The sequence below is a fragment of the Micromonospora sp. NPDC000089 genome, from assembly GCF_042899365.1.
Lineage (GTDB): Bacteria > Actinomycetota > Actinomycetes > Mycobacteriales > Micromonosporaceae > Micromonospora.
Map to the genome: position 1 here is coordinate 1 of NZ_JBIAZT010000009.1, position 54809 is coordinate 54809.

At 75.0% G+C, this 54809-nt stretch carries 52 protein-coding genes, 6 tRNA genes, 2 pseudogenes and 1 riboswitch (1 of these 61 running past the window's edge); of the genes and pseudogenes, 30 read left to right on the forward strand and 30 right to left on the reverse strand.

What is annotated here, in order from left to right; translation table 11 throughout:
• Positions 1-869 precede the first annotated feature (869 nt).
• Positions 870-2426 carry a DivIVA domain-containing protein gene (locus ACFY3U_RS17650; RefSeq protein WP_387202302.1) on the forward strand — a complete coding sequence of 519 codons (1557 nt, stop codon included), beginning with the start codon at positions 870-872 and terminating at the stop codon, positions 2424-2426.
• A 415-nt stretch (positions 2427-2841) separates the two neighbouring features.
• Here the strand turns inward: ACFY3U_RS17650 and ACFY3U_RS17655 are convergent, their stop codons facing one another.
• The 3 genes and pseudogenes from ACFY3U_RS17655 to ACFY3U_RS17665 all read right to left on the reverse strand — a co-directional run.
• A complete protein-coding gene (locus ACFY3U_RS17655; RefSeq protein ID WP_387202305.1) occupies positions 2842-3543 on the reverse strand; it encodes a DUF998 domain-containing protein in 702 nt (233 codons plus the stop codon).
• A gap of 32 nt (positions 3544-3575) precedes the next feature.
• A complete protein-coding gene (locus ACFY3U_RS17660) occupies positions 3576-4520 on the reverse strand; it encodes a diacylglycerol/lipid kinase family protein (RefSeq protein ID WP_387202307.1) in 945 nt (314 codons plus the stop codon).
• Positions 4521-4631: 111 nt separating this feature from the next.
• A pseudogene (locus tag ACFY3U_RS17665) lies at positions 4632-4895 on the reverse strand (HAD family hydrolase); the annotation flags it as partial.
• A 12-nt stretch (positions 4896-4907) separates the two neighbouring features.
• Between ACFY3U_RS17665 and ACFY3U_RS17670 the strand changes: the two are divergent.
• On the forward strand, positions 4908-5279 hold the full coding sequence (locus ACFY3U_RS17670; RefSeq protein ID WP_387202310.1) for a peptide deformylase: 372 nt from the start codon (positions 4908-4910) through the stop codon (positions 5277-5279).
• Here the strand turns inward: ACFY3U_RS17670 and ACFY3U_RS17675 are convergent.
• Entirely contained in the window at positions 5239-5589 is a 351-nt protein-coding gene (locus ACFY3U_RS17675) for a CU044_2847 family protein (RefSeq protein ID WP_387202313.1), read from the reverse strand. The genes ACFY3U_RS17670 and ACFY3U_RS17675 overlap by 41 nt on opposite strands.
• A gap of 210 nt (positions 5590-5799) precedes the next feature.
• Between ACFY3U_RS17675 and ACFY3U_RS17680 the strand changes: the two genes are divergently transcribed.
• The 7 genes from ACFY3U_RS17680 (at position 5800) to ACFY3U_RS17710 (ending at position 13673) form a co-directional block, all read left to right on the forward strand.
• On the forward strand, positions 5800-6780 hold the full coding sequence (locus ACFY3U_RS17680; protein WP_387202316.1) for a multiprotein-bridging factor 1 family protein: 981 nt from the start codon (positions 5800-5802) through the stop codon (positions 6778-6780).
• A gap of 183 nt (positions 6781-6963) precedes the next feature.
• Entirely contained in the window at positions 6964-7893 is a 930-nt protein-coding gene (locus ACFY3U_RS17685) for a diacylglycerol/lipid kinase family protein (protein ID WP_387202319.1), read from the forward strand.
• Positions 7894-8322: 429 nt separating this feature from the next.
• Positions 8323-10374, forward strand: a complete 2052-nt coding sequence (locus tag ACFY3U_RS17690; protein WP_387202322.1) for a M4 family metallopeptidase — start codon at positions 8323-8325, stop codon at positions 10372-10374.
• Between the two features lie 185 nt (positions 10375-10559).
• Positions 10560-10985, forward strand: coding sequence for a molybdopterin-binding protein (locus tag ACFY3U_RS17695; RefSeq protein WP_387202325.1), 426 nt, complete (start codon positions 10560-10562; stop codon positions 10983-10985).
• A complete protein-coding gene (gene modA / locus ACFY3U_RS17700; RefSeq protein ID WP_387202328.1) occupies positions 10982-11776 on the forward strand; it encodes a molybdate ABC transporter substrate-binding protein in 795 nt (264 codons plus the stop codon). The genes ACFY3U_RS17695 and modA overlap by 4 nt, the downstream gene beginning before the upstream one ends.
• Positions 11773-12600 (forward strand): ABC transporter permease, encoded by an 828-nt coding sequence (locus tag ACFY3U_RS17705; protein WP_387202331.1) that lies wholly within the window; start codon positions 11773-11775, stop codon positions 12598-12600. The genes modA and ACFY3U_RS17705 overlap by 4 nt, the downstream gene beginning before the upstream one ends.
• Positions 12597-13673: an ABC transporter ATP-binding protein gene (locus ACFY3U_RS17710; protein WP_387202334.1), complete on the forward strand. Its 1077-nt coding sequence runs from the start codon at positions 12597-12599 to the stop codon at positions 13671-13673. The genes ACFY3U_RS17705 and ACFY3U_RS17710 overlap by 4 nt, the downstream gene beginning before the upstream one ends.
• Before the next feature lie 64 nt (positions 13674-13737).
• On the opposite strand, the gene nhaA is transcribed toward ACFY3U_RS17710, so the two are convergent.
• The 6 genes from nhaA to ACFY3U_RS17740 form a co-directional block, all read right to left on the reverse strand.
• Positions 13738-15066, reverse strand: a complete 1329-nt coding sequence (nhaA, locus tag ACFY3U_RS17715; protein WP_387202337.1) for a Na+/H+ antiporter NhaA — start codon at positions 15064-15066, stop codon at positions 13738-13740.
• A gap of 309 nt (positions 15067-15375) precedes the next feature.
• Complete coding sequence (locus ACFY3U_RS17720) at positions 15376-16098, reverse strand: transglycosylase family protein (RefSeq protein WP_387202340.1); 723 nt, start codon at positions 16096-16098, stop codon at positions 15376-15378.
• A riboswitch (cyclic di-AMP (ydaO/yuaA leader) is annotated at positions 16098-16270 on the reverse strand. (Overlaps the previous gene by 1 nt.)
• A gap of 141 nt (positions 16271-16411) precedes the next feature.
• Positions 16412-17167: a hypothetical protein gene (locus ACFY3U_RS17725; protein ID WP_387202343.1), complete on the reverse strand. Its 756-nt coding sequence runs from the start codon at positions 17165-17167 to the stop codon at positions 16412-16414.
• An 87-nt stretch (positions 17168-17254) separates the two neighbouring features.
• Positions 17255-19156, reverse strand: a complete 1902-nt coding sequence (gene htpG / locus ACFY3U_RS17730) for a molecular chaperone HtpG (protein WP_387202346.1) — start codon at positions 19154-19156, stop codon at positions 17255-17257.
• Positions 19157-19221: 65 nt separating this feature from the next.
• Positions 19222-19887 carry a class I SAM-dependent DNA methyltransferase gene (locus tag ACFY3U_RS17735; RefSeq protein WP_387202349.1) on the reverse strand — a complete coding sequence of 222 codons (666 nt, stop codon included), beginning with the start codon at positions 19885-19887 and terminating at the stop codon, positions 19222-19224.
• Positions 19888-19898: 11 nt separating this feature from the next.
• Positions 19899-20792, reverse strand: coding sequence for a dihydrodipicolinate synthase family protein (locus tag ACFY3U_RS17740; RefSeq protein WP_387202352.1), 894 nt, complete (start codon positions 20790-20792; stop codon positions 19899-19901).
• Positions 20793-20863: 71 nt separating this feature from the next.
• Here ACFY3U_RS17740 and ACFY3U_RS17745 point away from each other — a divergent pair, with 71 nt between their 5' ends.
• A complete protein-coding gene (locus ACFY3U_RS17745) occupies positions 20864-21772 on the forward strand; it encodes a LysR family transcriptional regulator (RefSeq protein WP_387202355.1) in 909 nt (302 codons plus the stop codon).
• 4 nt (positions 21773-21776) lie between these two features.
• Here ACFY3U_RS17745 and ACFY3U_RS17750 read toward each other — a convergent pair whose 3' ends face one another.
• Positions 21777-22301 (reverse strand): DinB family protein, encoded by a 525-nt coding sequence (locus ACFY3U_RS17750; protein ID WP_387202358.1) that lies wholly within the window; start codon positions 22299-22301, stop codon positions 21777-21779.
• Positions 22302-22415: 114 nt separating this feature from the next.
• On the opposite strand from ACFY3U_RS17750, the gene smpB reads away from it, so the two are divergent.
• The 3 genes from smpB to ACFY3U_RS17765 all read left to right on the forward strand — a co-directional run bounded on the left by smpB (position 22416) and on the right by ACFY3U_RS17765 (position 24982).
• Positions 22416-22898: an SsrA-binding protein SmpB gene (smpB, locus tag ACFY3U_RS17755; RefSeq protein ID WP_387202361.1), complete on the forward strand. Its 483-nt coding sequence runs from the start codon at positions 22416-22418 to the stop codon at positions 22896-22898.
• 87 nt (positions 22899-22985) lie between these two features.
• The gene (locus ACFY3U_RS17760; RefSeq protein ID WP_387202364.1) at positions 22986-23564 is read left to right on the forward strand and encodes a helix-turn-helix domain-containing protein; all 579 of its coding nucleotides are present in this window, start codon (positions 22986-22988) and stop codon (positions 23562-23564) included.
• A complete protein-coding gene (locus tag ACFY3U_RS17765; RefSeq protein WP_387202368.1) occupies positions 23561-24982 on the forward strand; it encodes an MFS transporter in 1422 nt (473 codons plus the stop codon). Before ACFY3U_RS17760 ends, ACFY3U_RS17765 begins: the two co-directional genes overlap by 4 nt.
• On the opposite strand, the gene ACFY3U_RS17770 is transcribed toward ACFY3U_RS17765, so the two are convergent.
• Positions 24960-25862: an alpha/beta hydrolase gene (locus tag ACFY3U_RS17770; protein WP_387202371.1), complete on the reverse strand. Its 903-nt coding sequence runs from the start codon at positions 25860-25862 to the stop codon at positions 24960-24962. The two genes, ACFY3U_RS17765 and ACFY3U_RS17770, sit on opposite strands and share 23 nt — an antisense overlap.
• A gap of 108 nt (positions 25863-25970) precedes the next feature.
• Here ACFY3U_RS17770 and ACFY3U_RS17775 point away from each other — a divergent pair, with 108 nt between their 5' ends.
• Entirely contained in the window at positions 25971-26831 is an 861-nt protein-coding gene (locus ACFY3U_RS17775; protein WP_387202374.1) for an MEDS domain-containing protein, read from the forward strand.
• Entirely contained in the window at positions 26828-27790 is a 963-nt protein-coding gene (locus ACFY3U_RS17780) for an anti-sigma factor RsbA family regulatory protein (protein ID WP_387202377.1), read from the forward strand. The genes ACFY3U_RS17775 and ACFY3U_RS17780 overlap by 4 nt, the downstream gene beginning before the upstream one ends.
• 24 nt (positions 27791-27814) lie before the next feature.
• Here the strand turns inward: ACFY3U_RS17780 and ACFY3U_RS17785 are convergent, their stop codons facing one another.
• Positions 27815-28237 carry a type II toxin-antitoxin system Phd/YefM family antitoxin gene (locus ACFY3U_RS17785; protein ID WP_387202380.1) on the reverse strand — a complete coding sequence of 141 codons (423 nt, stop codon included), beginning with the start codon at positions 28235-28237 and terminating at the stop codon, positions 27815-27817.
• A gap of 108 nt (positions 28238-28345) precedes the next feature.
• On the opposite strand from ACFY3U_RS17785, the gene ACFY3U_RS17790 reads away from it, so the two are divergent.
• Positions 28346-29077: a DUF4232 domain-containing protein gene (locus ACFY3U_RS17790; RefSeq protein ID WP_387202383.1), complete on the forward strand. Its 732-nt coding sequence runs from the start codon at positions 28346-28348 to the stop codon at positions 29075-29077.
• A gap of 39 nt (positions 29078-29116) precedes the next feature.
• On the opposite strand, the gene ACFY3U_RS17795 is transcribed toward ACFY3U_RS17790, so the two are convergent.
• A complete protein-coding gene (locus ACFY3U_RS17795) occupies positions 29117-30565 on the reverse strand; it encodes a M28 family peptidase (protein WP_387202386.1) in 1449 nt (482 codons plus the stop codon).
• Positions 30566-30774: 209 nt separating this feature from the next.
• Here ACFY3U_RS17795 and ACFY3U_RS17800 point away from each other — a divergent pair, with 209 nt between their 5' ends.
• The 4 genes from ACFY3U_RS17800 to ACFY3U_RS17815 are packed head-to-tail and all read left to right on the forward strand — an operon-like array spanning position 30775 to position 35181.
• Entirely contained in the window at positions 30775-31299 is a 525-nt protein-coding gene (locus ACFY3U_RS17800) for a PadR family transcriptional regulator (protein WP_387202389.1), read from the forward strand.
• Complete coding sequence (locus ACFY3U_RS17805; RefSeq protein WP_387202392.1) at positions 31296-31973, forward strand: ABC transporter ATP-binding protein; 678 nt, start codon at positions 31296-31298, stop codon at positions 31971-31973. The genes ACFY3U_RS17800 and ACFY3U_RS17805 overlap by 4 nt, the downstream gene beginning before the upstream one ends.
• Positions 31970-34243: an FtsX-like permease family protein gene (locus ACFY3U_RS17810; RefSeq protein ID WP_387202395.1), complete on the forward strand. Its 2274-nt coding sequence runs from the start codon at positions 31970-31972 to the stop codon at positions 34241-34243. Before ACFY3U_RS17805 ends, ACFY3U_RS17810 begins: the two co-directional genes overlap by 4 nt.
• Before the next feature lie 53 nt (positions 34244-34296).
• A complete protein-coding gene (locus ACFY3U_RS17815) occupies positions 34297-35181 on the forward strand; it encodes an ABC transporter substrate-binding protein (RefSeq protein ID WP_387202398.1) in 885 nt (294 codons plus the stop codon).
• Positions 35182-35184: 3 nt separating this feature from the next.
• On the opposite strand, the gene ACFY3U_RS17820 is transcribed toward ACFY3U_RS17815, so the two are convergent.
• Positions 35185-36186, reverse strand: a complete 1002-nt coding sequence (locus ACFY3U_RS17820; protein ID WP_387202401.1) for an ArsR/SmtB family transcription factor — start codon at positions 36184-36186, stop codon at positions 35185-35187.
• 59 nt (positions 36187-36245) lie between these two features.
• Between ACFY3U_RS17820 and ACFY3U_RS17825 the strand changes: the two genes are divergently transcribed.
• The 3 genes and pseudogenes from ACFY3U_RS17825 to ACFY3U_RS17835 form a co-directional block, all read left to right on the forward strand.
• Positions 36246-37514, forward strand: a complete 1269-nt coding sequence (locus ACFY3U_RS17825; RefSeq protein ID WP_387202404.1) for an MFS transporter — start codon at positions 36246-36248, stop codon at positions 37512-37514.
• A 108-nt stretch (positions 37515-37622) separates the two neighbouring features.
• Complete coding sequence (locus ACFY3U_RS17830) at positions 37623-38102, forward strand: nitroreductase family deazaflavin-dependent oxidoreductase (RefSeq protein ID WP_387202408.1); 480 nt, start codon at positions 37623-37625, stop codon at positions 38100-38102.
• A gap of 19 nt (positions 38103-38121) precedes the next feature.
• A pseudogene (locus ACFY3U_RS17835) lies at positions 38122-38262 on the forward strand (Gmad2 immunoglobulin-like domain-containing protein); the annotation flags it as partial.
• Positions 38263-38401: 139 nt separating this feature from the next.
• On the opposite strand, the gene ACFY3U_RS17840 reads toward ACFY3U_RS17835, so the two are convergent.
• The 7 genes from ACFY3U_RS17840 to ACFY3U_RS17870 all read right to left on the reverse strand — a co-directional run bounded on the left by ACFY3U_RS17840 (position 38402) and on the right by ACFY3U_RS17870 (position 40165).
• Positions 38402-38475: transfer RNA gene (locus tag ACFY3U_RS17840), tRNA-Cys, on the reverse strand.
• 12 nt (positions 38476-38487) lie between these two features.
• Positions 38488-38560 (reverse strand) — tRNA-Arg (locus tag ACFY3U_RS17845).
• A gap of 14 nt (positions 38561-38574) precedes the next feature.
• Positions 38575-38646, reverse strand: a tRNA-Gln gene (locus ACFY3U_RS17850).
• A gap of 22 nt (positions 38647-38668) precedes the next feature.
• Positions 38669-38741: transfer RNA gene (locus tag ACFY3U_RS17855), tRNA-Arg, on the reverse strand.
• 38 nt (positions 38742-38779) lie between these two features.
• Positions 38780-39979 carry an RtcB family protein gene (locus ACFY3U_RS17860; RefSeq protein ID WP_387202411.1) on the reverse strand — a complete coding sequence of 400 codons (1200 nt, stop codon included), beginning with the start codon at positions 39977-39979 and terminating at the stop codon, positions 38780-38782.
• Between the two features lie 33 nt (positions 39980-40012).
• Positions 40013-40084: transfer RNA gene (locus ACFY3U_RS17865), tRNA-Gly, on the reverse strand.
• A gap of 8 nt (positions 40085-40092) precedes the next feature.
• Positions 40093-40165, reverse strand: a tRNA-Trp gene (locus ACFY3U_RS17870).
• A gap of 451 nt (positions 40166-40616) precedes the next feature.
• Here ACFY3U_RS17870 and ACFY3U_RS17875 point away from each other — a divergent pair.
• Positions 40617-41810: a spore photoproduct lyase family protein gene (locus ACFY3U_RS17875; protein WP_387202414.1), complete on the forward strand. Its 1194-nt coding sequence runs from the start codon at positions 40617-40619 to the stop codon at positions 41808-41810.
• Positions 41811-41855: 45 nt separating this feature from the next.
• Here the strand turns inward: ACFY3U_RS17875 and ACFY3U_RS17880 are convergent, their stop codons facing one another.
• On the reverse strand, positions 41856-42536 hold the full coding sequence (locus ACFY3U_RS17880; protein WP_387202417.1) for an NADPH-dependent F420 reductase: 681 nt from the start codon (positions 42534-42536) through the stop codon (positions 41856-41858).
• A gap of 179 nt (positions 42537-42715) precedes the next feature.
• Between ACFY3U_RS17880 and ACFY3U_RS17885 the strand changes: the two genes are divergently transcribed.
• The 4 genes from ACFY3U_RS17885 (at position 42716) to ACFY3U_RS17900 (ending at position 45883) form a co-directional block, all read left to right on the forward strand.
• Positions 42716-43318, forward strand: a complete 603-nt coding sequence (locus tag ACFY3U_RS17885; RefSeq protein WP_387202420.1) for a TetR/AcrR family transcriptional regulator — start codon at positions 42716-42718, stop codon at positions 43316-43318.
• 18 nt (positions 43319-43336) lie between these two features.
• Entirely contained in the window at positions 43337-44116 is a 780-nt protein-coding gene (locus ACFY3U_RS17890) for an alpha/beta hydrolase (RefSeq protein ID WP_387202423.1), read from the forward strand.
• Between the two features lie 245 nt (positions 44117-44361).
• Positions 44362-45132, forward strand: coding sequence for an ABC transporter permease (locus tag ACFY3U_RS17895; protein WP_387202426.1), 771 nt, complete (start codon positions 44362-44364; stop codon positions 45130-45132).
• Between the two features lie 43 nt (positions 45133-45175).
• Positions 45176-45883: a DedA family protein gene (locus ACFY3U_RS17900; protein WP_387202429.1), complete on the forward strand. Its 708-nt coding sequence runs from the start codon at positions 45176-45178 to the stop codon at positions 45881-45883.
• Here ACFY3U_RS17900 and ACFY3U_RS17905 read toward each other — a convergent pair.
• Together ACFY3U_RS17905 and ACFY3U_RS17910 are read right to left on the reverse strand one after the other, a co-directional pair.
• Positions 45844-46668: a M15 family metallopeptidase gene (locus ACFY3U_RS17905; RefSeq protein WP_387202432.1), complete on the reverse strand. Its 825-nt coding sequence runs from the start codon at positions 46666-46668 to the stop codon at positions 45844-45846. The two genes, ACFY3U_RS17900 and ACFY3U_RS17905, sit on opposite strands and share 40 nt — an antisense overlap.
• The gene (locus tag ACFY3U_RS17910; protein WP_387202435.1) at positions 46665-47921 is read right to left on the reverse strand and encodes a D-alanyl-D-alanine carboxypeptidase family protein; all 1257 of its coding nucleotides are present in this window, start codon (positions 47919-47921) and stop codon (positions 46665-46667) included. The genes ACFY3U_RS17905 and ACFY3U_RS17910 overlap by 4 nt, the downstream gene beginning before the upstream one ends.
• A 203-nt stretch (positions 47922-48124) precedes the next feature.
• Here ACFY3U_RS17910 and ACFY3U_RS17915 point away from each other — a divergent pair, with 203 nt between their 5' ends.
• Entirely contained in the window at positions 48125-49123 is a 999-nt protein-coding gene (locus ACFY3U_RS17915; RefSeq protein ID WP_387202438.1) for a fatty acid desaturase, read from the forward strand.
• Positions 49124-49164: 41 nt separating this feature from the next.
• Here the strand turns inward: ACFY3U_RS17915 and ACFY3U_RS17920 are convergent, their stop codons facing one another.
• The 3 genes from ACFY3U_RS17920 to ACFY3U_RS17930 form a co-directional block, all read right to left on the reverse strand.
• Positions 49165-49944 carry a peptidylprolyl isomerase gene (locus ACFY3U_RS17920; protein WP_387202441.1) on the reverse strand — a complete coding sequence of 260 codons (780 nt, stop codon included), beginning with the start codon at positions 49942-49944 and terminating at the stop codon, positions 49165-49167.
• A 74-nt stretch (positions 49945-50018) separates the two neighbouring features.
• Entirely contained in the window at positions 50019-51269 is a 1251-nt protein-coding gene (locus ACFY3U_RS17925) for a D-alanyl-D-alanine carboxypeptidase family protein (RefSeq protein WP_387202444.1), read from the reverse strand.
• Between the two features lie 179 nt (positions 51270-51448).
• Positions 51449-51766: a MazG-like family protein gene (locus tag ACFY3U_RS17930; protein ID WP_387202446.1), complete on the reverse strand. Its 318-nt coding sequence runs from the start codon at positions 51764-51766 to the stop codon at positions 51449-51451.
• Between the two features lie 263 nt (positions 51767-52029).
• Here ACFY3U_RS17930 and ACFY3U_RS17935 point away from each other — a divergent pair, with 263 nt between their 5' ends.
• Entirely contained in the window at positions 52030-53454 is a 1425-nt protein-coding gene (locus ACFY3U_RS17935) for a hypothetical protein (RefSeq protein WP_387202449.1), read from the forward strand.
• Positions 53455-53568: 114 nt separating this feature from the next.
• Here ACFY3U_RS17935 and ACFY3U_RS17940 read toward each other — a convergent pair whose 3' ends face one another.
• Together ACFY3U_RS17940 and ACFY3U_RS17945 are read right to left on the reverse strand one after the other, a co-directional pair.
• Positions 53569-54249: a hypothetical protein gene (locus tag ACFY3U_RS17940; protein WP_387202452.1), complete on the reverse strand. Its 681-nt coding sequence runs from the start codon at positions 54247-54249 to the stop codon at positions 53569-53571.
• Between the two features lie 12 nt (positions 54250-54261).
• A protein-coding gene (locus tag ACFY3U_RS17945; RefSeq protein ID WP_387202455.1) for a DUF4012 domain-containing protein crosses the window boundary here: on the reverse strand, positions 54262-54809 show its final stretch. It continues 1237 nt past the right edge of the window; the window shows 548 of its 1785 coding nt (coding positions 1238-1785); its start codon lies beyond the right edge, outside the window; the stop codon is at positions 54262-54264.

The window sequence follows — 54809 nt, forward strand, 5'->3', positions numbered from 1 at the left end:
GCGCCGAGCACTTTTACTACGTTACCCGGCCGTTTTCCGAGTGTCAAACCGGCGTATCCCGATCCGTCACCCGTCAAACCAATTCCGGGCACCACGAAACAACCGGCTCGCGCCGAATGCTCGTGGAGGTTTTCGTCCGCAGGACGTCCGCTCGTCGCGCCCGTTTCCCTGCCGGTCGAACAGCTTACCCGGTCGGTTCCGCCCCGCCAAATCGGCCCGAGAGCCGCTCCGGAGGCACCGCCCGGTCCCGCGTCCGAGGAGCGGGAGCCGTCGCCCCGCTCGGCCTTGCGGGCTTCAGCCCGTTTCGTCCGTTCCGCGGTGGCAGAGAGAAAGTTACGCCCCCGCCGAATCCATCGTCAAATTCGGCGCGGGCGTCCCGCGTCACATCGTCCACCCGGGACGGTCGACGGCCCGGCCAGCCACCGCGTCCGCCGACCACCTCATCGCGGTCGGAACGGGCGCGCCGGGGCCCGGCCCTGCCAGCCGACGACCAGCGGCATGCGAGATGCGCGCTGCCCACTCGGACGGCGCCGTCTCGCAGCCCCCGGGAGTGAACGCGTCGGCGCGCGCTGGACCCGGGCGGGTGCGGCTGATGGGCCCGCACCACCAGGCTGTTCCGGGCGTACGACCGGGATCGGGGTGCCACGCAGCCGGGAACGTCCGCAGCTTCGCCTCTTCCGGGAAGAATCTCTGGCGGCTGAACTTCTCCGGCCCGTGGACTTCCGCAGGACGAGGACGGCCGCCAAGCTGCTCTGCGGCACCTGAACCGCCGACGGGGAACCGCCGCGGGGCGGGGTAACCTGACCCGCCAGCACGTCCCGGGTCGCGGTCGTACCGCGCCCGAGCGCCCAGGAGTACGGAGGATGGCCATGTCCACCGAGGAGCCGTTCGCCCCGCGCGACGACGCACCGTCCCGGCCGAGCTTCGAGCTCGCGCTGCGGGGCTACGACAAGCGGCAGGTGGACCGGTACGTCGACCAGCTCGACGCCCAGCTGAGCGGCGTCAGCGCCGACCGCGACCAGGCCACCAGCCGGGTGCACGGGCTGACCAGCCACATCCAGCGGCTGCAGGCGGAGCTGACCGAGCTGCGTCAGCGGCCGGTGCAGGTGGACCGGGCGTCGTTCCGGGATCTCGGGCCGATGGTCGACCAGATCCTCGCGTTGGCCGAGAAGCAGGCCGCCGCCATCACCGACGCGGCGACCCAGCAGGCCGACGAGCTGCGCGGCGAGGCGGAGAAGGCGCTGACCGAGGCGCGGGACCGCACCGCGCAGTCGCTGCGCGAGCTGGACGCGGAGCTGACCACCCGGACCGCCGAGCAGGAGCAGGCGTACGAGCAGCGGCGGGCCGCGGCGGAGGCGGAGCTGGCCGAGATCCGCGAGCGGGCCGAGAAGCTGCGCGCCGAGGGCGAGGCCGCGCACGAGCGCGCCCAGCAGGAGGCGAAGCGGATCGCCGAGCAGACCGCGAAGCAGATCACCCAGACCCGGGCGGCGTCCGAGGCGCTGACCCGGGCCGCCCGTACCCAGATCCAGCAGGAGATCCAGGCGGCCCGCGCGCAGAGCCAGCAGGAGCTCTCGCAGTGGCAGGCCACCATGGAGCGGGAGATCGCCGAGCGGCGGGTCGCCGCCGAGCAGGAGCTGACCGAGCAGCGGGAGGCCGCGGAGCGGGAGCTGACCAGCCAGCAGAGCGCGGCCGAGCAGCAGATGCAGGGGCTGATCGCCGAGGCCCAGCAGTACGCGACGGACGTCCGCCGGCGGGCGGACGAACAGGTCGCGGGGCACCAGGAGCAGCTCGCCACGCTGCAGCGCGAGATCGCCGAGCGGCAGCAGGCGCTGGCCGAGGTCAACGGGGAGCTGGAAACCGGCCGCGAGCAGCTCGCGGAGATCCAGCGGGAGGGCGACACCGCCGAACGGGACCTGCTCGGCGTGCGCCGGCACCTTGAGGAGGTGCGCCGCGAGTTGACCGCGGAGACCAGGCGACTGGACGAGGCCCGGCAGACCGCCGAGTCGGTGGAGCGGCACGCGAAGGACGTTCGGGCCCGGGTGCAGCGGGAGGCGAAGCGGGTGGCCGACCTGGCGGCGGCCGCGGTGATGGCGGCCGCGGCGGGTGGTGGCGAGACCGCCGAGTACCCGACGGTGGCGGTCCGCCCCGGCGCCGAGCCGGCCAACCCGGAGGACCGGACCGAGCCGGGCACGCAGTCCGGCCGCCCCGGGTCGGGCGCCGCGGAGGGCCGGGACGAGCCGGGCACGCAGCCCGGCCGTTCCGGTTCGGGCACCCTGGACGGCCGGGACGAGTCGGCGGCGTCGACCGCCCCGGCGCCGGTCGAGCCGGCCCGGAACGAGCCGCGCCGGCTCCCGGCGCCTCGCCCCGCCCCGGAGCCGTACGTGCCGGCGGCGGCGCACCGGCCGGAGGCGGTGTCGAGCAGCTGAGCCGCGGCGGAGCCGGTGTCGGCCGACCGGGGTGGAACGTCGTTGCCGCCGGCCACTGGTCGCGCCTAGCCTGAGGGCCGGCGATCCGACGTACCGAAGAAGGTGTCATTCGTGCCCGCGACAGCTGGGGCCGGTACGCCGCGCACTGGCTCAACCTGCGGCGCTGGCTGGACGCCAACCCCGGCGACGAGCTGGCCGGTGAGCTACGGGCGGAGCTGACCGACGACCCGGTGCGGCACGTTCGCCACCGGCGGGAGTACCTGGGCTGGGGCGTCTTCGCCCTGCTGCGGCGCTGATCGGGTGCCGGCGGCGCGGCCGCGGGTGCGCTACCGGCGTCGGCGGGGCCGACGGTGCCCGCCGTGCGGCGGGGTGCCGGGCCGGTCTCCGCGAGCGACGGCACGCCCGGTCGACTCACTCAGAGGGGTTGGCGGGGCCGCGGCCGCGCCGTGGTCGACGGCTGCGGCAGCGGGGTGTCGTCGGCGATGATGGCCGCGCCCTTGACCAGCCAGGCCATGCCGAAGGCGAGCACCGCGACCATCTCGCCCCAGAACACCGGCCGAACCGTCTCCCGCACCCCGACGGGGAGCAGCGAACTGGACGCGGTGGCCACGATGGCCGCGACGATCAGCCAGCCGCAGACCCGGTAGACACGGTTGCGGACCCCCTTGCGCGGGCCGAGGTCGTCGCCGGGCTCGGTGCGGGGGAACAGCAGCAGGCAGAAGCCGGCCAGGATCACGAAGAGCGCGGCGGCGCATACCTGGTGCACCCGCCCGACCAGCACGTCGGTGTGGTCGACCGTCGACGGGTCGGCGCCCGCGGTGGTGGGGCAGAGCGCCACCACGATGGCCAGCGTGCCGGCGAGGGAGCTCCACAGGTCGTCCAGGCGACGGTACCGGTAGCAGATGAGGAAGACGCCCATGGCGCAGAGGCTGCCGACGAACACGTCCCGCATGCCGGTGTGGTACGAGCCGCTGATCGACGTCAGCAGCGTGAACCGGCCGGCTAGCAGGGCGTTCCCGACGGTCACCACGAACGGCAGCGCGACGCCGACCACGCCGACGCCCCGGCGCAGCCGGCGGACGGTCAGCGCGTCCTGCGACACCGGGCCCGGATCCACCAGCTCAGTCGACGCCATCACCCCGGCCCGCGTCAACCCCGTTCGGTCACCTCCGGACAACAGACCGTGAGCGCGCCCGGCTCCACCCGCACCTTCAGCTTCGTCGCCGTGGTCCGTGCGCCGCCGTCCAGCTCGTACGTCTTCGGGGCGGCGAACCGGACGGTGACCCTGCGGCCCCGGGTGATCCGGACGAACGGTGAGTCCTCGGACCGGCCGGTGGCCATCCGGCCGAGGGTACGGGCCCAGTCGATCGCGCCGCTGGCGGTGGAGACGCCGATCTCCAGCGCCCCGTCGTCCGGCCGGGCGTCGTCGAACGCGGGAATGCCACCGGTGATCGTGCCGACGTTGCCGAACAGCACGCAGCTCGCGTCCCCGTCGAACCAGTCGGCGCCGTCCACCGTGATCCGGGTGCGGACGCACTCGCCGCGCACGTGCCGCAGCCCGGTCCAGACGTACGCGGCCCGGCCCAGTCGGCCCTTGAGCTTGCGGTCGGCCTCGCGGATCAGGTCCCCGTCGAAGCCCGCGCCGGCCATCACCGCGAAGTGCTCGCCGTTGATCCGGCCCAGGTCGAGCCGTCGACGCCGGCCGTGCAGGCCGATCCGGACGGCCTCGGCCAGGTCCCGCGGGATGCCCAGGTTGGTGGCGAACAGGTTCGCGGTGCCGGCGGGCAGGATGGCCATCGCCGCGTCCGAGCCGGCCATCGCGTCGGCGCAGCGCTGGACCATGCCGTCGCCGCCCCAGACGAAGACCAGGTCGGCGCCCTTCTTCAGCGCCTTGCGCGCCTTCGCGGGCGCCTTGCGGCTCTTCGGCACCTCGTACCACAGAGCGGGGTCGACCCCGGCGGCGACGAGCGTCGCGCGCAGCTCGTCGAGGCCCCCGCCGAGGATCTTCTTCCGGTGCGCGACGACCGCGACGGTCCCGACCGTCGGGGTGGTCGCGACGCGCTTGTCCGCTTCAGTGATCGTGCCGCCGCTCATGACCTCGGCTGGTACCCACACCGTGAGCTCCGCACGCCTGGCCGGTCACGGTAGACGCATTCGCAGCATCGGCACCGTCAGATCGTCGAGGCCGCTCGTCGAGGGATCGCCGACGGCGACGACCGGGCAGCCGGCGGCCACCGCGCTGGCCAACCCGGTGGGCGAGTCCTCGACCGCCACGCAGCGGCCCGGCGGCAGGCCCAGCGACCGGGCGGCCAGCAGGTACGGGTCAGGCGCGGGCTTGGTGCGCCGGACGTCGTCGCCGCAGACCACGACGTCGAAGCGCGGCCGGTCGGGCAGGGCCGCCACGACGTCGCGTCCGCTGGAGGTGACCAGGCCGACCGGTACCCCCGCGGCGCGCAGCTCGTCGACGAGGTGCGCGGATCGGTGGACTACCTCGAGCTGGTCAACCCCACGGTGACCGCCCACACCGAGGAGTCGAGCGAGGACTACGAGGGCTGCCTGAGCTTCTTCGACGCACGGGGGATCGTCTCGCGACCGTACGGGCTACGGGTGCGCTACCTGACCGCCGAGGGCGACGAGCGGACGGCGGAGCTGACCGGCGGGCTCGCCCGGAGCGTGGCGCACGAGATCGACCACCTCAACGGCAAGATCTACACCGACGTGGACCGGATGCCGGCGGGCGAGGAACCGATCGACGTCGGACGGTACCGGCTGCTGCGCGAGGAGTTCACTCCGCCTGCGCCGCCGCAGCGGCTCACCTGGCGGCGCCCGACGACCGGTCCCGCCGCCAGGTGAGGTTGACCGTGAAGGTCGCCTCGGCGGTGCCCTTGGTGAAGACCAGCCCGGTCTCACCACCCACCGTGAGCCCGAGCTCGACCCCGATCTCGTCAGGGGCGGCGACGGCGGTTCGCAGCTTCTCGACCAGCACGCGCAGGGCGGGCAGCACGCGCTCCAGCGACGAGGTCAGCGCGCGGGCCGCCCGTGGCGCCTGGTCGTCCCCGGCTGCCACCAACTCCAGGCCCGACAGGTCGCGGCGCTCGACGTACACCTCGATGAACTCGTCGCCGTCCTCGGACACCGGCACCTTGACGAGGATCGGACTCATGCCACCTCCCTGTGCTCCCGGACGGGCGCCGATAGGCGGTACGGAGATCACTGTCTAACAGCCGGGCCGCCGGCAGGGAAGATGAGCGCCACGGTCATCTGCCTCACTCACGCGCCGGGCTGACCGATGTGCCGAAAGGCCGGCGTGGTGACGGCTGGCGCACCGGGCCCGGGTGGGCCAGACTTGAGGTCCGACACCGAGGACGGGGGCATGAGCGGCTCCACACAGGACGATGCGGCGGCGGAGTTCGTGCGGGAACTTGCCCACTGGCGCCACCAGCGAGGACTGTCCAAGAAGGAGCTGGCCGAGCGGACCGGCTTCGACCCGTCCTACGTCAGCCACATCGAGAACGGCCGGCACCAGCCCACCGAGGAGTTCGCCCGCCGGGTCGAGGTGGTGCTCGACAGCGGCAACCGGATCTGGCAGCGCTACGTGGTCTTCGCCGGCACCCGGGGTCAGGGCGGGCGGTTCGCCGGCCTGGGCCCGACCGCCGTGCCGCCGCCGGCCGGCTCGCACCTGGTGATCGAGGACGAGCAGGCCAGCCTCGCGCTGGTCGACGGCTGGTACGAGGGCCGCTTCCGCCGGGTGCTGCACAGCGTGGGCACCGAGCCGATCACCCGGCACCTGGTGCAGATCGACATCGACCGGTTCCCGGAGGACCCGGCCCGGTCGGCGGCCTTCCACGGCCGCCACCCGCTGACCCTGGACGAGGTCGGCTTCCGGGCGACCCTCGGCGACCCGGCGGAGCCGCTGCGTTGGCGGGTGACCCGGCAGCGGGACGCGTTCGTCAAGATCGCGCTGCTGTTCGAGTCGGGGGGCACGCCGTTGCCGCTCTATCCCGGGCAGCGCACCGTGCTGGACTACGCGTACCGGGTGCCGGGGTGGAAGTTCGGCGACTGGCTGCAGCGAGACATCCGGCTGCCCACCCGGCGGCTGACCATCGGGCTCGCCTTTCCCGCCGGCACCCGGCCGACCGTGTGGGGCCAGGAGACCTCGTTCACCGCCGAGAGCACCGCCGAGGTGACCCCGCAGCGGCGGGAGCACGAGGGGGTGGTGGCGTACGAGTGGGTGGTGCCCCGACCCCGGCTGCGCGCGCAGTACCGACTGAACTGGCGCTACGGCGACGCCCGGGCGGCGCGCGGCGACGCCGACGGGGTGACCCCGCCGCGGGCCCGCCCGACCGCCTGCTGAGCGCGACCGAGCGCCGCGGCGCACCCTCCGGCCGACCGCGACCCCGGGTGCCGCACCCCCATCACGCCCCGGCCGGCCGCGACTCGGGCGCCGCGTCGCACCGTCGGTGCCGACCGGGGTCCGGCGCGCGGGCCGAGTGGCGGCCGGCCTGGGTGCGGCACGGCCGGCGATAGGGTCGCGGGCATGCGGAGCAAGCAGGAGCTGACCGAGGCCGTCCGGCGAAACCGGCGCGCGGCGCTGGTGGTCAACGCGCACTCCCGGCGTGGCCGGCAGCGCTACCAGCACGTCCGGGCGCGGCTGTTGGCAGCGGGCTTCGACCTGCTGGCCAGCTACCCGGTCGACCGTCCGGGCGAGCTGGAGCGGGCGCTCGCCGACGCGGTCGAACTCGGGCCGGACCTGCTGGTCACCGGCGGCGGGGACGGCACGGTCAGCGCGGCCGCCCGGCTGCTCGCCCACCAGGACGTCGCTCTCGGGCTGCTGCCGCTGGGCACCACCAACAACTTCGCCCGCACCGTCGGCGTCCCGCTGGACGTGCCCGGCGCGGTGGCGGTGCTGACCGACGGCAAGGTGGTCGACGTCGACCTGGGCAGCGCCGGCAGCATGCGCTTCGCCAACCACGTCGGGGTGGGTCTGTCGGCGGACATCATGCGCCGCACCCCGCCGCGGCTCAAGCGGGTCACCGGGCGGTTGGCGTACCCGGCGACGGCGCTGGCGCTGCTGGCCCGGCACCGGCCGTTGCGGTTCTCGCTGACCGTCGACGGCGCCGGCCACGAGCTGGCCAGCCACCAGCTGTACGTGGCCAACGGCGGCTTCCACGCCGGCCGGCCGATCACCGCGGACGCCGACGCCGACGACCGGCTGCTGGTCGCGTACCCGGTGGGTGGGCCGGCCCGGCACGACCTGCTGCGGCACGCGGCCCGCAACGCGGCCACCGGCGGCAGCCGGACGCTGGACCAGCGGCCCTTCCTGGTCGGCCGGGAGGTGTGGGTGGAGACCGACCGACCGGCCCGGGTCGAGGTGGACGGCGAGCTGTGCGGGTCGACCCCGCTGCGGATCGGCCTGGAGGCGAACGCGTTGCGGGTGATGGCCCCGGCGCACACCGAGGACCGCTGACCGGCGAACCCGGTCGGCGCAGGCCCGGGCACCGCGGAACCCCGACGCTCGGGCGTCGCGCACGGTGGGAGAGCGTCATTGCGCAGCCGGCGCATCTTCCGGCGAAAAAGATCAAGTCGGGCACCCTACCGACCGGTAGGGGCCGCGTTCGCCCTGTTCAGGCGGGACATCGGGGGGCCGTTCACCCGCTTGAAACAACCGGCCGGGCGATGCACCGTCGGTTGCCCCAGTCAACCCATTGATATCGATGTCTCGGCGTGTGATTGTGCCTCCAGCACGTCGCCAACCCCCGGCGACGCGCGACGGAAGGTCAGCCTCCCGGGCCCGCCGGCAGCCCGGTGACCAGCCGTCGCGGCATGCCTCAAACGCAGCACCCGGCGCGCGTCCCCACAGGGAATCGCGACGCCGTCCGAGAACAGGAGCGCCCTTGTGAAGCTCTCACCCCGCCTCGTCGCGCTCTCCGGCGCGGCCGCGGCCGGTCTGCTCGCCGCGGGTACCGCCGTGGCCGTCCAGGCCGCGCCGCCGAGCCCCGCACCGGACCTGGCACAGGCCCGCGTCACCGCCGCCAACTCGGCGAGCGCGCTGGTCGCCAGCCGACCCTCCTACCTGCACGCCAGCGCGGGCGACGCGTTCGTGCAGAAGCCCGTCATCTCCTCCGCGGGCACCCAGTACGTGCCGTACGAGCGCACGTACAAGGGACTGCCCGTCACCGGTGGCGACTTCGTCCTCGCCACCAAGCCCAGCGGCGAGGTCGTCTACGCCTCCGTCGCCCAGCAGCGGCCGATCGGTGAGCTCGCCACCTCGCCGAAGCTGACCAAGGCCGCCGCCGACAAGATCTCCCGCGCCAAGCTCAAGACGGTCAGCGCCGTCGAGGGCAGCAAGCTGGTCGTCTACACCCTCGGCGCCGCGCCGGCGCTGGCCTGGGAGACCACCGTCCGGGGCACCGCCCCCGACGGCGGCCCGAGCCGGCTCACCGTCGACGTGGACGCCGCCACCGGCAAGGTGCTCGGCTCCCGCGAGCACGTGGTGCGCGGCACCGGCAACGGCGCCTGGAACGGCCCGGTCACCCTCAACACCTCGCTGTCGGGCAGCACGTACTCGATGAAGGACCCGAGCAAGCCGACCCTGGTCTGCCAGGACGCGGCCACCAACACCACCTTCACCGGCCCCGACGACGTCTGGGGCAACAGCAACGCCACCAGCCGCGAGACCGGCTGCGTCGACGCGCTGTTCAGCGCGCAGACCGAGGACAAGATGCTGGCCAACTGGCTGGGCCGCAACGGCGCCAACGGCAGCGGTGGCTACTGGCCGATCCGGGTGGGTCTGAACGACCAGAACGCCTACTACGACGGCACCCAGGTGCAGATCGGCAAGAACACCGCCGGTCAGTGGATCAGCTCGCTCGACGTGGTGGCGCACGAGATCGGCCACGGCATCGACGACAACACCCCCGGTGGCATCTCGGGCAACGGCACCCAGGAGTTCGTGGCGGACACCTTCGGTGCGGCGACCGAGTGGTACGCCAACGAGCCGTCCACCTACGACGCTCCCGACTTCCTGGTCGGCGAGAAGATCAACCTGGTCGGCTCCGGCCCGATCCGCAACATGTACAACCCGTCGGCCCTGGGCGACGCGAACTGCTACTCCAGCAGCATCCCGAGCACCGAGGTGCACGCGGCGGCCGGCCCCGGCAACCACTGGTTCTACCTGCTGGCCAACGGCAACAACCCGACCAACGGGCAGCCGACCAGCCCGACCTGCAACAGCAGCAACGTGACCGGCGTGGGCATCCAGAACGCCATCAAGATCATGTACAACGCGATGCTGCTGAAGACGTCGTCCTCGTCGTACCTCAAGTACCGCACCTGGACGCTGCAGGCGGCCAAGAACCTCTTCCCGAGCAGCTGCACCGAGTTCAACTCGGTCAAGGCGGCCTGGGACGCGGTCAGCGTGCCGGCGCAGAGCGGTGACCCGACCTGCACCGGCGGCACCCCGACGCCGACCCCGACCACCACCACCCCGGCGCCGGGTGGCTGCTCCGGCCAGAAGCTGCTCAACCCCGGCTTCGAGTCCGGCGCGGTCAACTGGTCCGCCAGCTCGGGCGTGATCACCAACTCGACCAGCCAGGCCGCGCACGGCGGCTCGTACAAGGCGTGGCTGGACGGTTACGGCACCACCCACACCGACACCCTGTCGCAGTCGGTGAGCATCCCGGCCGGTTGCACGGCCACGCTCTCCTTCTACCTGCACATCGACACGTCGGAGTCGGGCAGCACGGCGTACGACAAGCTGACCGTCAAGGCCGGCGCCACCACCCTGGCGACGTACTCGAACGTCAACGCCGCCACGGGCTACGTGCTGAAGTCGTTCAACATCTCCTCGCTGGCCGGCACCACCGCCACCATCTCGTTCAGCGGGGCGGAGGACAGCTCGCTGCAGACGTCGTTCGTGGTGGACGACACCGCGGTCACCCTGAGCTGACCCGTACCGCACCGGCAACGGCCGGTCGTCGCGCACCGCGACGACCGGCCGTTCGCCGTCCACCCCGGGGCCCGTCGGGCGCCGGCTCCCAGCCGCACCTGCGGCCGTTTCCCCGCCACCATCCTCTGATACGCGGGCAGCCTCCCGCCTTTCGCCACGCACCTGCGAGCGGCTAGCCTGACCCGGTGACCGTGTTCCGGATCAGCGAGGCGGCCGAGCTGCTCGGGGTCAGCACCGACACCGTGCGCCGCTGGATCGACGCCGGCCGGCTGCCCGCCGGCCGGGACGAGCACGGCCACCGGCTGGTCGACGGCGCCGAGCTGGCCGGCTTCGTCCGCGCCCAGGCCGCCGCGCCCGACGGCGGCGCAGAGTTCAGCTCGGCCCGCAACCGGCTGCGTGGCATCGTCACCGCCGTCGTGCGGGACACGGTGATGGCGCAGGTCGACATCCAGGCCGGCCCGTACCGGATCGTCTCGCTGATGAGCCGGGAGGCCGTCGACGAGCTGGACCTGCGGGTCGGCTCGGTGGCGGTCGCCGTGATCAAGTCGACCACCGTGGTGGTGGAACGGTCCGGCCCGATCGCCGGCGCCAGGGGAAGGACCAGCTCATGAGGACACTCCGGATCCGGGCCGGCCTGGTCGCGCTGACCACCCTGGCCGTGCTGGGTGGCGTCGCGTCCTGCGGCGCCGACGACCCGGCCCCCTCCGACGCCGGCGTCACCGGCCCGGTGACCGTGTTCGCGGCGGCCTCGCTGACCGAGTCGTTCACCACGCTGGGCCGGCAGTTCGAGGCCGTCCACCCGGGCACCACCGTCACGTTCAACTTCGCTGGCAGCTCGGCGCTGGCCGCCCAGGTCACCCAGGGCGCCCCGGCCGACGTGTTCGCCTCGGCGGCCCCGAAGAACATGGCCGCCGTGGTGGACGCCGGCGACGCCGACGGCTCCCCCACCGTCTTCGTCCGCAACCAGCTGGTCATCGCCGTGCCCGCGGGCAACCCGAGGAAGGTCACCGGGCTGGCCGACCTGGCCCGGCCGGGGGTGAAGGTGGCGCTCTGCGCCGAGCAGGTGCCCTGCGGCGCGGCGGCGGCGAAGGCCCTCGGCGCGGCGAAGGTGGCGCTCACCCCGGTGACGCTGGAGCAGGACGTCAAGGGCGCCCTGTCCAAGGTGAAGCTCGGCGAGGTCGATGCCGCGCTGGTCTACCGCACCGACGCCCGGGCCGCCGCCGGCGCCGTCGACGGCGTCGAGTTCCCGCAGGCCGCCTCCGCCACGAACGACTACCCGATCGTCGCGTTGCGGCACGCCCCCAACCCGGCCGGCGCGCGGGCGTTCGTGGCGTACGTGCTGTCCGCGCCGGGTCGGGCCGTGCTCACCGCGGCCGGGTTCCAGCCGCCGTCCGGGTCGTGACGGCCCGCTCCGGCACCGCGCCGGTCGGGCGTACCCGCTCCCCCGGTCGGCGGGTTCCCGTGGCGTTGCTCGTTCCGGCCCTGCTCGGGGTGCTGTTCCTGGTTCTGCCGCTGGCCGGGCTGCTGGTGCGCACCCCGTGGGCGTCGCTGGCGCAGCGGCTGGCCGCACCGGGCGTGCTCACCGCGCTGCGACTGTCCCTGCAGTGCGCCACCCTGGCCACCCTGGTCTGCCTCGCGCTCGGCGTACCGCTGGCCTGGCTGCTGGCCCGGGTGGAGTTCCCCGGCCGGCGGGTGGTCCGGGCGCTGGTCACCGTGCCGCTGGTGCTGCCGCCGGTGGTCGGCGGCGTGGCGCTGCTGCTGGTCTTCGGCCGGCGCGGGCTGCTCGGCGGCTGGCTGGCGGACACCTTCGGGGTGACGCTGCCGTTCAGCACCACCGGGGTGGTGCTCGCCGAGGCGTTCGTGGCCATGCCGTTCCTGATCATCGCGGTGGAGGGGGCGCTGCGCGGCGCCGACAGCCGGTACGAGGAGGCCGCCGCCACCCTCGGGGCCGGCCGCTGGACCACCTTCACCCACGTCACGCTGCCGCTGGTCGCCCCCGGGGTGGCCGCCGGGGCGGTGCTCTGCTGGGCCCGGGCGCTGGGCGAGTTCGGCGCCACCATCACCTTCGCCGGCAACTTTCCCGGCCGCACCCAGACCATGCCACTCGCGGTCTACCTGGCCCTGGAGACCGACCTGGACGCCGCCATCGTGCTCAGCCTGATCCTGCTCACCGCCTCGGTGGCGATCCTGGCCGGGTTGCACGACCGCTGGCTCACCGGCCCGTGACCGGCCCGCTGCTCGACGCCGACCTGGGGGTGCAGCGGGGCGGGTTCCGGCTGGACGCCCGGGTCACCGTGGCCGCCGGTGAGGTGGTGGCGCTGCTCGGCCCGAACGGCGCCGGCAAGACCACCGCGCTGCGCGCGCTGGCCGGCCTGCAACCGCTCACCGCCGGGCACGTCCGCCTCGCCGGCGTCGACCTCGACCGACCGGCGGCCCGGGCCTGGGTGCCGCCGGAGCGGCGCCAGATCGGCGTGGTGTTCCAGGACTACCTGCTCTTTCCGCACCTCACCGCGCGGGACAACGTGGCGTTCGGGCCGCGCCGGCAGGGGCTGGACCGGCGGGCCGCCCGGGACCGGGCCGCCGGCTGGCTGGACCGGGTGGGCCTGTCCGGGTACGCCGGGCACCGGCCCCGGCAGCTCTCCGGCGGGCAGGCGCAGCGGGTCGCGCTGGCCCGGGCGCTCGCCGTCGACCCGGCCCTGCTGCTGCTGGACGAGCCGCTCGCCGCGCTGGACGCCCGGACCCGGCTGGACACCCGCGCCGAGCTGCACCGGCACCTGGCCGACCACGCGGGCGCCGCGCTGCTGGTCACCCACGACCCGCTGGACGCGCTGGCGCTGGCCGACCGGCTGGTCATCGTGGAGGACGGCCGGGTGGTGCAGGAGGGCGACGCGGCGGAGGTGACCGCCCGGCCACGCACCGACTACGTGGCCCGGCTGGTCGGGCTCAACCTCTACCGGGGCCGGGCCGAGGGTCGGCTGGTGCGGCTGGCGGGCGGCTTCGCCATCGCCACCGCCGACCCGTTGACCGGGGACGCCTTCGTGGTGTTCCCGCCCGCCGCGGTCGCCCTGCACCCGCACCGCCCCGACGGCAGCCCCCGCAACGCCTGGCCGGCCACTGTCGCCGGGGTCCAGCGGCACGGCGACAACGTGCGGGTCCAGCTCGGCGGCGACCTGCCCGCCGCGGCTGACGTCACCCCGGCGGCCGCAGCCCAGCTGCGGCTGGCCCCCGGGCAGCGGGTGTGGGCGGCGGTCAAGGCGGCGGAGACCCGCGCCTACCCGGCCGCGCCGCCCCCGCCCTGACGGCTCACGCCCGACCTGGCCCGCCGCCCGCACGCTGGCCTGGCGCGCCGCCCGAACCCCTTGTTCAGCGGTCGGCGGACTGGCCGGGGGGCGTCTCGTAGACGTCGGGGACGCCGTCCTGGTTCAGGTCGACCGACTCGGCCTCGCAGACCCGCCGGTACACCCGGGTCCGGGCCCGCAGCACGACGGTGGCCAGCAGCGCGGACAGCAGCGAACCGGCCAGCACCGCCACCTTGACGTGGTCGTCGCGCGCGCTGCCCAGCCCGAAGGCCAACTCGCCGATCAGCAGCGAGACGGTGAACCCGATGCCGCCGAGCAACGCCAGCCCGAGCACGTCCAGCCAGTTCAGGCCCTCGTCCAGGTCAGCCCGGGTGAACCGGGAGACCAGCCAGGTGGCGAGCAGGATGCCGACCGGCTTGCCGACGATCAGGCCGACCAGGATGCCCAGCGCCACCCGGTCGGTCAGCGCGGTGGCGAGCCCGGCCAGGCCACCGACGGTCACCCCGGCGGACAGGAAGGCGAAGACCGGCACCGCGACCCCGGCCGAGAGCGGCCGGAACCGGTGCTCGAAGTGCTCGGCCAGGCCCGGGCCGGCGTCCGGCCCGCCGGCGGCCTCGCTGCGGATCACCGGCACGGTGAACGCCAGCAGGACGCCGGCCACGGTGGCGTGCACCCCGGAGGCGTGCACCAGCGCCCAGGTGACCCCGGCCAGCGGCAGCAGCAGCCACCACGAGCGGACCCGCCGCTGCACCAGCCAGCCGAAGATCGCCAGTGGCACCAGCGCGCCGACCAGTGGCCCGACCGACAGGCTGGAGGTGTAGAAGGCGGCGATGATCATGATGGCCAGCAGGTCGTCTACCACGGCCAGGGTGAGCAGGAAGGTCCGCAGCGCCGAGGGCAGGAACCGCCCGATCACCGCCAGCACGGCCAGCGCGAAGGCGATGTCGGTGGCGGTCGGGATCGCCCACCCCCGCGCGGCCCCGCCGCCGGCGCCGGCCGCGATCAGGGTGAACAGCACCGCCGGTACGACCACCCCGCCGATCGCGGCCGCCACCGGCACCGCCGCGCGACGCGGATCGCGCAGGTCCCCGGCGACGAACTCCCGCTTGAGCTCCAGCCCGGCGACGAAGAAGAAGATCGCCAGCAGGCCGTCGGCGGCCCAGGTCGCCAGGGTGAGGTCCAGGTGCAGCGCCGAGGGGCCCACCCGCAGGTCCCGTACCGACTGGTAACCGCCGGACCAGGGGGAATTCGACCAGATAAGGGCGAGCAGCGCCCCGGCCAGCAGCAGCGCCCCGCCGACGGTCTCCTTGCGCAGGATGGCGGAGATGCGGCTGGTCTCGCCCCAGGAGCGGCGGGCGAACAGGCTGGTACGGCGCCGGTCGGCGTCGGTCACGGAAACTCCTCGTCGGCAGGGGTCGCGTCATCCATCGCCGACCAGACTTCCCGGCACACCAGGGCCAACCCTATCCGCCGTCACGCCGACCACATCGACCTTCGTACGACCGACGGCCTGCCCCTGGTCCCGCAGTACCCCGCGCCGGCCCGGCGGAACCCTCCCCGGCGCTCACCGACCCGCCGCCACCTGCCGGATTCTGGCGGCCCCTCCGACGGGGCGACGCCCGGCCGGTGGACCGGCCGGGCGTCGCCGTGGTGCGCCCTCGGGGAGAGGGTGGTGCGGCCCTCGGGGAGAGGGTGTGGTGCGTCAGACGCTGAGCCGCTGACCCGGGAAGATCAGGCCCGGGTCGGCGCCGACGATGCGCTTGTTGCGCTCGTACAGCGCCTGCCAGCCGCCCGCGACGTTCTTCGCGTCGGCGATCTCCGACAGGGTGTCGCCGGTGCGGACCAGGTAGTCGCCGCTGGCCGCCGGGGCGGCGGGCCGCTCGCTTCGGCTCGACTTCGTGGAAACGCGCTCGGCCTTCTCCGTGCGCGCGGACCGCTCGGACCTGTGCGTCCGCTCCGACCGCTGCGCCCGCTCCGACTTCTGCGAGCGCTCCGACTTCTCCGAACGCTCGGACTTCTGCGCGGACTTCTCCGAGCCGGACGAGTAGCTCTTGGTCGAGCCACCCTTCTTGCCACACACCGGCCAGGCGCCGATGCCCTGACCGTCGAGCACCTTCTCGGCGATCGCGATCTGCTCGCCCCGGCTGGCCAGGTCGGCGCGGGCGGCGTACTTCTTGCCGCCGTAGCCGGCCCAGGTGCCCGAGGTGAACTGCAGGCCGCCGTAGAAGCCGTTGCCGGTGTTGATGTGCCAGTTTCCGCCGGACTCGCACTGGGCGATCGCGTCCCAGTTGACGCTGGCGGCGCTCGCCGGAGCGGCCGGCGCGAGCACCGCGGCGACCCCGGTGGCCGCGCCGACGGCGAGCGTACCGACGGCGACGCGGCGCGAGCTGACCCGTCGGTGACGGGCGATGTATCGAGTTGCCATCTGTGATCCCTCCACGCCGACGAGGTGAGCTGTCGGGTTCGGGCCGAGGAGCCCGGCCGCCACTGGCGGCTTCACCCCGAGGTGACGTGCACCGAGGAACGTTGGGTCCCCCGCTCCATGCCCATGGGACAAGGTCCAGCGGCCGGCGGCATGGATTAGGCGTTACCGACCGTGGTGTCCGCGATGGCGGACCGGATCGACGTTAGGAGCCGTTTCTGCACTTTGCCCACCTCTTGTGAAGTTCTTCACCCGGTCAGGCGACGACCGGACGCCCCGAGTTGCGGACCGTCCACAGGAGCGGAGAATGCCCGCCTCAATGCGGAGAACGCTGCCCCTGACCGCTCGCGGCCGTCTCCGCCGAGCAGCTCAACTCTCCCGGTTGGAGCTGCACGGCGCTCGGCCGCCACACCTCGACCCGGTCACCCACCACTCTGGCCAGCAGGCAGGAGCCGCGCCGGTCGGCGCGCAGGGCGAGGCCGATGTGGCCGTCGAGCGTGGCCACGTCCCGGCGTACCCGGGGGTCCAATCGCATCCGGTCGAGCAGGGCGCCCACCGACGCCTCGGTGGCGGCGGAACCGGTCGGCAGCTCGCGGCGCAGCCGCTCGTCGACGCCGGCCGGCAGGGTGGCCGCGGGGCGCGGGGTGACCGGGGCGCCGGCCGGACACTCCACCTCGGTCACCGGATCGACGGCGTCGCTCCGGTAGCGGAGCCGATGACAGAGCGCGACCTCGGCGTGGCCGTCGTCGGCGCCGTCCCAGGTTTTCGTGGTCGCCTCGCCGTGCGTGCGCACCACCAGGGACACGCCGTCGCCCGCACCCCGGGTGGTGCCGTCGAGCGCCACCAGCTCGACCTGGTCCCGCCCCGCGACGAGCCGGCCGAACTCGTCGGCCTGCCACGGACGGTCCCGGTCGATAGCGGCGGTCAGCTCGTCCAGCCGGTCGCGTGCCTGCTGCCGGGCCAACCGCTCCGCGTCGCCCGGCGCCGCCTCATGGACCGCACATCCGGACAGCAACAGCCCCGACGCCAACAGCGCACCGACGATCGCCCGCCGTGCCGCACTCCCCCGCATGACCGCATTCTGCCGGTCGTACGCCGGTCGCACCGCCCCGCACGGCCGCGGGACCCCGTCATCCGGCCGGGGCCCCGCGGCGCGCGGTCAGAGTGTCCGGGCGAGACGGTCGGCGAGCACCCGGGCGAACCGAGCGGGGTCGGGCAGGTCGCCGCCCTCGGCGAGCAGCGCCATGCCGTACAGCAGCTCGGCGGTCTCGGTCATCGCCGGGGCGTCGTCGCCGCGCTGCTGCGCGTCGCGCAGCCCGGTTACCAGCGGGTGCGTCGGGTTCAGCTCGAGGATCCGCTTGACCGGCGGGAGCTCCTGGCCCATCGCGCGGTACATCTTCTCCAGCGTCGGGGTGAGGTCGTGCGCGTCACCCACGATGCAGGCCGGCGAGGTGGTCAGCCGGGACGACAGCCGGACCTCCCGGACGGTGTCGGCGAGCGCCTCGCGGAGGAAGGCGAGCAGACCGGCGTACTCCTGGGTGCGCTGCTCCCGCTCCGCCTCGGCCTCGGTGCGCTCCTGCTCGGTGTCCAGGTCGACCTGGCCCTTGGCGATCGACCGCAGCGGACGGCCGTCGAACTCACCGACCCGCTCCACCCAGACCTCGTCGACCGGGTCGGTGAGCAGCAGCACCTCGTACCCCTTGGCCCGGAACGCCTCCAGGTGCGGGGAGTTCTCCAGGGTGGCCCGGGTCTCGCCGGTGGCGTAGTAGATCTCGGTCTGCCCGTCCTTCATCCGGGTCACGTAGTCGGCGAGGCTGGTCAGCTCGTCCGCGTCCTGAGTGGACGCCACGGCGACGACGTCGAGGATGGCCGCGGTGTTGTCCGGGTCCTCCAGCAGGCCCTCCTTGAGCACCCGGCCGAACTCCGACCAGAAGGTGCGGTACCGCTCGGCGTCGGTGGCGCGCAGCTCCTTGACCGTGGTCAGCACCTTGCGGACCAGCCGGCGGCGGACCACCTGGATCTGCCGGTCCTGCTGGAGGATCTCCCGGGAGATGTTCAGCGACAGGTCGTGCGCGTCCACCACGCCCTTGACGAAGCGCAGGTAGTTCGGCATCAGGGCGGCGCAGTCGTCCATCACGAAGACGCGCTTGACGTAGAGCTGCACGCCGCGTCGGCCGTCGGCCTGGTAGAGGTCGAAGGGGGCGTGCGACGGGATGAACAGCAGCGCCTCGTACTCGAAGACGCCCTCGCCCCGCATGTGGATGGTCTCCAGCGGGTCGGTCCAGTCGTGCGCGACGTGCCGGTAGAAGTCGCGGTACTCCTCCTGCGCCACCTCGTCGCGGGGCCGGGCCCAGAGCGCCTTCATCGAGTTGAGCGTCTCGACCGTCGGCTCGGCGCCGTCCGCGCCCGGGACGGTGGTCCGGATCGGCCAGGCGATGAAGTCGGAGTACCGCTTGACGATCTCGCGGATCTTCGCCCGGTCGGTGTAGTCGAAGAGGTTGTCCTCGTCGTCGGCGGGCTTCAGGTGCACGGTGACCGCGGTGCCCTGCGGGGCGTCGTCGACGGTCTCGATCACGTAGGTGCCCTCGCCGGTGGACTCCCAGCGGGTGCCCTCGGCCTGGCCGGCGCGGCGGGTCAGCAGGGTGACCCGGTCGGCCACCATGAACGTCGAGTAGAAGCCCACGCCGAACTGGCCGATCAGGTCCTGGCTGGCCGCCTCCTTCGACTCCTTGAGCCGGCGCAGCAGCTCGGCGGTGCCGGAGCGGGCGATGGTGCCGATCAGCGAGACCACGTCCTCGCGGGACATGCCGATGCCGTTGTCCCGCACGGTGAGCGTGCGCGCCTCGGGGTCGACGTCCAGCTCGATGTGCAGGTCCGTGGTGTCGGCGTCCAGCTCCTTGTCGACCAGCGACTCCAGCCGCAGCTTGTCCAGCGCGTCGGAGGCGTTGGAGATCAGCTCGCGGAGGAAGACGTCCTTGTGCGAGTAGATGGAGTGCACCATCAGCCGCAGCAGCTGACGGGTCTCCGCCTGGAACTCCAATGTCTCGGTCCGACCGCTCACACCGACCTCCTCATGCGTACGTGACGATTCCGCGGGACAGGATACGAGGCCCCGTGGCCGGGGCGTCACACCCGGTCGTCGGCCGGCCGGCGGGCCGTCAGGTACGCCTGCGGGGTGGGTTCGAGCCGGCCGGCCAGCTCCTCCGGCGCCCGCCAGGTGACCGTGCGCGGCTCCAGTCCGGCGGCGGTCAGCAGCTCGGCGACCCGCTCGGGGCGGCGGCGGTGGAAGACCAGCGAGACCGGCTCGCCCCAGGCGTCGGTGCGGTGCACCGGCTCGTCCCCGACCTGGAAGGCCAGCAGCAGGTGCCCGCCGGGGGCGAGCACCCGGCGGAAGCCGGCGAACACCCGGGGCAGCAGCTCGTCGGGGACGTGGATCACCGAGTACCAGGCGACCAGCCCGGCGAGCGTGCCGTCGGGGACGTCCAGGTCGAGCATGGAGCCCTCGGTGAACCGCAGGTCCGGGTACGCGGCGCGGGCCTGCGTGAGCATGCCCGGGGAGAGGTCCAGGCCGGCCACGTCCAGGCCGAGGTCCCGCAGGTGGCCGGCGATCCGGCCGGGGCCACAGCCGACATCGAGCACCGGGCCGCCGCCGGCGGTCAGCACCGTCTCGGCGAAGCCGGCGAGGATCGCCCGGTCCCAGGCCCGGCTGGTGAGCTCGCCACCGAACCGGCGCACGTACTCGGCGGCCATGGTGTCGTACGCGGCGCGAGTGTCGGCGAGGAAGTCGGTCACGGGTGGGAACCCTACCGACCGGACGGTTCGGCGGTGGCCCCGTCGACGGCCGTCAGCGCGTCCAGCGCGGCCCGGGTGGACGCCGGGTCGGCGGCGAGCAGCGGCAGCCGTACCGCCGGGGTGGGGATCCGGCCGCGGGCGTGCAGGACCGCCTTGACCACGGTGGGGTTGGGCTCCGCGAACAGCGCCGCGGACAGCGCCGACAGCCGGTGCCCGAGCGGCCGGCCCCGGGCGGCGTCGCCGTCCCGCCAGTGGCTGACCAGCCGGGCGAACGGCCCGGTGGCCAGGTGCGCCGAGGCCACGATCGCGCCGTGCCCGCCGAGCGCGAGCACCGGCGAGACGACCACGTCGTCGCCGCCGAGCACCGCGAAGCCGGCCGGCGGGTCGGCGAGCAGGGCGACCAGCTCCGGGTCGACCGCTCCGGTCGCGTACTTCACCCCGATCACGCCGGGGATCGCGGCCAGCCGGCGCAGCGCGCCGGCCGCGAGCGGCTGCCCGGTCCGGTACGGCACGTGGTACGCCACCAGGGGCACGAGGCTGAGCTGGGCCAGCCGGGTCAGGTGGGCGAGCACCCCCTCCTCGCCGGGCCGGACGAACGGCGGCACCAGGCAGAGCGCCGCGGTCACCTCCGGCCGGCCGGCGAGGGCGTGCAGCGCGTCGGCGGTGTCCGCGCCGACCAGCAGCGGCGCCGCCCGCTCCCGGCACACCGTGGCGACCACCTCGGCCACCCGGCGGCGCTCGTCGGCGGTGAGCGTGGACGGCTCGCCGGTGGTGCCGAGCGCGACGAGGCCGGTGGCCCCGTCGTCCAGGGTGCGGTGGGCGAGCGCCGCGAGGGCGTCGGTGGCCACCGCGCCGCGCTCGTCGAAGGGCGTGATCAGCGGTACGAAGAGCCCGGTCAGCGTCATGCCTCCACCCTGGCCCGGGCGGATGCGACAGGTCCAGTTCACGTTGCTGACGGGAACCGTAAGCTGAGCTTATGCTCGACGTCCGTCGCCTGCGTCTGCTGCGGGACCTGGCCCGGCTGGGCACCATCGCGGCGGTCGCCGAGGCGCACGCCTACACCGCGTCCGCCGTCTCCCAGCAGCTCACCGCGCTGCAACGGCAGGCCGGCGTACGCCTGCTGGAGCGCACCGGCCGCCGGGTCGGCCTCACCCCGACGGCCGAGGCGCTGGTGCGGCAGACGGAGGTGGTGCTCGCCGCGCTGGAGGCGGCCGAGGCCACCCTGGCCGCCGCCCGGGCCGGGTTGGCCGGCACGGTACGGATCGGGGCGTACCCCACCGCCGTGCCCACCCTGCTGCCGGCGGCGCTGGTCGCGCTGACCCGGGACCACCCGGGGTTGGACCTGATGGTCACCGAGCTGGACCCGGTCGACATGCCCGACGCGCTGCGCGACCGCCGGCTCGACGTGGCGTTGCCACACGACTACGACATCGCGCCGACCCTGCCGGACCCGGCCCTGGACTCCGAGCCGCTGCTCGACGAGCCGGTGTTCCTGGCCGTGCCGGTCGACACCGGCCCGGTCGACGACACCGACCCGGTACGCGGGGTGCGGGACGCGGCCTGGATCGTCGGCAGCCCCGGCACGCTCTGCCACTCGGTGGTGGCGCAGGCCTGCCGGCGGGCCGGGTACCGACCGACCGTCCGGCACCACGCCGACGACTTCACCGCCATGCTCGCCCTGGTCGGCGCCGGGCAGGGGGTGGCGCTGGTCCCCCGGCTGGCGATCGGCCGGCCACCGGCCGGCGTCCGGCTGGTGGCGCTGCCGATCCGGCGGCGCACCCGGTTGGCGTACCGCGGGGGCACCGGCGACCACCCGGCCGTCGCCGCCTGCGTCGCGGCGATCCGCGCGGCCACCGCGGCCGTCCGGGCGACCTGGACGGACTGACGGCTCAGGGGCGGATGTCGTGCACGTGGTGCGCGACGTCGTGCAGGAAGTAGACCGCGAAGGTGCGGACGGTGAAGACCGAGCCGTTGCTCCGCCGACCGGGCCGCTCCCACTGCTCCACCCGCACCGCGTCGAAGGCCGCCGCCGTGGCCGCGGCCTCGGCGGCCAGCTCGCCGGCCACCTCGTCGGGCCGCTGGTGGAAGTAGTCCGCCTCGACGGCGGTCGCGTCCTGGTCCCAGTTCGGGAACACCGGGTCGTGCTGGCCGAGCATCAGCTCCAGCCGGCCGCGGAAGATCCGGCAGGTGTCCCGGACGTGGCAGGCATACTCCACCGGGGACCACACGCTCGGCGCGGGGCGGGTGGCGGCATCGGGCCGGGCCAGCGCGTCGCGCCAGAACGGCACGGTGGCGCGCAGGCGGTCACCGGTGGTCGCCACGTCCTGCGGGGAGAACCCGCACTCCGCGCACCCGTCCTCGATGACGAAGGTCCAGTCGGCCGTCTCGGGCGGTACGGCGGGCGGCTGCGGCATGGCAGGAGTCTGCCACCCCCGCCGACGGCCCCGCTGTGACCCACCCGACACCGACCGGCGGCCGGATAGGGTGGTGCCGGCAGCAGGACGTGCGGGGTGTCGGGGGAGGTCGTCGTGTCCAGGGACACGGGGCGCAAGCTGGTCGCCGCCAACAAGAAGGCCCGGCACGACTACACGATCCTCAAGACGTACGAGGCGGGGATCGTGCTGGCCGGCACCGAGGTCAAGTCGCTGCGCGCCGGTCGGGTCTCGCTGGTCGACGCGTTCGCCCAGGAGCGGGACGGCGAGATCATGCTGTACGGCCTGCACATCGCCGAGTACGGCTTCGGCAGCTGGACCAACCACCAGCCCCGGCGCACCCGGAAGCTGCTGCTCCACCGGGTGGAGATCGCCCGGATCCTGGAGAAGCTGCGCGACGGCGGCATCACGCTGGTGCCGTTGTCGATGTACTTCGACAACGGCTGGGCCAAGGTGGAGCTCGGCCTGGCCCGGGGCAAGAAGGAGTACGACAAGCGCCAGGCTCTCGCCGAGCGCGACGCCAACCGGGAGATCGCCCGCGAGCTGGGCCGCCGGCTCAAGGGCCGCCGCTCCGCCTGAACCGTCCCCCTCCCCCGCCGGAACCCGCCCGTACCTTGACTTACAAGAGTCCTTGTACTTCGGTCGTTGTTCTTCTAGCCTGACGACATGACGGAGGAAGAGCCGAGCACCATCCGCCTCACCGATCCACGGGCCATGCGGGCGCTGGCTCACCCGACCCGGTTACGCCTGCTCGGTGAGCTGCGGGCGCGCGGGCCGCAGACGGTCGGCACGCTCAGCGACCGGCTCGAGGAGGCGGTCGGGTCGGTCAGCTTCCACCTGGGCAAGCTGGCCGAGCACGGCTTCGTCGTGGAGGCGCCCGAGCTGGCCCGCAACCGGCGGGAGCGCTGGTGGCGGGCCGCGCACGAGCGCACCTCGTGGGGGCCGGTGCAGGCGCTCGACGACCCGGAACGCAGGGTCGCGTCGGATCTGCTGCGCCGGGCCATCCTGGAGCGGTACGTGGAACGCCTGCAGACCTACTTCGAGCTGGAGGGCACCCTCGGCCCGGAGTGGGTGCGCGGCACCGGCAGCAGCGACTCGTGGCTGCACCTGACCAGCGACGAGCTGGTGGAGATGCGCGCCGACCTGGAGGCGCTGTCCGCCCGATGGCGGGCCCGCAGCGACCCGGACCGGGCGGGCGCCGAGACCGTCACGCTGATGTACTTCGCCTTCCGGGACCCGCGATGAGCGCCGCGCCGCGCCGCCGGGCGCCGCTGGCCGGGCTGCTGGTCGCGCACGCCGTCTCGCTGACCGGCAACGTGCTCACCCTGATCGCGCTGCCGCTGTACGTGCTCGCCGAGACCGGCTCGGCGACCGCCACCGGGCTGACCGGCGCCGTCGCCACCGTTCCGGTGGTGCTCGGTGGGGCGTTCGGCGGGGTGCTCGTCGACCGGATCGGCTTCCGGCGGGCCAGCGTGCTGGCCGACGTCGCCTCCGGCGTGACGGTCGGCGCCGTACCGCTGCTGACCGCCACCGTCGGGCTGCCGTTCTGGGCGCTGCTCGCCCTGGTCTTCGCCGGCGGCCTGCTGGACACCCCGGGGCAGGCCGCCCGGCACGCGCTGCTGCCGGAGGCCGCCACGGCCGCGGCGGTGCCGATCGAGCGGGCGATCGGCTGGATGGAGGCCACCGAACGGGGCGCCCGGCTGATCGGCGCGCCGGTGGCCGGCCTGCTGGTCGCCGCCCTGGGGGCGCTGACCGTGCTGGCGGTCGACGCGGCGACCTTCGCGGTCTCCGCGCTGGCCGTCGTGCTGCTGGTGCCGCGCGGCCTACGCGCCGCCGAGGCCGAGGGCGAGGAGTCCGCCGGCTACTGGCGCGACCTCGCCGCCGGCCTGCGGTTCCTCGTCCGCGAGCCGCTGCTGCGGGTGATGGTGCTGCTGCTGTTGGTCACCAACCTGTTCGACGCCACCAAGAGCAGCGTGCTGATGCCGGTCGTCGCCGACCGGGAGCTCGGCGGGGCCACCGCGTTCGGTCTGCTGGTCGGCGCGATGGGCGGCGGCGCGATGGGCGGCTCGCTGGTGTTCAGCGCGATCGGGCACCGGCTGCCCCGCCGCGCCACCTTCGTCACCGCGTTCGCCGTGGCCGGCGCGCCCCCGTTCTGGGCGCTGGCCGCCGCGCCGCCGCTGCCGGTGATGGTGGCGGTCATGGCGGTGGCCGGCCTGGCCGCCGGGGCGCTCAACCCGCTGATCGGCGCGGTCGAGCTGGAGCGGGTGCCGGCAAACCTGCGGGCCCGGGTGTACGGGGTGATCGGCGCCGGCTGCTGGGCGGGCGTGCCGCTCGGCGCGTTCGGCGCCGGGCTGGCGGTCGACCGGGTCGGCACCACCCGCACGCTGGTCACCATCGGCGCCTGCTACCTGCTGGTGGTGCTCACCCCGCTGCTCGGCGGCCCGTGGCGCGACCTGAGCCGCCCATCGACCGCCGACCCGACCGGCGAGTCGGCGGCGAGCGGTGCCGGGCAGGCCGGTGCGGCGGCGGCCGGCACCGCGCCGGAGGGAGCCGCTGCGCCCGACGGCGCCACGCCAGGCGCTGGTGCGGCGAACGTGGCGTCCGCGCCGCCACCGCGGGCCCCCGCCTCGCCCGAGGAGGTCAGTCGGCCAACGCGGCGCTGATCGCGCGCACCTGCACCGGGGCCACCGACTCCCAGAACCGGCCGTCGTGGCAGCCGGTCGACACCGCCACCACCGCCGGGTCGGGCAGCCGGTCGCGCAGCGAGCGGAGCGCCGGCGCGAACGGGTCGGCCGCGCCGATCGCGATCCGCAGCGGCAGCTTCGCCAGCTCGTCGGCTCGGGCCGAGACGTCGTACCGGGCCCACTCCGCCGCCGAGTCGTACGCGCCGGGGTTGACCTCGCGGGCGTCGTCGTAGGAGTGGAAGATCGCCGGGGAGGTGGCGACCACCAGGCGGAAGCGGCCCGGGTGGGTCAGCCCGCACAGCAGCGCGCCGTAGCCGCCCATCGACCAGCCGGCCACCGCCACCCGGTCGGTGCGCAGCCCCATCGAGCCGAGCAGCGGCAGGAAGTCGGCGGTCAGCATGCCCAGCGGGTCGTCGTCGGCGTGCGGGTGCCAGTAGCCGTCGCCACCGTCCACCGCGGCCAGCACGAACGGGGGGATGCCGTCGCGGACCGCCCCGGCGAGGAACGCCGGATAGTCGCCGTTGCCGAGCGCGGCGGCGGCGTCGCTGGCGTACCCGTGCAGCGCCAGGCAGACCGGCAACCGGGCGCCCGGGGCGTACCCCGGTGGGTAGGACAGCGACCAGCCGACCTCGCGGCGGCGCGCCGCGGACCGGAACCGGCCGGTGACCGGCGCCTGCGGGGTGCCGCGCAGCCGTGCCGGCGGCTCGGGCGCGTCGCAGCGGCCCAGCGTGCGGTCGAGCACCGAACGCCCCGGCAGCACTCCCGCCTCGACCAGCGCGCCCCCGCCGAGGGCGGCCGTCGCCGCCCAGACCAGGGCGGCGCCGGCCCGGGCCAGCAGGCGGCGTCGAGTCGTCGGCACGCCGTGACGGTACGCGGTCCGCCGCCCGCCCGCCGCCCCGCCGACGCGGACCGCACGACGCGAGGTCCGTCCCGGGTGGGCCTACACTGCCGGCATGAGGTGTCCCGCGTGACCAGCGCGCAGCGGCCGTCGCGGGGCCCCGGTCACGTCTGCTGGACCTATCGGGACCCGGCGAGGTTCGAGGCCCGGGCCCGCGAGTGGCTGCTCGCCGGGCTCGCCGCCGGGGAGCGGGTGCGGTACGTCGGCGACACCCCCGCCCCGGAGGTGCTGAGTCGGTGGCGCGAAGACCCCCGGTGGCGCGACGCGCTGGACGGCGGCGCGGCCCAGGTCGTCGCGGTGGGCGACGCCTACGCCGGGCTGACCGTCGGCCCGGAGGAGGCGGTGGCGGTGTACCAGGCGCTCACCCGGTCGGCGCTCGATGACGGCTTCACCGGGCTGCGGGTCGTGGCCGACGGCACCACCCTGGTGGGCAGCCCCGCCCGGCTGCGGGCGTTCGCCCGCTACGAGCACCTGGTCGACCGGTTCATGCGGACGGCGCCGATGACCGCCGCCTGCGGGTACGACCGCCGCCGGCTGGACGACCGGACGATCGAGGAGCTGGCCAGCCTGCACCGGGCGGCCGACCCGGGCGCCACCATGTTCCACCTGCACGCCGCCGACGACGCCGACGCGGATCTCGTCCTCGCCGGGGAGCTCGACACGTCCAACCAGGATCTCTTCGCCAACGCCCTGCGCCACGTCGACGTCGCGAGTTCGGTGGACGCCGATCACGCCGACTACGGCCCAGCGGCCGAGCTGGTGATCGGTGCCCACGACCTGCGCTTCGTGGACCACCGCAGCCTGGTGCACCTGCAACGGCACGCCGAGCGCCGGGGCACCACCGTGGTGCTGCGTACCGGGCTGGCACCCGCCGCGCGCCTGGTCCGGATGCTCGGCCTGTCCCGCGTCCGGGTCGAGGCCGGCCGATGAGGACCGGCGCGGCCGCCGGGCACCGCGGCCACTTCCACGAGGCGGTCCTCTACGGAGACGACGAGGAGCTGCTCGCCGTCGCGCTGCCCTTCCTGCTGGACGGGGTCGCGGCCGGCGAGCCGACGGTGGTGTCGCTCGGCGGCCGCACCGAGGCGCTGGTGCGGGCGGCGCTGCCCACCGACGCCGGCGTCACGTTCCTGTCCGGTGGGGAGGTCTACGCGCGGCCGACGGCGGCCATCCGCTCGCACCGTGACCTGCTGACCGGGCACGCGCGCGCCGGCGCGCCGCAGGTCCGGATCATCGGCGAGCTGCCGGCGACCGCGTTCGGCCCGACCTGGGACTGGTGGGGGCGGTACGAGTCGGCGGTCAACCACACCTTCGACGAGTTCCCACTGTGGGGGCTCTGCCCGTACGACACCCGGGTCACCCCGGCGGCGGTGCTGGCCGACGTGGCCCGCACCCACCCCCGTACGGCCACCGTGGACGGGCGGCACCTGCGCAACCGGGAGTACCTGGAGCCCGCCGAGTACCTGCGACAGAATCGCCCGATGGTGCTCGACCCGGTGCAGCGGGCCGCGCCGCTGGTCGAGCTGGTCGACCCGACGCCCGCGCTGGCCCGGCAGGCCGCGCACGCGGCGAGTCGCGACCGGCTGTCCCGCGACGACGCCGACGACCTGGCCGTCGCGGTCAGCGAGACGGTGACCAACGGTAGGCGGCACGGGCTGCCACCGGTGCTGTTCCGGCTCTGGACGGCCGCCGACCGGGTGGTCGTCACCGTCACCGACCAGGGGACCGGGCCGGACGACCCGTTCGCCGGCCTGCTGCCGGCCCGGGGCGCCTCCGCCGGCGGGCTGGGCCTGTGGATCACCCACCAGTCCTGCAACCACGTGGCGATGCAGCGGACCGCGGAAGGGTTCACCGTCCGGCTGACCGCCGGCAACCCGCACTTCGTCGACTGACTCGGCGCGGCGGATCGGGACCGGTCAGCCGGCCAGCAGGTCGGCGTGTGCGGCGCGCAGCCGGGCCAGCCCGGGGTCGCTGCCCGGCGGGACCCGGCGGTCGAGCTCGCCCCACAGCTCGGCCAGCGCCGCGGTGACCGCGCGCAGCTCGGCCGCGTGCCGGTCGGCGCCCTGCCGGCGGGCCTGGTCGAGGCGGCGGGCCCAGCCGGCGGTCACCGCGGCGAGCCGCTCGCCGTCGGTGCGGGCCTGGGCGGCGGTGCGGGCGGCCGGGGCGGGCACCACCGCGGCGACGGGCCGGGGGTCGCCGTCGCGGGTGACCAGGGTGACGGTGTCGGTCAGCTCGGCCAGGGCGACCAGCTGACTGAACCGGGTGCGCGCCTCGCGCAGCGGCACGGACCGCGGCGGGGCGTCGGGGCGGGTGGGGTGGGCGGGTGCGGGGGCAGCCATGGATCCATGGTGGAATCCGGGTACGACATTTATCGGCGTGATCCGCGGGGTGTCGGCCGACGCCGCTACCGGGTGGGCGCGCGGATGACCGACGGACGGGGAACAGCGATGGTGCGGACCGGACACGGCGGGCGCGGGCTCACCGGCGGGCGACCGGTGACCGGTGGGGCGTACCGGCGACGGGCGGCGGTCGGGCTGGTCGCCGTCGTGCTGGCCGCCGCGGCCGGCTGCGACGCGGCGGGCGAGCCGACCGCGGGCGGCACCGCGGCCGGGCCCTCGGCCGGCGGGGCGGCCCCGGGCTCGACCGTCGCGCCGACGGCCTCCACACCCTCCGGGTCGTCCGGCCTCGGCACGGCGCCGGGCGACCCGACGACCGCCCCGTCGGGCGGCGGCACCGCGCGGTGCACCGCCGACCACCTCCGGGTGACCTTCGGCCAGGGTGGGGTGGCGGCCGGCACCTGGGCCACCGTCCTGGTCCTTCGCAACGCCGGCGACACCGCCTGCCAGCTGCGGGGTTACCCCGGCGTGGCCGGCCTGGACGCGACCGGTCGGCAGGTCACCCAGGCCCGGCGGACGGCCGCCGGCTCCGCCGGTGGGCTGGCTGACCCGTCGGCGCAGCCGCCGCTGGTCACCCTCGCGCCGGGGGCGACCGGCTCGGCGCTGCTGGAGGGCAGCAACGTGCCGCGCGGCAGCGCCACCACCTGCCCGACGTACCAGGGACTGCTGGTCACCCCGCCGGACGAGACCTGGTCGGTCCGGCTCACCACCCGGGCCCGGGGCTGCTCCGGCCTGGAGATCCACCCGGTGGTACCGGGGGTCACCGGCAGCCAGCGGCGCTGACCGGGGGCGGGGCGTCACCACCCCACCCCCGGTCACGGTTCAGCTCGCCTGCAGGGTCACGTCGTCGATGACGAAGCTGGTCTGCAGCGAGGCGTCCTCGGTGCCAGTGAACGTCAGGGTGACGGTCTGCCCGGCGAAGCCGGCCACGTCGAACGAGCGCGACTGGTAGCCGGTGGCGGCGTTGACGTTCGAGTACGTCGCCAGCGTGGTGCCACCGAGCTTCACCGTCAGCTTGTCGTATGCGGTGCTGCCCGTCTCGGCCGTGTCGATGTGCAGGTAGAAGCCGAGCGTGTAACTGGCGCAGCCGGCCGGCACGGTGACCGACTGGGACAGCGTGTCGGTGTGCGTGCTGCCGTAGCCGTCCAGCCAGGCCTTGTAGGACCCGGTGCGGGCGGCCTGGCTGGTCGAGTTGGTGATCACGCCCGAGGAGGTCGTCCACGGGCTGGTGCCGGACTCGAAGCCACCGTTGCCCACCAGCTGGCCGGCGGTGCAGCCGCCGCCACCGCCGCCGGTGCCGCCGACCGCGAGCTGCCAGATGGCGTACGCGACGCCGTCGGCGCTGCGGTTGAGCGCGGTGGCGTTGATGTTGGCGGTGGTGTCGCAGGAACGGTGGTAGCAGCCGTCGTACGACGCGCCCGCGGTGCCGCCCCACTTCGCCGCCTGCGCCGAGGTCTTGGTGGCGCTGGCCCCGGTGGCGTACCCCGAGGTGGGGATGCCGGCGTTCTGGAAGGAGGAGTCGTCGGAACGGCCCTGCCCCTCGACGTTCTCCTCCGGCTGCAGGTTCAGCGAGTCCCAGTACGCCTTCAGCGGCGCGGCCGTGGTCGAGGTGACCCGGTTGATGAAGTAGCCGCCGTTGAGCGAGGAGACCATGTCGAAGTTGTAGTAGCCCTTGATGTAGCTCTTCTGCGTGGCGCTGAGCTGACCGACGTAGAACTTCGAGCCCTGCAGGCCCTGCTCCTCGCCGTTCCACCAGGCGAACCGGACCCGCTTGCTCATGGTCGGGTTCTGCGCGGCCAACACCAGCGCGTTCTCCAGCAGGGTGGCCGAGCCGGATCCGTTGTCGTTGATGCCCGGGCCGGCGGAGACGCTGTCCAGGTGGGCGCCGAACATGACGACCTGGTCGGCCGGGCCCTGCGGCCATTCGGCGATCAGGTTGCTGCCCGGGTACGTGCAGCTGGTGCAGGTCTGCTCGGTGACCGTGTAGCCGGCGGCCTGCAGCTTGCCCTTCACGTAGGCGACCGAGGCGGTGTAGCCGGCCGAGCCGGCCCGCCGGTTGCCGCCGTTGTTGGTGGCGATGGTGTTGAGCTGGGTCAGGTGGGCCTGGACGTTGGTCACCGAGACGTCCGGGGCGGCGAGCGCGGTGACGGCCGCCGGTGCGGCGAGCGGTCGGGTGGTCGTGGTGGCCGAGGCCGGTTGCGCGGCCAGGGTCAGCGTCGCCGCGGTGATGGCGGCGAGCGCGATGCCCGTGGTCCGGGGTCTGCGCGTCATGCGGGGGCTCCTCGTGGGGTCGACGGGTCGTACGCCGGCGTGACCGCCTGCCGCCGTCGGGGGGACGGGTTCGCGCGCTCCGGGGGTGGGAGCCGCGGCGGTCACGCCGGGATTGACACACTGACATGTTTCAATCTTGCGGTCAATCGGCCGAAGGGTGTCACACCCGGTACCCATCGTGTGTATACGCGATGTGTATAGTCCCCCGCATGTCCATCGGTCAGACCTTCCTCGGCCTGCTGGAGCAGAGCCCCCGGCACGGCTACGACATCAAACGGCTCTACGACGAGCGCTTCGGCCACGCCCGCCCCCTCGCCTACGGCCAGGTCTACGCCACCCTCTCCCGGCTGCTGCGCGGCGGCCTGGTCACCGTCGAGGCGGTCGAGCCCGGCGAGGGCCCGGAACGCAAGCGGTACGCGGTCACCGAGGCCGGCGTCACCGACGTGGCCCGCTGGCTGGCCACGCCGGAGCGGCCCGAGCCCTACCTGCACAGCACCCTCTACACCAAGGTGGTGCTCGCCCTGCTCACCGGCCGCGACGCCGCCGACCTGCTCGACGTGCAGCGCGCGGAGCACCTGCGGATGATGCGCGAGCTGACCCGCCGCAAGCGCGACGGCGACCTGGCCGAGCAGCTGATCTGCGACCACGCCCTGTTCCACCTGGAGGCCGACCTGCGCTGGCTGGAGCTGACCGCCGCCCGCCTGGACGAGCTGGCCACGGCGGTGCGCCGATGACCGCGCTGCTGGTCGCCGAGGGTCTGCGCCGCCGGTTCGGCGAGACCGTCGCGCTGGCCGACGCGTCGCTGCGGGTCGATCCGGGCGAGATCGTCGCGGTGATGGGCTCCTCGGGCTCCGGCAAGTCCACCCTGCTGCACTGCCTCGCCGGCATCGTCCGGCCGGACGCCGGCCACGTCCGGTACGACGGGCGGGACCTCAACGTTCTCTCCGACGCCGAGCGCAGCGCGCTGCGCCGCGAGGCGTTCGGGTTCGTGTTCCAGTTCGGTCAGCTGGTGCCCGAGCTGACCTGCCTGGAGAACGTCGCGCTGCCGCTGCGGCTGGCCCGGGTCGGCCGGCGGGACGCCGAGGCGCGGGCCCGGGACTGGCTGGCCCGGCTGGAGGTCGCCGAGGTCGCCGGCAAGCGACCCGGTGAGGTCTCCGGCGGCCAGGGGCAGCGGGTCGCGGTGGCCCGCGCCCTGGTCACCCGCCCCCGGGTGGTCTTCGCCGACGAGCCGACCGGCGCGCTGGACTCGCTGCACGGCGAACGGGTGATGCGGCTGCTCACCGCGGCCGCCCGGGAGACCGGCGCCGCCGTGGTGCTGGTGACCCACGAGTCGCGGGTCGCCGCGTACTCCGATCGGGAGGTCGTGGTACGCGACGGCCGCACCCGCGACCTGGAGCCGGTCTCATGAGCGCGCGGGTGCGTGGGGCGGTGGCCGACCTGGTGATGGGGGCCCGGATGGTGGTCACCGGCGGGCGGGACGGTTGGACCCGGGCGGCGCTCACCGCGCTCGGCGTGGGCATCGGCGTGGCCCTGCTGCTGCTGGCCGCGGCGGTGCCGGGCGCGCTGCAGGCCCGGCAGGCCCGCGGCGACGCCCGGGACGACCTGCGGGTCGGCACACCGATCGCGGCGGCCGCCGACACCCTGTTGGTGCTCAACGCGGACACCGAGTTCCGGGGCAGCCCGATCCGCGGCCGACTGCTCCGACCGGAGGGCCCCGCCGCACCGGTCCCGCCCGGGCTCACGACGCTGCCCGGCCCCGGCGAGGTGGCGGTCTCCCCCGCCCTGCGGGACCTGCTCAACTCCCCCGCCGGCGCGCTGCTGGCGCCCCGGCTGGGCGGCGCCCGGGTCACCGGCACCATCGCCCACGCCGGGCTCGCGGGGCCCGACGAGCTGGCCTACTACCGGGGCAGCGACACGCTGACCGATGACCGTGCCACCCGACTGGACACCTTCGGCGGCGGCATACCGGGCGAGGGCTTCGGGCCGGTGCTGATGCTGCTGGTGTCGATCATCTTCGTGGTGCTGCTGCTGCCGATCGCGGTCTTCCTGGCCGCCGCGGTGCGCTTCGGCGGCGAGCGCCGCGACCGGCGGTTGGCCGCGCTGCGCCTGGTCGGCGCGGACTCCGCGATGGTCCGCCGGATCGCCGCCGGCGAGGCCGCCGCCGGGGCGCTGCTCGGGGTCGCCGTCGGCGGCCTGCTCTTCGCCGCCGGCCGGCAGGTGGTGCCGCTGGTCACCCTCTGGGACCTCAGCGTGTACGCCTCGGACGTGCGCCCGCCGCTGCCGCTGGTGGCCGTGGTGGTGGCCACCGTGCCGGTGCTGGCCACGCTGGTCGCCCTGGTGGCGCTGCGGTCGGTGCTGATCGAACCGCTCGGGGTGACCCGCCGGGGAGCCCCGGTGCGCCGGCGGCTGTGGTGGCGGTTGCTGCTGCCCGCCGCCGGGCTGGTGCTGCTGCTGCGGGTCAGCGGGCTGCGCTCCGCCGTCGAGGTGAGTCGCTGGCAGGCCCCGGCCGGCGCGGTGTTGCTGCTGGTCGGCACGGTCACGCTGCTGCCCTGGTTGACCGAGCGGCTGGTGGCCCGGCTGCGCGGCGGGACCGTGGCCTGGCAGCTCGCGGTCCGGCGGATGCAGCTGGACACCGCCACCTCCGCCCGGCTGGTCGCCGGCATCGCGGTCGCGGTGGCCGGCACCATCGGCCTGCAGATGCTCTTCGCGGGCGTGTCCCGGGACTACGTCACCGACACCGGCCAGGACCCGGCCCGGGCCCAGGTGCAGGTCCAGCTGGACCCGGTGCCGGACGGCGTACGCCGGCTCGCCGCCACCCCCGGGGTCGCCGGCGTGGACGGCACGTTGCTCACGGTCGGCACCGTCGACGGCCCGTCCGCCACCCCGGCCGTGCAGATCCGGGTGGGCGACTGCGCGGCACTGGCCCAGTTCGCCCGCCTGGAGAGCTGCGCCGACGGCGACGCCTTCCGGGTCCCCGAGCCGGAGGGGCCGCCCGCCGCGGTTCCACCGGGCACCGGGCTGATCGTCGACGCCACCCGGTGGCGGGTGCCGGCGGGCACCCGGGAGGCACCCGCCCGACCCAGCCCGGCCGGCTGGACCGAGGGCGGCCTGCTGCTCACCCCGCGCGCGGCCACCGGACTGTCCTCCGTGCCGATGCGCACCGACGCGTTCGTCCGGCTCGATCCCGCCGGGCCGGACGCGATCGAGCACGTCCGTAACACCGTCGCCGCGCTCAGCCCGACCGCGTACGTCAGCGTCCTCACCGCCACCCGCGAGGACCGCAAGTTCACCAGCATCCGTCGTGGCCTCTACGTCGGGGCGACGGTCACCCTGCTGCTGATCGCGGTGAGCATGCTGGTCGGCACGCTGGAGCAGCTGCGGGAACGCCGACGGCTGCTGGCCATGCTGGTGGCCGTGGGCACCCGGCGGGCCACTCTCGGCTGGTCGGTGCTCTGGCAGACCGCGTTGCCGGTGCTGGTCGGGCTGGCCCTGGCCGTGGTGTTCGGCCTCGGGCTCGGCGCCGCCCTGCTGCGGATGACGCAGACGCCGATCGCGGTGGCGTGGTCGGTGCTCGGGCTGTCGGTGGCGCTCGGCGCGGTGGTCGTGCTGCTGGTCACCGCGGCGAGCCTGCCGGTGCTGTGGCGGCTCACCCGACCGGACGGGCTGCGCACCGAGTGACCGCCGCCCGGGGCCGCCGCCCGTCGGACGGCGGCCCCGGGCAGGATGGACGGATGCGACTGGTGTCCCTGCTCCCCTCCGCCACCGAGATCGTCTACGCCCTCGGCCTCGCCGACGACCTGGTCGGGGTGACCTTCGAGTGCGACGTGCCGGCCGAGGACCGGCCCGGCAAGACCGTTGTGGTCGGCGGCACCGACACCCGGGGCATGACGCCGGGCGAGATCGACGCGCACGTGCGCGGGCAGCTCGCCGCTGGCGCCGACCTCTACACGCTGCACGCCGACGCGCTCGCCGGGCTCGACCCCGAGCTGATCCTCACCCAGGACCTGTGCCGGGTCTGCGCGCTGCCGTCGGGGCACGTGGACGCCGCCCTCGAGCACCTGGGCTGCCGGGCCGACGTGCTCTCCCTCGACCCGTACACCCTGGAGGAGGTGCTGGGCGGGATCCTCGCGGTGGGCGCGGCGGCGGGCGTACCGGAGCGGGCCGAGGCCCTGGTGGGGGTGCTGCGCGACCGGCTCGCGGCGATCTCGACGGCGGTCGCCGGCCGGCCCCGGCCCCGGGTCGCGGTGGTGGAGTGGACCGACCCGCCGTTCACCGCCGGGCACTGGATCCCCGACCTGGTGACCGCCGCCGGCGGCGAGCCGGTGGCCACCCGCCCGGGTGCCCGGTCGGTCCAGGTGCCCTGGTCCGAGCTGCGCGACGCGGCGCCGGACGTGGTGCTGGTCGCGCCCTGCGGCTTCCGCCTGGACGGGGCCGTCGCGCAGGCGGCGACGGTCGCGCCGCACTTTCCCGGGGTGCCGGTCTGGGCGGTCGACGCGGACGCGCTGATCGTGCGGCCCGGTCCGCGGCTGGTGGACGGCGTCGAGGCGATCGCCGCGGTGCTGCACCCGGACGCCGTGCCCGCCGCACCGACCGGCGCCGTGGCCCGGGTCGCCTGACGGTCAACGCGTGCCGGCCAGCAACCCTTCCGCCGCGGTGGTGCGCGCGTACAGCAGGAATCGGCCGGCCCGGTGGGTGCCGACCAGGCCGGCGTCGCGCAGCGCCGCGAGGTGCTGCGACACGGTGGCCGGGGCCAACCCACAGCGCCGCGCCAGCTCGGTGGTCGACGACGGCACGGCCAGCTCGTGCAACAGCGTGGCCCGGGTACGGCCCAACACCCGCCCCAACGCCGCGCCGGGTGTCGAGGTGCCCCGTTCGAACAGCGTCGCCACCGCCGAGGCCGGGTACCGCAGGGTGGGCTGCCTCGACGGCTCGGTCAGGTTGGAGAACGGTCGCCGCCAGGTGAAGACCGACGGCATCAGCAGCACCCCCCGGCCGTCGAGCCGCACCGAACCGGACCGGGTCACATGATCGACCAGGAGCGTGTCGTCCACCCAGGAGACGTGCCGGGCCAGGTCGTTGAGCAGGCCGCTCACCCCGTCCTCGGCCATCCGGCGGGCGCCGAGCAGCACCTCGCGCTCCAGCAGCGTCCGCATCCGCGGCCAGTACGGCCCGAGCGCGACGTCGGCGTAGGCGCGCACCTCCCCGGCGAGCCGGACCAGCCCGGCCTCCGGGTCGTCGTAAAGAGCCGCCAGTGCGGGCGTCCGCGGCACGGGGTCGCGGTCGAGGCAGGCGCGGACGGCGTCCGGCGGCGTCGCGGTGAGAGCGGCCAACTCCAGGTCGAGGGTGGGCCAACTGGTTGCCGGGGGCGGGCAGACGAACGCCGGGATCACCACGGTCGGCACCGGCACCAGGTCGGCCAGGAGCCCCCAGTCGATCCTCGCCAGGCGCGGCAGCACCTGGCGTGACCAGGGCAGGTGCGCGGGGTATTGCTGGGGCAGCTTAGCCACCAGCACGCTGGCCACCACCTCCCACAGCGGCGACACCGCGAACCTGGTGTTGGCCAGGTCCGCCACCGACAGCGCGACGCGCAGCACTCTCGTCCCCCGTCCACCGGCCAGCACGGATCAGTCCTGGGCCGAATTGCTCGACCCCGCCGCGGCGGCGGGCGACCGTGACCGACATGGTCACCGACGCCCGCTGGTCCATCGCCTTCCGTCAGTTGTACGCCGTCAGCGTGGTCGGCAGCATCGGTCAGCAGGTCGCGCTGTTGGCGGTACCGGTGCTCGCCGTGGCCGTCCTCGACGCCACCCCCGGCCAGGTGGGGCTGCTCGGGGTGCTGGGCACCGCCGCCTTCCTGCTGATCGGCCTACCGGCCGGGGTCTGGGTGGACCGCGCCGACCGCCGGACCGTGATGATCGTGGCGGATCTCCTGCGAGCCGCGTTGTTCGCGTCGGTCCCGCTGGCGTGGTGGGCGGGCCGGCTGACCATCGGCCAGCTCGGTCTGGTGGTGCTGCTGAGCGGCGCCGCCACGGTCTTCTTCGACGTGGCCGAGCAGAGTTACCTGCCGGCGGTGGTCGGCCGGGATCGACTGCTGGCGGCGAACTCCGTCCTGCTCACCACCGGCGCGACCATCCAGATCGGGGGTCGGGCGCTCGGCGGCTTCCTGGTGCAGCTGCTCACCGCCCCGGTGGCCCTGGTCCTCAACGCGGTCGCGTACCTGGCCTCCGCAGCCCTGCTGGCCCGGCTGCGGCCCGATGCCGCGCCCCGCGGCGGCGGTGGGCGCGACCCCTTCGCCCGGCAGCTCCGCGAAGGGTTACGACACGTGCTGGGGAACCCGCTGCTGCGCCCGCTCGCGGTGTCCCTGGCCGGCATCAACCTGACGGTCAACCTGATGACCACGATGCTGCCGGTGGTGCTCCTCGACGACCTGGGGCTCGGCCCCGCCGTGCTCGGCGTGTTCCTCGGCGCCGGCGGGGTCGGCGCCCTGATCGGCGCGGCGACCGCTCGACCGCTGGCCGAGCGGATCGGGCACGGCCGCGCGCTGTGGCTGCCCGGAGTGGTCGTCGCACCGTTCGTGGCCCTGGTGCCGATGATCGACACCGGGCCGGCGCTCTGGCTGGCCGGTTTCGGCTGGGTCGCCAACGGCTGGCGCACCGGGATCGGCAACGTCATCGGCGTCAGCCTGCGCCAGCGCTGCACCCCGGATCCGTTGCTCGGCCGGATGAACGCGGTGTTCCGGTTTCTGCTCACCGGGGCGATCGCCGTGGGCGCCGCGCTCTCCGGACTCATCGGCCAGTGGGCGGACGTACGCGTCGCGCTCTGGGTGGGCGCCGCCGGTGCCGCGCTGACCTGGCTGCCGGTCTTCTGTTCCCCGCTGCGCGTCCTGCGCAGCCCACCCGCGGTCGACGCGACGGCCCGACCGACGAGCGGAGCGCACGTCGACAGCTGAGGGTCGTCGCCGCGCCGGCACCGCACCGCCCGACCTGGGGCCGGCGGCCCACGCCGCGGCGCGGCCTTGCCCGCCGCCGCTAGCGTCGGCTCCGGAAGGGAGCCCGACATGCCCGAGGAAACCCCGCCGGCCGGCGGCCGGCCGACGCCCGTACGCCCGTTCCGGCGGTCCCGTGCCGACCACGTCGGCGACGCCGCCTTCCGGCTGCTGGCCAAGCTGGGCGTCGGCCCGGCGCAGCTGCTGATCACCCGCGGTCGTCGCACCGGCCTGCCGCGCGCCGTACCGGTGGTCCCGGTGCGCCACGACGGCCGGCTGTACCTGGTCGCCCCGTACGGCCCGGTGCCGTGGGTGCACAACGCCCGCGCGGCCGGCCACGTCCAACTGCGGCGCGGCCGCACCACCCGGGAGTACGCCGTCCGCGAGGTCACCGCCCCGGGCGAGGCCGGCCCGGTGCTGAAGCGGTACGCGGCCGTGGCCAGCGCCACCCGGTCCTGGTTCGCGGCGCGGCCCGACTCACCGGTGGCGGAGTTCGCCGCCGAGGCGGACCGGCACCCGGTCTTCGCCCTGGAACCCGCCGCGCGGGGCTGAGCGCCCGGCGGTCACCGTCGCCGGCGCCACCGACGTCTACGAGGCGACCGTCTCCGCCCGGGTGGTGGACTCCGCCGGCCGGGTGGTCGGAACCGGATTCGGCGTCGCCGCCCGCGGCACCGGCTGCCGGGGCGACTACCGGTTCACCGTGGCCTGGCACGCGGCCGCCGCCGGGCCGGCACCATCGAGGTGTACGAGGTATCCCCGCGCGGGGGTTCCCGCCAGCATGTGGTGCGTGTCCCCGTCCTGCTCGCCGCCACCGGCTGACCGGACGGCGGGCGACCACAGTGGACGGCATCTGGAGACCGAGGCGGGAGTCGAACCCGCGTATCCGGTTTTGCGGACCGTTCCCTGACCACTCGGGCACTCGATCGTGGTGGCACCGCGCCCCCGGCTGGACTCGAACCAGCGACCCCCAGGTTCGGAACCTGATGCGCTCTCCGCTGCGCCACGGGGGCATGAGCGTGTCGCGCTGCGAGCGGAGGACTCGAACCTCCATCGACCGTTCCAGAGACGGTTGTGCTGCCGATTGCACCAGCTCGCAAGGCTCCGCGAGGAGCGGAACGTGCCCCGACCAGGATTCGAACCTGGGCTCTCCGGTTTCGTAGACCGGCGCGCTCTCCGCTGCGCCACCGGGGCGTACGGCCGGCGCCCACCCCCGGGGGGCGCCGACCGGCCTAACCCTTCACACAGACCACCTGCTTGAGGTGCGCCACCACCTCGACCAGGTCGTCCTGCTGGGCCATCACCTGGGTGATGTCCTTGTACGCGCCGGGGATCTCGTCGACCACCCCGGCGTCCTTGCGGCACTCCACCCCGGCGGTCTGCTCGGCCAGGTCGGCGGTGTCGAACGTCCGCTTGGCCTGGGCCCGGGACATCCGCCGGCCCGCGCCGTGCGACGCGGAGCAGTACGCGTCCGGGTTCCCCCTGCCCCGCACGACGTACGAGCCGGTGCCCATCGATCCCGGGATGATGCCCAGGTCGCCCCGGCCGGCCCGGATCGCCCCCTTGCGGGTGACCAGCACCTCCACCCCGTCGTAGCTCTCCTGCGCCACGTAGTTGTGGTGGCAGCTGATCGGCTCGTCGAAGGTCACCTGCGGGAACTCGTCGCGGACCACCCCGCAGAGCACCGCCACCATGACCGCCCGGTTGCGCCGGGCGTACTCCTGCGCCCACCACAGGTCCCGCCGGTACGCGTCCATCTCCGGCGTACCGGCGAGGAAGACCGCGAGGTCGCGGTCCGGCAGGTCGGCGTTGTGCGGCAGCCGCCGGGCCACCCCGATGTGCCGCTCGGCGAGCTCCTTGCCGATGTTGCGCGAGCCGGAGTGCAACATCAGCCAGACCCGCCCGGCGTCCGGGCCGCCCTGCTCCAGGCAGACCTCGATGAAGTGGTTGCCACCGCCGAGGGTGCCCAGCTGGCGCTGGGCTCGGCCCTCCAGCTGCGCCACCCGGCGGTCCAGCTCGCCGAAGCGCCGCCAGAACGCGTCCCAGCCGCCCTGCTCCAGGCCGCGTACCCGGCGCGGGTCGATCGGGTCGTCCCGCTTGGCGAAGCCGACCGGGATGGCGGCCTCGATCGCCGAACGCAGCGGCGCCAGGTCGTCGGGCAGGTCGACGGCGGTGAGCGAGGTGCGCACCGCGGACATCCCGCAGCCGATGTCCACCCCGACCGCGGCGGGCGAGACCGCCTGACGCATGGCGATGACCGAGCCGACCGTGGCGCCCTTGCCGAAGTGCACGTCCGGCATCACGGCGACGCCCTGCACCCAGGGCAGCGCGCCGATGTTGCGCAGCTGCTGCGCGGCCTGCGGCTCGATATCGTACGGGTCGGTCCAGACGCGTACCGGGGCCCTGGTGCCCGGCAGCGGGGTGAATGCCATCGTAGTCTCCTCGATCGTCGAAAGATGGTGCTGAGCGGTTGGCCGGATTCGAACCGGCGATCTTCACCGTGGCGGGGTGACGCGCTACCGCTGCGCTACAACCGCCTGTCGTGCAGGGGTGACAGGATTCGAACCTGCGACCGTCGGAGTTGGAATCCGGTGCTCTGCCAGTTGAGCTACACCCCTGGGCGGGGCGGGAGACGAAAAAGCCGCCCGATCCCCGACGAGGGTGGGCGGCTGCGCTGTCGCGCTGGCGCTATCCGCGCCGCCACCCTGATCGCCAGCCGCATCGGCCCTGGAGCAGGGCCCGGGGCTGTTCGCCCGTCGACAGCATCGCACCACCGCGCGGCATGGACCGCGTGGTCTCGGTGCTGGCGTGCTGCGACACGGTGGGCTCCCCGGTTGATCGGCGTGACGTTGCCATCGACGGTAAGCCCGACCCGCCAGCGGCCGCAATGGATATTCGAGCCGGGCCTCCGCCGCTCGCCACGACCGGTCGAAGGGGCCGGCGGCGCAGCCTCGCCCGTTAGCCTGAACTACTGATCCCTGCGCGACGCGCCCCGGCCGAGTGCCGGGGCGCGTCCGTGCCGCCGCGGCCGGCAGGTGCGACCGGGCGCGGAGCGGGTACCCGTACCGGATGCATCCGCCGCAGCCCGACGGCGTCGACGTCGACGAGCCGCTCGCCGTCGACGTACCCCCGGCGCCGCACGACGCCAGTGGCGAGCGGGTGCCGATCCGCGACCTGGCCGGGCTGGCGCCTCCGGCCCGACCGGCGCGGCGGTGGACGCCCCGGCGGGTGGTGGCCACCCCGGCGGCGCTGGAGCACCCGCACGGCCGGCGGATCGCCGAGCGGGTCGAGGCGCTCGGCATCGAGGTGGAACGGCTGCGGGCCAACCGGCTGACCGGCCTGCGCGGGGAGACCGAGCGCGAGACGTACGCCCGGGCGAAGGCGACCATGGCGATCGTGGTGAGCCCACCGGCCCGCCGCCGGCTGCAACCCATCGCGCCCAGCGCGGACTGGCGGGTCGACCTGGCCGAGGGCTGCCCGGCGCACTGCCAGTACTGCTACCTCGCCGGCTCGCTCTCAGGCCCGCCGGTGACCCGGGTCTACGCCGACCTCGACGAGATCCTGGAAAACCTGGCCGAGTACGCCGGCCGGGGCACGGTGACCAGCCGCAGCGCCGGCCGGGCGGGCGAGGGCACCACCTTCGAGGCGTCCTGCTACACCGATCCGCTGGCGCTGGAGCACCTGACCGGCAGCTGGCGGCGGGCGGTGGAGCACTTCGCCGGCTGGGACGCGCCGGTGCAGCTGCGCTGGACCACCAAGTACGACGACATCGGCGGCTTCGTCGGGCTGCCGCACGCCGGGCGTACCCGCGTGCGGTTCAGCGTGAACTGCCTGCCGGTGAGCACCCGCTTCGAGGGCGGCACCAGCCCGGTGCCGGCCCGGCTCGCCGCGCTGCGCCGACTGGCCCTGGACGGCTACCCGGTGGGGTTGACCATCGCCCCGATCATGCCGGTGCCAGACTGGCGGGCGCACTACGGGCAGCTGCTGGCCATGGTGGCCGACGCGGTCGCCGGGGTGCCGGGGCTGGACCTGACCGCCGAGCTGATCAGCCACCGGTTCACCCCGGGGAGCCGGGAGGTGCTGCTCGGCTGGTACCCGCGAACCCGGCTGGAGATGGACGAGTCCCGGCGCAGCCGTAAACACGGCAAGTTCGGCGCGGTCAAGTACGTCTACCCGCGCGAGCGGATGGCCGAGCTGCGGGCGTGGTTCACCGACGAGCTGGCCGCCCAGGTGCCGGCCTGCCGGGTCCTCTACTGGACCTGACCGCCGCCCGGCCCCCGCCGGGCCGGGCCGGCGAGCCGCGACCGCTCAGCGGACGATCCTGAACTGGAACATCGAGGTGTCCAGGGTGCCCATCAGCCGAAGCCAGATCGGCAGCAGCATCTCGGTGCCCCGGGCGCCGGTGACGTCGCCGAGGTCGATGACGTCGGTGTGGCCGAAGCTCTCCAGCAGCCGGGTCACCGTCGCCTTGGCGTCGGCGTCGTTGCCGGCCACGAAGACGGTGTGCTCCCCGCCGGCGACCGCCGCGGGGTGGACCATCAGCTCGGCGGCGAGGGTGTTGAGCGCCTTGACCACCCTCAGCTCCGGGAACGCCGCCTGGATCCGCTCGGCCAGCGAGTCGGTGTCGGAGACGAACAGGCTCGGCGGGAAGCCCCGGGAGAAGTCGAGCGGGTTGGCGGTGTCGAGCAGCACCTTGCCGGCCAGGTTCGCCGCGCCGGCCGCGGTCAGCACGTCGACCGAGGCCGCGCCGCTGCTGGCGTTGACGATCAGCTCCGCGTCGGCGGTCGCGTCGGCGAAGGTGGCCAGGGTGATCTCGGGCCGCTCGGCCGCCCACTGCCGGTAAGGCGGGTTGCCCATGCCGTCGGGTTCGGTGCGGGCCAGGGTGGCGGCGACGTCCCGGGTGCCGATGGTGACCTGGTGGCCGAGCTCGGTGAGCCGCCCCGCCAGGGTCCGCCCGACCACGCCGGTGCCCAGTACCGCGATCTTCATCATGCTGCTCCTCATGCTTGTGGGGAGGCTGCCGCGCCTCGCCGTCGAGGCTAACAGACAGGTCTGTCTACTAGCAAGAGCCCGGCGCTCGGATTCCCGTCTGAGGCCGCTCGCGGGTGCGTACAGACCGGTCGGTATGCTGAATCTCTCAGGCGGAAGACGGACGGCGGAGGTGGCGGATGGCGACCACGGGAGCGACCGGGGCGGGCCGGCAGTCGGCGCGGGACCGGATCCTGGACACCGCCTTTCGGCTCTTCTACGCGCACGGCCCGCGCGGCGTCGGGGTGGACACGGTGATCGCCGAGTCCGGCGTCGCCAAGGCCACCCTCTACAAGCACTTCCCGCGCAAGGACGACCTGGTCCTGGCGTACCTGGACAGGGTCGACCAGGCCTGGTTCGGGGCGTTGCGCGCCGCCGCCCGCGACGCCGGTGACGACCCCCGCGACCAACTGGTGGGGATGTTCGACGCGCTCGCCTCGGCGTGCCGGCGGGAGGGCTACCACGGCTGCGCCTTCATCAACACTGCGGCGGAGAGCGCCCCGGGCAGCGCCGCGCACGCCCGTACCGTCGAGCACAAGGCCGTGGTGCGGGCCTGGGTGACCGACCTGGCCCGGCGGGCCGGCGCCACCGACCCGGACCGGCTGGCCCGCCAGCTCACCCTGCTGCTCGACGGCGGCCTGGCCGCCGGCGTGCTGGACGCCGACCCCGGCGCGCCGGCGGAGGCCCGGGCCGCCGCGGCGGCCCTGGTGGGCGCGGCCTGTCCGCCCGCGACCGGCGACTGACCGGGTACGGTGCCGGCCATGGCACTGATGCGCACCGACTTCTACTCCGAGGCGCTCGGCCTCAACACCTCGATGACGGTGCTGCTGCCACAGCGCACCAGCTCGCAGATCGGCATGTCGGGCGCCGACGCCGACGGTGACCCGCCGGTGCTCTACCTGCTGCACGGCCTCACCGACGACGACACCATCTGGCTGCGCCGCACCGCGATCGAACGGTACGTCGCACCGCTCGGGCTGGCAGTGGTGATGCCGCAGGCCGGGCGCAGCTTCTACACCGACGAGGCGCACGGCAACCGGTACTGGACCTTCCTCAGCGAGGAGCTGCCGCAGCTCTGCCGGTCCTTCTTCCGGCTCTCCGAGCGCCGGGAGGACACCTTCGTGGCGGGGCTGTCGATGGGCGGGTACGGCGCGGTCAAGTGGGCCCTGCGCGACCCCGGCCGGTTCGCCGCGGCCGCCAGCCTCTCCGGGGCGCTGGACGTGGTGCACCGCCGGCACCACCCGGCCCGGCCGGTGGACCCGGCCGTCTGGCACACCGTCTGGGACGACCGGCCGGTCTCCGGCACCGACGACGACACCGTCGCGCTGGTCCGGCGGGCCGGCGGCGACACGCCGCCGCTCTACGTCGCCTGCGGCACCGAGGACTTCCTGTACGACGACAACCTGCGCTTCGTCGAGGCCGCCCGGGGGCAGGGCGTCCCGGTCACGGCGGACTTCTCCCCGGGCGACCACGACTGGGCGTACTGGGACGCGAAGATCCAGGACGTGCTGGCCTGGCTGCCGCTGCGCACCCGGCACTGACCTCGGCGCCCACCGAAGCGGCGGGCGCCGGGTGACGGGCAGGGGCGGAAGTCCCGCCAGCGGGGGCCGACACGGCCCGCCCGGCAGGGATCGCACGGCAACCTCACGCTACGCGACCAGGTTGGTCGCCTCAGGTGACAACCGCGACTCCGGTCGGCGGCCGCTCATCCGTACGGGCCGCCCGGGGTGGTCCGCCACGGGCGGCTTCCCGGCGGGCGGGATCCCGCACCGGCGAGAATGCCCGGATGAACACGGCAGCGGTCTCCCCCAGCCCGACCCTGTACGCGGTGGTGGCCGCGCTCGCCCTGGCCGGGGCGGGCGTCGTCGCGGTCGGCCGGCTCGGGCCCGGCCGGGCGGTGCTGACCGCCGCGGGGCGGGCCGTCCTGCAACTGGGCGCGGTGTCGCTGGTCATCGCCGCGGTGCTCGGCTCCTGGTGGGCCACGGTCGGTTTCGTCGGGGTGATGCTGGTGGTGGCGTCGGCGACCGCGGCCCGTCGGGCGGGCGGCGTGCGTACCGGCTGGCCGCTGGCGGCGCCGATCACCGGCGGGGTGGCGCCCGTGCTGGCCCTGCTGGTGGGCACCCGGGCGCTTCCGGCCAGCACCCTGGCGGTGCTGCCCGGGGCCGGCATCCTGATCGGCGGCGCGATGACCGCCACCACGCTGGCCGCCCGCCGGGCGCTGGACGAGCTGCGCACCCGGCACGGCGAGTACGAGGCGGGCCTGGCGCTCGGCTTCAGCCCGCGTGACGCCGCCCTGGAGGTCTGCCGCGTCCCCGCCGGCCAGGCCCTGGTGCCGGCGCTGGACCAGACCCGTACGGTCGGGTTGGTCACCCTGCCCGGCGCGTTCGTCGGCGTGCTGCTCGGTGGCGGCAGCCCGGCCCGGGCCGGCGCGACCCAGCTGCTGATCCTGGTCGCCCTGCTGGCGGTGGAGGCGGTCGCCGTCGCCGGCACGGTCGAGCTGGTCGCCCGCGGCCTGCTCGGCGCCCCCGTACGGTTACCGGCGTCGCCCCGGGGGTAGCGGAGGTGCGCAGGTCGTAACACCGACACCCCGGAGGCTCCCCGTGCCGACCATCACCACGACGCTGGCCGCCCCCGGCCTGCTCGACCCCGGCTCGTTGATCTCCACGTTCGGCCTGGTCGGCGTGCTCGCCGCGGTGTTCGCCGAGTCGGGGCTGCTGGTCGGGTTCTTCCTACCGGGCGACTCGCTGCTGTTCACCGCCGGGCTGCTCGTCGCCGACGGGCAGCACCTGCACCTGCCGCTCTGGCTGCTCTGCCTGCTGGTGGCGGTGGCCGCGATCGCCGGTGACCAGGTGGGCTACCTGTTCGGTAAGCGGGTCGGCCCGTCGTTGTTCCACCGCCCCGACTCCCGGCTGTTCAAGCGGGAGAACGTGGAGCGGGCGAACCGGTTCTTCACCCGGCACGGCGCGCGCTCGCTGGTGCTGGCCCGGTTCGTGCCGGTGGTGCGGACGTTCACCCCGATCATCGCCGGGGTGAGCCGGATGCGGTACCGGACGTTCCTCGCCTACAACGTGGTGGGCGGGGTCGCCTGGGGCACCGGGGTGACGGTCCTCGGCTTCTTCCTCGGCCGGATCCCGTTCGTCCGGTCGAACATCGAGTTCATCCTGATCGGCATCGTGCTGGTCTCGGTGCTGCCGATCGGGGTGCAGCTGCTGCGGTCCCGACACCGGTCGACCGGCGCCGGTCAGCCCGGCGACCACCCGGCCAGCGGTCAGCCGAGCGAGGACCTGGCCACCGGGAAGTCGAAGTAGGTGTCGGGGTAGGGCTCCGCGGCGAACCGGTAGTGCCACCACTCCCGGTCGTAGTTGACGAACCCCTCCCGGGTCATCAGCTGCCGCAACAGGTCCCGGTTGTCCCGGGCCGTCCCGGTGACCCGCGGGTCGTCGGTGTGCGCGAGCGCGTCGAAGCAGTCGAAGCCGGTTCCCATGTCCACCCCGCCGTCGGCGAAACGCCGGCCGGCCGGGTCGGTGCACGGCACCAGCGGCTGGCCGACGGTCCAGCCGGCGGCCCGGGTCGGGGCGGGCAGCGGCTCCAGGGTCAGGTCCAGGGTGCTGCCCCGGCTGTGCGCGGTGGGCGCGCCGAGGTACCCGTCGGCGAAGAGCCGCGACTTGTCCACCCGGGGATAGAACTCGGCCTTCATCTGCTGCGCCCCCGGGTCGGCGCCCCAGCGGACGAAGTCGTCGACCGCCCGCTGGGGGCGGTAGCAGTCGTACACCCGCAGGCTGCGGCCCCGGGCGCGGGCGGCGTCCTGGACCCGGCGCAGCGCCTCGGCGGCGGGCCGGGTGAGCAGGCAGAGCGGCTCGGGGTACCCGTCGATCGGCCGGCCGACGAAGTTGTGCGCGGTGGCGTACCGGATGTCGACCGCGATGCTCGGGTCGACCTGGGCCAGCAGCACGATGTCCGACGGGGCCCGGGGCTCGCTCGGGGTGGGTGACGGGGCGCTCGGCACCGGCCGGGGGCCGGGCGGTCGCGCGCAGCCGGCCAGCAGCGCCGCCACCAGCAGCGCGCCGGCCGCGGACCGCCACCACGGGCTCACCGGTGTCGGCGGGCCGAGCGGCGGCGGCGCACCGCCAGGGTCAGCCCGGCGAGCCCGCCGAGCAGCACCGCGGACGACAGCGCGGCCAGCGGGCCGGGTCGGCTCCAGCGGTGACCGAGTGGATCCAGCCGGTCCGGTCCGGCGGCGGCGGCCAGCGCGGGCGCGGCGGCGCCGGTGACCGGCGCGGGCGAGGCCAGCTCGCCGGGCCGCACCAGCCGGCCGACGGTCGCGTCGCGGGGCAGCCCGAAACCCCAGTCGAGCAGCGCGGCGCCCTGCTGCCAGCCACGCTTGTCGACCACCTCCGCGCCGAGCAGGGTCACCACCAGCCGGCGGCCGCCGCGCTCGGCCGCCCCGACGTACGTGTGCCGGGCCAGGTCGGTGAAGCCCACCTTGCCGCCGAGCGCCCCCGGGTACTGGTAGAGCAGCTGGTTGTCGTTCTGGATCTGGAACGCCTTCTCGTGCAGCGCCGGCTGGGCGGGCACCACGGTCTCCCGGGTGGCGTCGTAGCGGCGGAACACCGGGTCGGCGAAGCAGGCCCGGGCGATCAGCGCCAGGTCGTACGCGCTGGTGAACTGCCCCGGCGCGTCCAGCCCGGACGCGGTCACCGCGTGCGTCTGCAGGGCGCCTAGGTGCCGCGCCTCATCGTTCATCGCGCGCAGGCCGCCGGCCAGCCCGTCCGGCCCGCCGCCGAGCCGGGCCAGCGCGTTGGCCGCCTCGTTGCCGGACTTCAGTAGCAGGCCCAGCCAGATCGTCTCGACCGGGTAGCGGCCGTCCTCGGCCAACCCGACGGCGGAGCTGCCCGGCTCGATCGCCAGGTCCCCGGCCGTCACGGTGACCACCTGCCGCGGGTCGAGCCGGGGCAGCATGGTGGCGGCGAGCAGCAGCTTCTGCACGCTGGCCGGGGTGCCGTACTCGTGCGGGCCGCAACCGCCCAGCACCGCGCCACTGTCCAGGTCGGCGACCAGCCATGAGGTCGCCGGCACGGCGGGCGGCGCGGCGACGCCGGCGGGGAACACCAACCCGGCGGTGGCCAGGTCGGCGCCGCCGACGGACCGCTGCGCCGGGTCCGCGTGCGGGGGCGTCGGTCGGGGCGGCCGGGACGCCGCCGGCACCGGCGGGCACGGCCCGGTGGTCACCGCGCCGGCGGACACCGACCTGGCGGGCGCGACGGTACGACCGCCGACGGTCGGTGGCCCGGTCGCGGCGACCAGCACAGCGACGACAACGGCGGCGGTACGACCCCGTGCTCTCACTCTGTCGGACGATAGCGAGCAGATCCGGCCGGCTCGGCGATCCGGCCGTTTCCGCCCGCCGGCCACCTCCGGCGGCTACCCTGAACGGTTGTCCGCCGGCGGCGCACGAGCGGGCCACCCGCACCCGACCCCATCGGCCGGCCGACAACCGGCCGTAACCTGGCCGCCCCGCATCCGTCGCCTGCCCACCGTACGGTCCGTGCGTGCCCACCCGGCTGTCCGCCGAGTCGCGGGGCGACACCGCGACGTCGGCCGTCCTGATCACCGCCGCGCTGGTCGTGGTCGCCCTGCAACTGGTGGTGCTGCCGCTGGTCCTGCTGCCGGCCGACCCCCGCTGGGGTTGGCTGCTGGTGCCGCTGGCGGCGACCACCACGCCGTACTGGTCGCTGGTGCACGAGGCGATCCACGGCTCCCTGCTGCCGACGAGGCGGCACAACGACCGCTGGGGCCGCGTGCTGGCGATCGGCTACGGCGCCCCGTTCGCGCTGCTGAAGACCGGCCACCTGCTGCACCACCGGTACAGCCGCACCCGGCGGGAACGCAGCGAGGTGTACGACCCGGCCGAGGTCGGGCGGGCCGGTCGGGTGGGGATGGTCGCCGGGCACTACCTGCGGCTGTTCGGTGGTCTCTACCTCGCCGAGGTGGCGTCGCTGCTGCTGCTGGCCGCGCCGCAGCGGCTGTGGCGGTGGCTGGCCGACCGGTTGGACGCGCCGGACACGGTCACCGGGCTGCTGCTGGACGCGGTGCGGCGGCGGCAGCTGCGAGCGTTCCGGGTGGACGCGGCGGTCGTGGTCGGAGCGTACGCGGCCGCCGCGATCGGGTACGGCCGGCACGTCTGGATGCTGGCCGCCGCGCTCGGCGCCCGCGCGACGCTGGTGTCCCTGGCCGACAACGCCTACCACTACGGCACCCGGCTCGACGCGCCGCTGGAGGCGATGAACCTCCGGCTGCCCCGGCCGCTGGAGGCGTTCGTGCTCGCCTTCAACCTGCACGCCGTCCACCACCGGCACCCCGGGCTGCCCTGGCACCGGCTGCGGGCCGCCCTGCTGGCCGACGGAGACGAGCTGCACCTGGGCTGGTTCCGGGCGGTCGGCCGGCAGCTGCGGGGCCCGATCCCGCTGGACGACCCGCGCCTGGCCCCGCTCGGCGACGCGCCGACCGGGCCACCGCCGCTGGGTGTCGGGGCGGGCGGCGAGAGATGACCGGTACGGCCGGCGGGGCGCCACCCCGCCGGCCGTTCGGGTCAGCGGCCCCGCTTCGCCCGGCAGATCTCCACCGGCAGGGCCGGCGCGCCGTCGACCGGTGCCGGGTCGTCCGCGGTCGGCGCGATCCCGCCCGCGGCGATCCGGTCGAGGGTGGCCAGCCCGGCGGCGTCGATGGTGCCGAAGACGGTGTAGTTGGGGCGCAGCGCCGAGTCCGCCTGGACCAGGAAGAACTGGCTGCCGTTGGTGTCCGGCCCGGCGTTGGCCATGGCCAGCGTGCCGCGGGCGTAGAGCCGGCGCACCCCGGTCGGGTCGGTCGGCGCCGGCGGCAGGTCGGTGGGCAGCTCGTCGGCGTACCGGTAGCCCGGGCCGCCCTCGCCGGTGCCCGACGGGTCGCCGCACTGCAGCACCTTCAGGGTCGGGTACGCGGTGAGCCGGTGGCACGGCGTCCGGTCGTAGAAGCCGCGCCGGACCAGGTGCAGGAAGCTCTGCACCGTGCACGGGGCGGCCTCCCGGTCGAGGGTCAGGCCGATCGGTCCGCGGTTGGTGTGCAGGGTGACCCGGACGCTGCCCCGGTCCGGCGTGTGCCGGGGGTCGGGCGGCAGCGGCACCGGACGGGCGGCCGGCTCGTCCGGGGTCGGCGTGTACGCGCACGGCCCCTTGGTGGGCGCGGGGTCGAGGTGGCCGGCGACCGGCGCGGCCTGGGCGACGGTGCCGCCGGTGGCGACCAGCACGGCGGACGCCAGCGCCACGCCCGCGAGGCGGGTCAGCACCGGCCGGCGGCGCCGGGTGGTGGCGGACGGTCGGGGTTCGCTCGACACGTGGGTTCCTCCCTGGACTCGTGGTGCCAGAAAGACCGGAGTCTATGGAACCGGTGTCCGGATGTCGACGGTCGTCACCCTCGGGCGCGGCGGGCACCCCCGGGCGCTCGGCGTCGCCGGCTCACCGCCAGCAGCACGGCCAGCGCCGCGACGAGGGCCGCGCCGCCACCGACCACGGCCCCGCCGAGCCAGGACGGGCCGTCGTCCGCCGCCGGGGCGGCGGCCGCCGGGCGGGCGTCCGCGGGCGCCGGTTCGGCCGGCGTGGCGCTGGCCCGGCCCAGCTCGTCGGGTTGCACGAGCCGGCCCACGTCGGCGTCGCGGGGCAGCGCGAACCCCCAGTCGAGCAGGCGGACGCCCTGCTCCCAGGGCCGCACCGGCCGGGCCTCGGCACCGAGCATGGTGACCACCAGCCGCCGGCCGCCGCGCTGGGCCGCCCCGACGTAGCTGTGCCGGGCCAGCTCGGTGAAGCCGGTCTTGCCGCCCAGCGCCCCCGGGTACCGGAAGATCAGCTGGTTCTCGTTCTGGATCTGGAAGCCGGGCTTGCGCAGCCCGGGCTGGGCCGGGATCTGGACGCGCGGGGTCAGCGCGTACCGCCGGAAGGTGGGGTCGGCGAAGCACACCCGGGCGATCAGCGCGAGGTCGTAGGCGCTGGTGAACTGCCCCGGCCCGTCCAGCCCGGAGGGCGTCACGGCGTGCGTCTGCAGGGCGCCCAGCCGGTGCGCCTCCGCGTTCATCCGGGTCACCCCCGCGGCGGCGCTCCCCGCGCCGAGCCGGGCCAGCAGGTTGGCCGCGTCGTTGCCGGACTGCAGCAGCAGGCCCAGCCAGACGGTCTCCACCGGGTAGCGACCGCCCTCCAGCAGGCCGACCGCCGAGCTGCCGGGGGTGATGTCCAGGTCGGCCCGGGTCACCGTGGCCACCTGCTTCGGGTCCAGCTTCGCCAGCATCGTCGCCACCAGCAGCAGCTTCTGCACGCTCGCCGGGGTGCCGTACTCGTGCGGGCCGCAGCCGCCCAGCACCGCGCCGGTGTCCAGGTCGGCGACCAGCCAGGAGGTCGCGGTGACCGGCGGCGGCGCGGGCGTGCCGGGCGGCACCACCAGGCCCGGGGTGGCCAGCGCCTCCCCACCCACCACGCGCTGCTCGGGCACCGCGGCGGGCGGGACCGGCCGCGGTGGCCGCCGCACCGGTGGGGGCGGCACCGCCAGCTTCGGGCAGGGGGCCGCGGTGGGCGGCGCGGCGCGCTGCCGCGGGGCGGCGCTTGCCGGGACGGTCGTCCCGGTGCTGAGAAGTACGGCGGCGGTCGCGGCGGCCAGGACCCGGGCTCTCATGGTCAGGCACCCTATCGGGCAAGATCCGCCGGCTGAAGTCAGCCGCCCCGGCGGGCTTGACCGAGCGCGGCCCGGGGGCAGGGGCCGGACGCCGCCGCCGCGCCGGGTGGCTCCGCGGACGCTACGGAGCTGATGACGTCAACGAATCGGCGGGGGCGGGCCGGCACCGCCCGACGCGGTCAGGGCGAGGACGCGACCCTGGCCCGCACCTTCTCCGCGCACCCGGCGACCACCGTACGCGCGTCCAGCCCCAGGCTCTCGATGGCCACCAGCGCGGTGAAGACGACGTCGGCCAGCTCGTCGGCGACGTCCTCCCGGCGGTGCGTCACGCCCTTGCGCGGGTTCTGGCCGAGCACCCCGATCCAGGCGCCGGCCGCCTCTCCCGCCTCCTCGGTGAGCTTCAGGATGCGGCAGGTCAGCTCGGCCTCACCGGTGCCGTTGGCGGCGTCCAGCCAGCCCCGCGAGGCCCGGACCGCGTCCCAGATCAGGTCGTCCATCCGACCAGTGAACCGGACGACGGTCGGGGCCGGCACCCGGGGACGGCCGGGCGGCACACCGTCCGGCCGCGCCACGGACCGTGGGGACCACCCGGACAGGACCGGACCACACGGCGGGCCACCTTCGATCCACTTCGGTCGAGCGGCCGCTCAGGAAGGCATTGACACCCTTCGACCGGTGGGCCTAGCTTCAGGCCCTACCGGCCGGTAGCACCGGTCCGCCCCGCCGCCCGGAACCGGGCGGCAACCTCCGGGGAGCAACGATGCTGTCCACCACCCGCCTCGTCCGCCGCCTGCTCGCCGCCGGCGCCACCCTCACCCTCGCCGCCGGGCTGGCCGGTCCCGCGCCGGCCCGCGCCGAACCCACCGGCGGCGCACCGGGCCGCGCCGCGCCCGGCGGCCCGCGCAGCCACGGCACGCTGCCCGCCGACGACGGCTCCGGGCCGCTGCCCGGGTACACCATCAGCAACCCGCCGCTGGCCCCGCTGGTCGTCGGCGGCGCGCCGACGACCGTCCGGCAGGGCGTGTACCGGCACGCCGGCTACGTGGTGGAGATCCCGGCGGCGTGGAACGGCGAGCTGGTGATGTGGGCGCACGGCTACCGCGGCCAGACCACCGTGCTCAGCCCGGAACCGCCCGGTTTCGGGCTGCGCCAACGCCTGCTGGAGCAGGGGTACGCCTGGGCCGCGTCGTCGTACACCACGAACGGGTTCGACATCCGCTCCGGCGTGCTCAGCACCCGGGAGCTGGCCGACCTGTTCGCCGCGACCGTCCGGGGGCCGGCCCGGACGTACCTGGCCGGCGCGTCGATGGGTGGCTACGTCACCGGCCGGTCGCTGGAGCAGTACCCGGGCTACTACGCCGGCGCGCTGCCGGTCTGCGGGGTGCTCGGCGACCACGAGCTGCTCGACTTCTACCTGGACTACAACCTCGTCGCGCAGGCGCTCGCCGGGGTGCGGGCGTATCCGCCGCCGGCGGACTACCTGACCCAAGCGGTGCCGCGGATCCAGGCCGCGCTCGGCCTGACCGGGCTGACCCCGACCGGGCCGGACACCACCACCGACCGGGGTCGGCAGCTGCGGCAGATCGTGGTGAACCGGTCCGGCGGCCCCCGCCCGGGCGCCGAGGCGGCGTTCGCGGTGTGGAAGGACTTCCTGTTCGCGATCAGCACCACCGACGGGGGCGACTCCCCCGCGCAGCGCCCCGGCCAGCTCGCCACAAACCTGCTGACCTGGTACGCCCCGAACACCCCGGTGAACGTGAACGCCCGGGTGCGGCGGGTCGCCCCCGAGGACGTCTGGCAGCGGCTCTCCCCCGCCCTGACCGAGGTGCCGCGGATCGCCGGCCGGCCCACCGTGCCGGTGCTCAGCCTGCACGACCTCGGCGACCTCTTCGTGCCGTTCTCGATGGAGCAGGCGTACGCCCGGGACGCCGCCCGGCACGGTCGCGGCCGGCTGGTCGTGCAGCGGGCGATCCGGGCCGCCCAGCACTGCGAGTTCAGCCCGACCGAGGCCGGCGCCGCCTGGGACGACCTGGTCTCCTGGGTACGCACCGGGCACCGGCCCGCCGGCGACCGGGTCACCGACGCCCGGGCGGTGGCGGCGGCCGACTTCGGCTGCCGGTTCAGCGACCGGGCCGCGTACGCCGCCGGCACCGGCACCCGGCGGCTCTACTCCGCCTGCCCGTGAACCGGCCCGGTCCGCCACCGACCGGGGTGGCGGCCGAGGACGCGCGCCGACGCCCGCCGGACCTGTCGTCCGGCGGGCGTCGGTCTGGGTGCTGCGGGCGCTACCCGGGTCGGGTCAGCGGGTCATGCCGAGGCGGTTGCGTCGCCGCCAGGCGAAGGCGCTGAGCATCAGCACCGCGCCGGCGCCGACCAGGCCGCCGCCGACCTTCAGCGGGGTGCCGAGGTTGTCACCGGTCACCGGCAGGTGGCCGTGGTCGTCCCGGTCCCGGTCCGGCAGCGCGGTGACGGTCGCGCTGGCCGTCCGCCCGGTGGTCCGCCCGGTCGCGGTGAACAGGTAGACGCCCACCACGTCGAACACGTACGGGGTGACGAAGTGACCGTTCGCGTCCGCCCGCACGGTGAACCGCCGCGGCGACGGCTGCGGCTCCGAGTGGGTGGGCATCGGCGGCTTCGGGTACGACACGGCGGCCATCGCGACCGTGCTGCCGTCGCTGCGGCGGGCCGGCGCCTGGCCGGGCACCGCGGCGGCGAGCGGGGACACCGTCACGACGATGTCGACCAGCTCGTTGGGGCCGAAGCCGGCGCCGGTCAGCGTCTCGGTGTCGTCCTCCGTGGTGGTGGTCTCGCTGGGGGTCAGCGTGGTCAACGGTAGCGTCGGTGGGTAGTCGGGCGGTGGCTGTGTCACGCTGCCCGTGGGGTCGGGCGACGGCTGCGGCTGGGCCGCCCCGGCCGCGGTCGGCGCCGCCACGATGGCCAGGCCGACCGTGAGCGCCATGAGTATGCGGGAAAGCCGCATGATGGTCTCCTCCTACTGGTTGCAGCTTGGTGCGGGAACTATCTGGGTGGTTGCGGGGGTGGCGGTGGGAGTGAGCCAGAGGTCGGGCGCACCGGCGCTGTTGCGCCCGGTGAGCAGGTCGACCTCCACCGTGCGGGTGCCGCCGGGCGGCACCTCGACGTTGACGGTCGCGACCTGACGGCGTCGCTCCTGGCCGGAGACGAGGCCGATCGGCCGGCCGTCGAGGCTGCCCCGCAGCAGCGACCCACCCGCCGGGCTGAAGACGTTCACCAGCGTGCGGGCCGTGTACGGGTCACCCGACTTGGCCAGCCCGAGCACCGAGTCGGGCAGGCCGTCGGCCGGCGCCGACGAGTGCAGAGCGAACCGCAGGTGCAGCTCGCGCCGGCCGTCGTGCCGGCATCCACCGGAGGTCAGGCGCACCGTCGGGCTGAGGTAGTAGCCGAGCTTGGCGCCGCTGCCGTCGTTGAGGAACACGCCCACGGTGGGCGTGGTCTCCCGCTCCGGCAGGATGCCGGCGATCGCGCTTTCGCCGAGAATGTCTCGCTCTTCTTTACGGGCAC

Coding starts and splice junctions, on each gene's coding strand:
- ACFY3U_RS17650 (WP_387202302.1), top strand. CDS start 870: ATGTCCACCGAGGAGCCGTTCGCCCCGCGCGACGACGCACCGTCCCGG.
- ACFY3U_RS17660 (WP_387202307.1), bottom strand. CDS start 4,520: ATGAGCGGCGGCACGATCACTGAAGCGGACAAGCGCGTCGCGACCACC.
- ACFY3U_RS17675 (WP_387202313.1), bottom strand. CDS start 5,589: ATGAGTCCGATCCTCGTCAAGGTGCCGGTGTCCGAGGACGGCGACGAG.
- ACFY3U_RS17680 (WP_387202316.1), top strand. CDS start 5,800: ATGAGCGGCTCCACACAGGACGATGCGGCGGCGGAGTTCGTGCGGGAA.
- ACFY3U_RS17685 (WP_387202319.1), top strand. CDS start 6,964: ATGCGGAGCAAGCAGGAGCTGACCGAGGCCGTCCGGCGAAACCGGCGC.
- modA (WP_387202328.1), top strand. CDS start 10,982: ATGAGGACACTCCGGATCCGGGCCGGCCTGGTCGCGCTGACCACCCTG.
- ACFY3U_RS17720 (WP_387202340.1), bottom strand. CDS start 16,098: ATGGCAACTCGATACATCGCCCGTCACCGACGGGTCAGCTCGCGCCGC.
- ACFY3U_RS17725 (WP_387202343.1), bottom strand. CDS start 17,167: ATGCGGGGGAGTGCGGCACGGCGGGCGATCGTCGGTGCGCTGTTGGCG.
- ACFY3U_RS17740 (WP_387202352.1), bottom strand. CDS start 20,792: ATGACGCTGACCGGGCTCTTCGTACCGCTGATCACGCCCTTCGACGAG.
- ACFY3U_RS17745 (WP_387202355.1), top strand. CDS start 20,864: ATGCTCGACGTCCGTCGCCTGCGTCTGCTGCGGGACCTGGCCCGGCTG.
- ACFY3U_RS17750 (WP_387202358.1), bottom strand. CDS start 22,301: ATGCCGCAGCCGCCCGCCGTACCGCCCGAGACGGCCGACTGGACCTTC.
- ACFY3U_RS17760 (WP_387202364.1), top strand. CDS start 22,986: ATGACGGAGGAAGAGCCGAGCACCATCCGCCTCACCGATCCACGGGCC.
- ACFY3U_RS17765 (WP_387202368.1), top strand. CDS start 23,561: ATGAGCGCCGCGCCGCGCCGCCGGGCGCCGCTGGCCGGGCTGCTGGTC.
- ACFY3U_RS17780 (WP_387202377.1), top strand. CDS start 26,828: ATGAGGACCGGCGCGGCCGCCGGGCACCGCGGCCACTTCCACGAGGCG.
- ACFY3U_RS17785 (WP_387202380.1), bottom strand. CDS start 28,237: ATGGCTGCCCCCGCACCCGCCCACCCCACCCGCCCCGACGCCCCGCCG.
- ACFY3U_RS17790 (WP_387202383.1), top strand. CDS start 28,346: ATGGTGCGGACCGGACACGGCGGGCGCGGGCTCACCGGCGGGCGACCG.
- ACFY3U_RS17795 (WP_387202386.1), bottom strand. CDS start 30,565: ATGACGCGCAGACCCCGGACCACGGGCATCGCGCTCGCCGCCATCACC.
- ACFY3U_RS17800 (WP_387202389.1), top strand. CDS start 30,775: ATGTCCATCGGTCAGACCTTCCTCGGCCTGCTGGAGCAGAGCCCCCGG.
- ACFY3U_RS17805 (WP_387202392.1), top strand. CDS start 31,296: ATGACCGCGCTGCTGGTCGCCGAGGGTCTGCGCCGCCGGTTCGGCGAG.
- ACFY3U_RS17810 (WP_387202395.1), top strand. CDS start 31,970: ATGAGCGCGCGGGTGCGTGGGGCGGTGGCCGACCTGGTGATGGGGGCC.
- ACFY3U_RS17815 (WP_387202398.1), top strand. CDS start 34,297: ATGCGACTGGTGTCCCTGCTCCCCTCCGCCACCGAGATCGTCTACGCC.
- ACFY3U_RS17825 (WP_387202404.1), top strand. CDS start 36,246: ATGGTCACCGACGCCCGCTGGTCCATCGCCTTCCGTCAGTTGTACGCC.
- ACFY3U_RS17830 (WP_387202408.1), top strand. CDS start 37,623: ATGCCCGAGGAAACCCCGCCGGCCGGCGGCCGGCCGACGCCCGTACGC.
- ACFY3U_RS17860 (WP_387202411.1), bottom strand. CDS start 39,979: ATGGCATTCACCCCGCTGCCGGGCACCAGGGCCCCGGTACGCGTCTGG.
- ACFY3U_RS17875 (WP_387202414.1), top strand. CDS start 40,617: ATGCATCCGCCGCAGCCCGACGGCGTCGACGTCGACGAGCCGCTCGCC.
- ACFY3U_RS17880 (WP_387202417.1), bottom strand. CDS start 42,536: ATGAAGATCGCGGTACTGGGCACCGGCGTGGTCGGGCGGACCCTGGCG.
- ACFY3U_RS17885 (WP_387202420.1), top strand. CDS start 42,716: ATGGCGACCACGGGAGCGACCGGGGCGGGCCGGCAGTCGGCGCGGGAC.
- ACFY3U_RS17890 (WP_387202423.1), top strand. CDS start 43,337: ATGGCACTGATGCGCACCGACTTCTACTCCGAGGCGCTCGGCCTCAAC.
- ACFY3U_RS17895 (WP_387202426.1), top strand. CDS start 44,362: ATGAACACGGCAGCGGTCTCCCCCAGCCCGACCCTGTACGCGGTGGTG.
- ACFY3U_RS17925 (WP_387202444.1), bottom strand. CDS start 51,269: ATGAGAGCCCGGGTCCTGGCCGCCGCGACCGCCGCCGTACTTCTCAGC.
- ACFY3U_RS17930 (WP_387202446.1), bottom strand. CDS start 51,766: ATGGACGACCTGATCTGGGACGCGGTCCGGGCCTCGCGGGGCTGGCTG.
- ACFY3U_RS17935 (WP_387202449.1), top strand. CDS start 52,030: ATGCTGTCCACCACCCGCCTCGTCCGCCGCCTGCTCGCCGCCGGCGCC.
- ACFY3U_RS17940 (WP_387202452.1), bottom strand. CDS start 54,249: ATGCGGCTTTCCCGCATACTCATGGCGCTCACGGTCGGCCTGGCCATC.